This window comes from Paenibacillus sp. EKM10P (assembly GCF_011800655.1).
Classification (GTDB): Bacteria; Bacillota; Bacilli; order Paenibacillales; family Paenibacillaceae; genus Paenibacillus; species Paenibacillus polymyxa.
Window position 1 is genome coordinate 1 of the sequence record NZ_JAALET010000022.1, and the last position, 57,671, is coordinate 57,671.

The 57,671-nt window shown below is 46.6% G+C and carries 52 protein-coding genes, 1 tRNA gene, 1 other RNA gene and 1 riboswitch (1 of these 55 running past the window's edge); of the genes, 38 read left to right on the plus strand and 16 right to left on the minus strand.

Annotated elements, in window-relative coordinates:
• The first annotated feature begins 375 nt into the window (after positions 1-375).
• The 10 genes from guaB (at position 376) to HFE01_RS25470 (ending at position 8,836) form a co-directional block, all read left to right on the plus strand.
• Entirely contained in the window at positions 376-1,833 is a 1,458-nt protein-coding gene (gene guaB, locus HFE01_RS25425) for an IMP dehydrogenase (RefSeq protein WP_017427215.1), read from the plus strand.
• 331 nt (positions 1,834-2,164) lie between these two features.
• Positions 2,165-3,553, plus strand: a complete 1,389-nt coding sequence (locus HFE01_RS25430) for a D-alanyl-D-alanine carboxypeptidase family protein (RefSeq protein ID WP_025363665.1) — start codon at positions 2,165-2,167, stop codon at positions 3,551-3,553.
• A 132-nt stretch (positions 3,554-3,685) separates the two neighbouring features.
• Complete coding sequence (gene pdxS, locus HFE01_RS25435) at positions 3,686-4,567, plus strand: pyridoxal 5'-phosphate synthase lyase subunit PdxS (RefSeq protein ID WP_013368723.1); 882 nt, start codon at positions 3,686-3,688, stop codon at positions 4,565-4,567.
• A gap of 16 nt (positions 4,568-4,583) precedes the next feature.
• Complete coding sequence (gene pdxT, locus HFE01_RS25440; RefSeq protein ID WP_017427217.1) at positions 4,584-5,150, plus strand: pyridoxal 5'-phosphate synthase glutaminase subunit PdxT; 567 nt, start codon at positions 4,584-4,586, stop codon at positions 5,148-5,150.
• A gap of 36 nt (positions 5,151-5,186) precedes the next feature.
• On the plus strand, positions 5,187-6,470 hold the full coding sequence (serS, locus tag HFE01_RS25445) for a serine--tRNA ligase (protein WP_013368725.1): 1,284 nt from the start codon (positions 5,187-5,189) through the stop codon (positions 6,468-6,470).
• Positions 6,471-6,560: 90 nt separating this feature from the next.
• Positions 6,561-6,649: transfer RNA gene (locus HFE01_RS25450), tRNA-Ser, on the plus strand.
• A gap of 145 nt (positions 6,650-6,794) precedes the next feature.
• Positions 6,795-7,136 (plus strand): hypothetical protein, encoded by a 342-nt coding sequence (locus HFE01_RS25455; protein WP_017427219.1) that lies wholly within the window; start codon positions 6,795-6,797, stop codon positions 7,134-7,136.
• 27 nt (positions 7,137-7,163) lie between these two features.
• A complete protein-coding gene (locus HFE01_RS25460; protein ID WP_017427220.1) occupies positions 7,164-7,334 on the plus strand; it encodes a hypothetical protein in 171 nt (56 codons plus the stop codon).
• A gap of 72 nt (positions 7,335-7,406) precedes the next feature.
• Positions 7,407-7,562 carry a small acid-soluble spore protein P gene (locus tag HFE01_RS25465; RefSeq protein WP_014599349.1) on the plus strand — a complete coding sequence of 52 codons (156 nt, stop codon included), beginning with the start codon at positions 7,407-7,409 and terminating at the stop codon, positions 7,560-7,562.
• A gap of 197 nt (positions 7,563-7,759) precedes the next feature.
• The gene (locus tag HFE01_RS25470) at positions 7,760-8,836 is read left to right on the plus strand and encodes a hypothetical protein (RefSeq protein ID WP_031462570.1); all 1,077 of its coding nucleotides are present in this window, start codon (positions 7,760-7,762) and stop codon (positions 8,834-8,836) included.
• A gap of 123 nt (positions 8,837-8,959) precedes the next feature.
• Here HFE01_RS25470 and HFE01_RS25475 read toward each other — a convergent pair whose 3' ends face one another.
• Both HFE01_RS25475 and tadA read right to left on the minus strand, forming a co-directional pair.
• Positions 8,960-9,517 (minus strand): GNAT family N-acetyltransferase, encoded by a 558-nt coding sequence (locus tag HFE01_RS25475; RefSeq protein WP_107735252.1) that lies wholly within the window; start codon positions 9,515-9,517, stop codon positions 8,960-8,962.
• Positions 9,518-9,576: 59 nt separating this feature from the next.
• Positions 9,577-10,077, minus strand: coding sequence for a tRNA adenosine(34) deaminase TadA (tadA, locus tag HFE01_RS25480; RefSeq protein WP_107735251.1), 501 nt, complete (start codon positions 10,075-10,077; stop codon positions 9,577-9,579).
• Positions 10,078-10,405: 328 nt separating this feature from the next.
• Between tadA and HFE01_RS25485 the strand changes: the two genes are divergently transcribed.
• Positions 10,406-12,682: a PAS domain S-box protein gene (locus tag HFE01_RS25485; protein ID WP_019685757.1), complete on the plus strand. Its 2,277-nt coding sequence runs from the start codon at positions 10,406-10,408 to the stop codon at positions 12,680-12,682.
• A gap of 50 nt (positions 12,683-12,732) precedes the next feature.
• On the plus strand, positions 12,733-13,434 hold the full coding sequence (gene rluF, locus HFE01_RS25490; RefSeq protein ID WP_167438754.1) for a 23S rRNA pseudouridine(2604) synthase RluF: 702 nt from the start codon (positions 12,733-12,735) through the stop codon (positions 13,432-13,434).
• Between the two features lie 136 nt (positions 13,435-13,570).
• Here rluF and motB read toward each other — a convergent pair whose 3' ends face one another.
• A complete protein-coding gene (gene motB, locus HFE01_RS25495) occupies positions 13,571-14,398 on the minus strand; it encodes a flagellar motor protein MotB (RefSeq protein ID WP_016818543.1) in 828 nt (275 codons plus the stop codon).
• Positions 14,391-15,185, minus strand: a complete 795-nt coding sequence (gene motA, locus HFE01_RS25500) for a flagellar motor stator protein MotA (RefSeq protein WP_013368736.1) — start codon at positions 15,183-15,185, stop codon at positions 14,391-14,393. The genes motB and motA overlap by 8 nt, the downstream gene beginning before the upstream one ends.
• 187 nt (positions 15,186-15,372) lie before the next feature.
• On the opposite strand from motA, the gene HFE01_RS25505 reads away from it, so the two are divergent.
• On the plus strand, positions 15,373-15,666 hold the full coding sequence (locus HFE01_RS25505; protein WP_028542600.1) for a hypothetical protein: 294 nt from the start codon (positions 15,373-15,375) through the stop codon (positions 15,664-15,666).
• A gap of 117 nt (positions 15,667-15,783) precedes the next feature.
• Positions 15,784-16,083: a 4a-hydroxytetrahydrobiopterin dehydratase gene (locus HFE01_RS25510; RefSeq protein ID WP_007428083.1), complete on the plus strand. Its 300-nt coding sequence runs from the start codon at positions 15,784-15,786 to the stop codon at positions 16,081-16,083.
• 78 nt (positions 16,084-16,161) lie between these two features.
• Here HFE01_RS25510 and HFE01_RS25515 read toward each other — a convergent pair whose 3' ends face one another.
• From HFE01_RS25515 to HFE01_RS25530, 4 genes are all read right to left on the minus strand, one after another.
• Positions 16,162-16,668 carry a GNAT family N-acetyltransferase gene (locus HFE01_RS25515; RefSeq protein WP_016818545.1) on the minus strand — a complete coding sequence of 169 codons (507 nt, stop codon included), beginning with the start codon at positions 16,666-16,668 and terminating at the stop codon, positions 16,162-16,164.
• Between the two features lie 302 nt (positions 16,669-16,970).
• The gene (locus HFE01_RS25520; RefSeq protein ID WP_016818546.1) at positions 16,971-17,471 is read right to left on the minus strand and encodes a C40 family peptidase; all 501 of its coding nucleotides are present in this window, start codon (positions 17,469-17,471) and stop codon (positions 16,971-16,973) included.
• 5 nt (positions 17,472-17,476) lie between these two features.
• Positions 17,477-17,614, minus strand: a riboswitch (cyclic di-AMP (ydaO/yuaA leader).
• A 276-nt stretch (positions 17,615-17,890) separates the two neighbouring features.
• On the minus strand, positions 17,891-18,718 hold the full coding sequence (locus HFE01_RS25525; RefSeq protein WP_017427227.1) for a hypothetical protein: 828 nt from the start codon (positions 18,716-18,718) through the stop codon (positions 17,891-17,893).
• 11 nt (positions 18,719-18,729) lie between these two features.
• Positions 18,730-20,742 (minus strand): M1 family metallopeptidase, encoded by a 2,013-nt coding sequence (locus HFE01_RS25530; RefSeq protein ID WP_025363672.1) that lies wholly within the window; start codon positions 20,740-20,742, stop codon positions 18,730-18,732.
• A 124-nt stretch (positions 20,743-20,866) separates the two neighbouring features.
• Between HFE01_RS25530 and HFE01_RS25535 the strand changes: the two genes are divergently transcribed.
• The 3 genes from HFE01_RS25535 to HFE01_RS25545 all read left to right on the plus strand — a co-directional run bounded on the left by HFE01_RS25535 (position 20,867) and on the right by HFE01_RS25545 (position 22,744).
• The gene (locus HFE01_RS25535) at positions 20,867-21,373 is read left to right on the plus strand and encodes a YwhD family protein (protein WP_016818549.1); all 507 of its coding nucleotides are present in this window, start codon (positions 20,867-20,869) and stop codon (positions 21,371-21,373) included.
• A gap of 348 nt (positions 21,374-21,721) precedes the next feature.
• Positions 21,722-22,228 (plus strand): PTS sugar transporter subunit IIA, encoded by a 507-nt coding sequence (locus tag HFE01_RS25540; protein ID WP_016818550.1) that lies wholly within the window; start codon positions 21,722-21,724, stop codon positions 22,226-22,228.
• Between the two features lie 165 nt (positions 22,229-22,393).
• Entirely contained in the window at positions 22,394-22,744 is a 351-nt protein-coding gene (locus HFE01_RS25545) for a YunG family protein (RefSeq protein WP_016818551.1), read from the plus strand.
• A 350-nt stretch (positions 22,745-23,094) separates the two neighbouring features.
• Here the strand turns inward: HFE01_RS25545 and HFE01_RS25550 are convergent, their stop codons facing one another.
• Positions 23,095-23,907 (minus strand): pentapeptide repeat-containing protein, encoded by an 813-nt coding sequence (locus HFE01_RS25550; protein WP_016818552.1) that lies wholly within the window; start codon positions 23,905-23,907, stop codon positions 23,095-23,097.
• A gap of 89 nt (positions 23,908-23,996) precedes the next feature.
• Positions 23,997-24,389: a VOC family protein gene (locus HFE01_RS25555; RefSeq protein ID WP_016818553.1), complete on the minus strand. Its 393-nt coding sequence runs from the start codon at positions 24,387-24,389 to the stop codon at positions 23,997-23,999.
• 122 nt (positions 24,390-24,511) lie between these two features.
• Between HFE01_RS25555 and HFE01_RS25560 the strand changes: the two genes are divergently transcribed.
• Both HFE01_RS25560 and HFE01_RS25565 read left to right on the plus strand, forming a co-directional pair.
• Positions 24,512-25,561, plus strand: coding sequence for a hypothetical protein (locus HFE01_RS25560; RefSeq protein WP_167438753.1), 1,050 nt, complete (start codon positions 24,512-24,514; stop codon positions 25,559-25,561).
• A 135-nt stretch (positions 25,562-25,696) separates the two neighbouring features.
• Positions 25,697-26,161 carry a transporter gene (locus HFE01_RS25565; protein ID WP_164965646.1) on the plus strand — a complete coding sequence of 155 codons (465 nt, stop codon included), beginning with the start codon at positions 25,697-25,699 and terminating at the stop codon, positions 26,159-26,161.
• 148 nt (positions 26,162-26,309) lie between these two features.
• On the opposite strand, the gene HFE01_RS25570 is transcribed toward HFE01_RS25565, so the two are convergent.
• The gene (locus tag HFE01_RS25570) at positions 26,310-28,367 is read right to left on the minus strand and encodes a transglycosylase domain-containing protein (protein WP_167438752.1); all 2,058 of its coding nucleotides are present in this window, start codon (positions 28,365-28,367) and stop codon (positions 26,310-26,312) included.
• A gap of 283 nt (positions 28,368-28,650) precedes the next feature.
• On the opposite strand from HFE01_RS25570, the gene speE reads away from it, so the two are divergent.
• Together speE and HFE01_RS25580 are read left to right on the plus strand one after the other, a co-directional pair.
• The gene (gene speE, locus HFE01_RS25575) at positions 28,651-29,478 is read left to right on the plus strand and encodes a polyamine aminopropyltransferase (RefSeq protein ID WP_017427232.1); all 828 of its coding nucleotides are present in this window, start codon (positions 28,651-28,653) and stop codon (positions 29,476-29,478) included.
• Between the two features lie 264 nt (positions 29,479-29,742).
• On the plus strand, positions 29,743-31,035 hold the full coding sequence (locus HFE01_RS25580; RefSeq protein WP_016818558.1) for an MFS transporter: 1,293 nt from the start codon (positions 29,743-29,745) through the stop codon (positions 31,033-31,035).
• A 119-nt stretch (positions 31,036-31,154) separates the two neighbouring features.
• Here the strand turns inward: HFE01_RS25580 and HFE01_RS25585 are convergent, their stop codons facing one another.
• Together HFE01_RS25585 and HFE01_RS25590 are read right to left on the minus strand one after the other, a co-directional pair.
• Complete coding sequence (locus tag HFE01_RS25585) at positions 31,155-32,894, minus strand: ABC transporter ATP-binding protein (protein ID WP_107735244.1); 1,740 nt, start codon at positions 32,892-32,894, stop codon at positions 31,155-31,157.
• A complete protein-coding gene (locus tag HFE01_RS25590) occupies positions 32,891-34,642 on the minus strand; it encodes an ABC transporter ATP-binding protein (protein WP_107735243.1) in 1,752 nt (583 codons plus the stop codon). Before HFE01_RS25590 ends, HFE01_RS25585 begins: the two co-directional genes overlap by 4 nt.
• 150 nt (positions 34,643-34,792) lie before the next feature.
• Between HFE01_RS25590 and HFE01_RS25595 the strand changes: the two genes are divergently transcribed.
• From HFE01_RS25595 to argS, 3 genes are all read left to right on the plus strand, one after another.
• Positions 34,793-35,683, plus strand: coding sequence for a LysR family transcriptional regulator (locus HFE01_RS25595; protein WP_107735242.1), 891 nt, complete (start codon positions 34,793-34,795; stop codon positions 35,681-35,683).
• A gap of 94 nt (positions 35,684-35,777) precedes the next feature.
• A complete protein-coding gene (locus HFE01_RS25600) occupies positions 35,778-36,218 on the plus strand; it encodes a YwiB family protein (RefSeq protein WP_016818562.1) in 441 nt (146 codons plus the stop codon).
• Positions 36,215-37,894 carry an arginine--tRNA ligase gene (argS, locus tag HFE01_RS25605; RefSeq protein ID WP_016818563.1) on the plus strand — a complete coding sequence of 560 codons (1,680 nt, stop codon included), beginning with the start codon at positions 36,215-36,217 and terminating at the stop codon, positions 37,892-37,894. Before HFE01_RS25600 ends, argS begins: the two co-directional genes overlap by 4 nt.
• Before the next feature lie 126 nt (positions 37,895-38,020).
• Here the strand turns inward: argS and HFE01_RS25610 are convergent, their stop codons facing one another.
• Entirely contained in the window at positions 38,021-38,881 is an 861-nt protein-coding gene (locus HFE01_RS25610; RefSeq protein ID WP_167438751.1) for a hypothetical protein, read from the minus strand.
• A 141-nt stretch (positions 38,882-39,022) separates the two neighbouring features.
• Positions 39,023-39,901, minus strand: coding sequence for a LysR family transcriptional regulator (locus HFE01_RS25615; RefSeq protein WP_016818565.1), 879 nt, complete (start codon positions 39,899-39,901; stop codon positions 39,023-39,025).
• A 201-nt stretch (positions 39,902-40,102) separates the two neighbouring features.
• Between HFE01_RS25615 and HFE01_RS25620 the strand changes: the two genes are divergently transcribed.
• The 4 genes from HFE01_RS25620 to HFE01_RS25635 are packed head-to-tail and all read left to right on the plus strand — an operon-like array spanning position 40,103 to position 45,251.
• Complete coding sequence (locus HFE01_RS25620) at positions 40,103-41,101, plus strand: ABC transporter ATP-binding protein (protein WP_107735240.1); 999 nt, start codon at positions 40,103-40,105, stop codon at positions 41,099-41,101.
• A 19-nt stretch (positions 41,102-41,120) separates the two neighbouring features.
• Positions 41,121-42,194 carry an ABC transporter substrate-binding protein gene (locus HFE01_RS25625; RefSeq protein ID WP_107735239.1) on the plus strand — a complete coding sequence of 358 codons (1,074 nt, stop codon included), beginning with the start codon at positions 41,121-41,123 and terminating at the stop codon, positions 42,192-42,194.
• A 4-nt stretch (positions 42,195-42,198) separates the two neighbouring features.
• On the plus strand, positions 42,199-43,869 hold the full coding sequence (locus tag HFE01_RS25630; RefSeq protein ID WP_107735238.1) for an ABC transporter permease: 1,671 nt from the start codon (positions 42,199-42,201) through the stop codon (positions 43,867-43,869).
• Positions 43,866-45,251, plus strand: coding sequence for an MBL fold metallo-hydrolase (locus tag HFE01_RS25635; protein WP_107735237.1), 1,386 nt, complete (start codon positions 43,866-43,868; stop codon positions 45,249-45,251). Before HFE01_RS25630 ends, HFE01_RS25635 begins: the two co-directional genes overlap by 4 nt.
• A gap of 18 nt (positions 45,252-45,269) precedes the next feature.
• On the opposite strand, the gene HFE01_RS25640 is transcribed toward HFE01_RS25635, so the two are convergent.
• Positions 45,270-46,430, minus strand: coding sequence for a S8 family peptidase (locus HFE01_RS25640; protein WP_019685778.1), 1,161 nt, complete (start codon positions 46,428-46,430; stop codon positions 45,270-45,272).
• 405 nt (positions 46,431-46,835) lie between these two features.
• Between HFE01_RS25640 and rpoE the strand changes: the two genes are divergently transcribed.
• From rpoE to dnaX, 10 genes are all read left to right on the plus strand, one after another.
• Positions 46,836-47,387, plus strand: a complete 552-nt coding sequence (rpoE, locus tag HFE01_RS25645) for a DNA-directed RNA polymerase subunit delta (protein WP_013368770.1) — start codon at positions 46,836-46,838, stop codon at positions 47,385-47,387.
• 401 nt (positions 47,388-47,788) lie between these two features.
• On the plus strand, positions 47,789-49,390 hold the full coding sequence (locus HFE01_RS25650; protein ID WP_107735236.1) for a CTP synthase: 1,602 nt from the start codon (positions 47,789-47,791) through the stop codon (positions 49,388-49,390).
• A 213-nt stretch (positions 49,391-49,603) separates the two neighbouring features.
• The gene (locus HFE01_RS25655; RefSeq protein WP_014599366.1) at positions 49,604-49,972 is read left to right on the plus strand and encodes a response regulator; all 369 of its coding nucleotides are present in this window, start codon (positions 49,604-49,606) and stop codon (positions 49,970-49,972) included.
• Between the two features lie 248 nt (positions 49,973-50,220).
• Positions 50,221-51,075, plus strand: coding sequence for a class II fructose-1,6-bisphosphate aldolase (fba, locus tag HFE01_RS25660; RefSeq protein ID WP_025363685.1), 855 nt, complete (start codon positions 50,221-50,223; stop codon positions 51,073-51,075).
• 225 nt (positions 51,076-51,300) lie between these two features.
• Positions 51,301-52,554, plus strand: coding sequence for a UDP-N-acetylglucosamine 1-carboxyvinyltransferase (locus tag HFE01_RS25665; protein ID WP_107735235.1), 1,254 nt, complete (start codon positions 51,301-51,303; stop codon positions 52,552-52,554).
• 259 nt (positions 52,555-52,813) lie between these two features.
• Positions 52,814-54,151 (plus strand): transcription termination factor Rho, encoded by a 1,338-nt coding sequence (gene rho / locus HFE01_RS25670; protein ID WP_019685779.1) that lies wholly within the window; start codon positions 52,814-52,816, stop codon positions 54,149-54,151.
• A 93-nt stretch (positions 54,152-54,244) separates the two neighbouring features.
• Complete coding sequence (locus HFE01_RS25675) at positions 54,245-55,516, plus strand: radical SAM family protein (protein WP_107735234.1); 1,272 nt, start codon at positions 54,245-54,247, stop codon at positions 55,514-55,516.
• Positions 55,517-55,668: 152 nt separating this feature from the next.
• Positions 55,669-55,866 (plus strand): 50S ribosomal protein L31, encoded by a 198-nt coding sequence (rpmE, locus tag HFE01_RS25680; protein ID WP_016818578.1) that lies wholly within the window; start codon positions 55,669-55,671, stop codon positions 55,864-55,866.
• Between the two features lie 111 nt (positions 55,867-55,977).
• Positions 55,978-56,244, plus strand: an RNA gene (ffs, locus tag HFE01_RS25685) — signal recognition particle sRNA large type.
• 157 nt (positions 56,245-56,401) lie between these two features.
• Positions 56,402-57,671, plus strand: the 5' portion of a protein-coding gene (gene dnaX / locus HFE01_RS25690) for a DNA polymerase III subunit gamma/tau (protein WP_019685781.1). It continues 479 nt past the right edge of the window; the window shows 1,270 of its 1,749 coding nt (coding positions 1-1,270); it begins with the start codon at positions 56,402-56,404; its stop codon lies off the right edge, out of view.

The window sequence follows — 57,671 nt, forward strand, 5'->3', positions numbered from 1 at the left end:
CACGACCGTTAAGCCCTCCAGCGCCGATGGTACTTGGACCGCAGGGTCCTGGGAGAGTAGGACGTTGCCAAGCAAAAAGTAAAAAGGATCATGATCTTTTTGAGATCATGATCCTTTTTTGTATATAAGTGAATTTATTTATATTCTTACTCCTTTGGTACCTTTAAAGCCGTTTGTTTATATAGTTGTCCTTCGTAGGAGTACAGTTGTTTGTACAGGGAAATACTACGGGTTAGGGCTGTTGATGAAGGCTTGACACCCCTATACCGCTTTGCTAAGATTGCAATAATATATTTTCAGAGAGCCTTGATTTGTCCATGTCGGACAGACAACAAGACCAATACAGACTAAACATTTTGAAGGAGGATCATCTTGGTGTGGGAAGATAAATTCGGTAAGGAAGGCCTTACCTTTGACGATGTTTTGTTGGTACCTCGTAAGTCGGTGGTACTGCCCAAAGAAGTAAGCGTAGCAACTCGTTTGAGTGATAACGTGAAGCTGAACATTCCTTTAATGAGTGCTGGTATGGATACTGTTACTGAGGCAGTGCTAGCAATTGCGATGGCTCGTGAGGGCGGTATTGGTGTTATTCATAAAAATATGTCGATTGAGCAGCAAGCGGTAGAGGTAGATCGGGTTAAGCGCTCAGAGAGCGGTGTTATCACCAATCCATTCTCATTGACTCCAGATCATTTGGTGTCCGATGCTGAGGCAGTGATGGGTAAATATCGTATTTCCGGCGTGCCTGTTGTAAACGAAGAGAACAAACTGGTGGGTATTATTACTAACCGTGATCTTCGCTTTATTCACGACTTTGATCTTAAAATTAGTGAAGTCATGACGAAGGAAGAACTGGTAACTGCACCAGTAGGCACGACTTTACAGGAAGCGGAAGTCATTTTGCAAAAGCATAAAATTGAAAAGCTTCCACTGGTCGATGAAGGGAACTACCTCAAAGGTTTGATCACCATCAAAGATATTGAGAAAGCTATTCAATTTCCGAACGCAGCGAAGGATGCACAAGGGCGTCTTCTGGTCGGTGCGGCTGTCGGCATTTCCAAGGATACGTTTGAACGGACTGAAGCACTTGTAAAAGCTGGTGTGGATTTGATTGTTGTGGATTCCGCTCATGGCCATCATATTAACATTATTGAAGCAGTCCGCGAGTTGCGTAAAACATATCCTGATCTGACGATTGTAGCAGGTAATGTAGCTACAGGTGACGGAACGCGCGAATTGATTGAAGCAGGAGCATCGGTCGTTAAGGTCGGTATTGGTCCAGGCTCTATCTGTACAACACGCGTAATTGCAGGGATTGGTGTTCCACAAATAACAGCTATTTATGATTGTGCAACAGTAGCACGTGAATATAATATTCCGATTATTGCAGATGGCGGTATTAAGTACTCTGGTGAAATTACAAAGGCCATTGCGGCAGGGGCCTCTGCAGTAATGCTGGGAAGTCTTTTTGCAGGTACGGAAGAAAGCCCAGGCGAGTCGGAAATTTATCAAGGACGTCGCTTCAAAGTATATCGTGGTATGGGCTCTATGGCTGCGATGAAGCAAGGTAGTAAAGATCGTTATTTCCAAGATGACGACAAGAAATTGGTACCAGAAGGTATTGAAGGACGCGTTGCTTATAAAGGGCCACTTTCCGACACTGTTCACCAGCTGTTGGGCGGTCTTCGCTCCGGTATGGGATATTGTGGTACTGCTAATATTGAGGAGCTTCGAAACGATACAAGCTTTATCCGTATTACAGGTGCAGGTCTGCGCGAAAGCCATCCGCATGATGTGCAGATTACGAAAGAAGCACCAAACTACTCTCTATAAAGTTCGGCTGTAATAGACTTGACGACAGGCAGAGCGCATTTCGCTCTGCCTGTCTTTTTTTAGAGATACCCCTGTGATAGAATAGACAAGTGTCCGCCTTCTCATGAGGTTATTGATGAATTAGGACGCTTAGGTATTTTGGACGATTCCTACCAGTTAAGAAGATTCGGGCACAGAATGCTCATGACAAGCTATATCTTAGGAAACGAAATGACACTAAACTGTATAATACTAAAACATTAATTCTTTGGCCAAGTAAAGGCTGTAACCACCGTCTCGTTATACATAGCATAGCGGTTCGGGTTGAGGTACGAGAGGAGTTTGTATTCATTTGAAAGCGAACAATTTTAAGAAAAATAATAAACGCAGCATGATTAAAAAGAGTGTGACTGCAGTCATGGTGCTTAATATGATGTATATGTCGGCCTTACCTGTTGTAGGCAATTTCGATTCAAGCGTGGCTACTTTTGCTGCTGGAGCGGCAACAGAGGCAACGAATATCACGGGGACAGGTTCTATTAACCCCCCTAGTCTGGCACTTCGTTCCGCCATTTTGGTCGAGCCTTCCACAGGACAGGTCTTGCTTTCTATGAATCCAGATGAGCCGCTCCCGCCAGCCAGTATGACCAAAATGATGACAGAGTACCTCGTAGCGGAGCAGGTTAAGCAAGGAAAACTTAAGTGGACGGATAAGGTTACGGTTAACGAGAATGCTTCTAAGAGTATCGGATCACGTATTTTTTTGGCTCAAGGGGATCAACATACGGTAGAAGAGCTTTATATTGCCATGGCAGTAGGTTCTGCCAATGATGCAACAGTAGCTCTTGCTGAACGCGTATCTGGAACCGAGCAGGATTTTGTAAAACTAATGAATGAAACAGCTCAGAAAATGGGTATGAAAAATACGTATTTTATCAACTCGACTGGTTTGGACCGTAAGGATATGCCTACAGGGTTTCAGCCGGACACAGACCGGGAAACTGTAATGACAGCGAGAGACGCAGCTACTCTGGCCAGTTACATCATTAAGGATCATCCGGATTATACACGGTTTACAACAATTCAATCGTACAAATTCCGTCCAACCGACAAAGCACCGATTATTAACTATAACTGGATGCTAGAAGCGAACAAAAATATTACTAACTTTAGAAAATTTGCTTATCCTGGCTTGGACGGAATGAAAACGGGCCATACGAGCAATGCTGGAAACTGTTTTACAGGTACGGCTGAACGTAATGGAATGCGTCTCATCAGTGTAGTTATGGGAGCAGATTCAGAGCCTCACCGTTTTACAGAGACGGCTAAAGTGCTGAATTATGGCTTTGATAACTTTGAAGTGAAGCAGGTTGTGGCTCCAAAGACAGTGGTTAAGGGCGTTGAGAATGTGCCTGTGACCAAAGGTACAGAAACAGAAGTGCCGATCGTCACAAAAGATGCAGTAAGTTTTATCGTGCCTAAGGGTGCGAGCAATCCTAAGGTAACCTTTACAACGAATATAACACCAGCAAGCTCTCTCGTGGCACCTTTGAAGCAAGGGGCAAAAGTCGGAACGATTACGTACACATACAAAACGGATGGCGTGGATAAAGGCCAGACGAAAACTGTTGATTTGGTTACAACTACAGCAGTAGAAGAGGGCGGTTGGTTCCGAATGCTATTCCGGGCAATTGGTGATTTCTTCGGCGATTTGTTCCAGGGAATTAAAAATCTCTTCTAAAGATGAAACGCTAACCGGTCTAACCTGTTCTGCATTACTTATTTTGCAACTTGAAATGATTGTGTATTTGGCGTTCGTACGGTAAAATCTTAAGTTAGAAATCTAAACGTAACCCTTACAGGAGGCAACGACATGGAAACGGGAACTTCGCGTGTAAAAAGAGGTATGGCAGAGATGCAAAAAGGCGGCGTAATCATGGATGTCATGAACGCTGAACAGGCTAAAATTGCTGAGGCAGCAGGCGCTACAGCCGTAATGGCTCTTGAACGAGTGCCTTCGGATATCCGTGCAGCGGGTGGGGTTGCTCGCATGGCTGACCCTACGATTGTGGAAGAGGTAATGAAGGTTGTTTCTATTCCTGTTATGGCTAAGGCTCGTATTGGTCACTTTGTTGAGGCAAAGGTACTGGAATCTCTAGGTGTTGACTACCTCGATGAGAGCGAAGTATTGACACCTGCGGATGAGGTATTCCATATCGATAAGCGGGAGTTCACCGTTCCATTTGTTTGTGGAGCCAAGGATCTAGGGGAAGCATTGCGTCGTATCGGTGAAGGCGCATCTATGATCCGTACAAAGGGTGAACCGGGAACTGGGAATATTGTTGAGGCTGTTCGTCACATGCGTTTTATCAATGGTCAAATTCGCAAGGTGCAAAACCTGTCGAAGGACGAGCTGTATGCAGAAGCGAAAAACCTCGGAGTTGCTTATGAGCTGCTGTTGGAAGTGCATGAGCTTGGTAAGCTTCCAGTGGTTAACTTCGCAGCGGGCGGTGTAGCAACACCTGCAGATGCTGCGTTGATGATGCATTTAGGCGCTGATGGTGTATTTGTAGGTTCTGGTATCTTCAAGTCGGATAGTCCTGAGAAATTTGCGCGGGCCATTGTGGAAGCGACCACTCATTATACGGATTACAAGCTGATTGCAGAAGTGTCCAAGAATTTGGGGACTCCTATGAAAGGCATTGAAATTTCCAAACTGGCATCGCATGAGCGCATGCAAGATCGTGGTTGGTAAGAAAGAAGGGACCGGCATGAAAATAGGTGTATTGTCGCTGCAAGGCGCTGTAGCTGAGCATATACGAAGTGTTGAACGTGCGGGTGCTGAAGGTATAGCAGTGAAGAAGATCGAACAGCTCGATGAGCTGTCCGGTCTTATCATTCCTGGTGGTGAAAGCACCACTATCGGTAAGCTAATGCGCAAGTATGATTTTATAGAGGCTATACGCCAATTTTCCAATCAAGGGAAGCCTGTATTTGGCACTTGCGCGGGATTGATTGTACTGGCCAAAACGATTCAAGGACAGGAAGAAGCACATTTGGGACTCATGGATATTACAGTATCGCGTAATGCCTTTGGTCGCCAACGAGAAAGCTTTGAAACTGACTTGAACATTAAAGGGATTGAGGAGCCGGTTCGTGCGGTGTTTATACGCGCGCCTTTAATACAATCTGTCGGAATGGGAGTAGATGTGCTGTCTGAGTATAACGGCGAGATTGTAGCAGCCCGTCAGGGTCATCTGCTGGCTTCATCCTTCCATCCGGAATTAACAGACGATTACCGGTTACATCAGTATTTTGTGGATATGGTCCGCGGATAGCGGAAAGTCAGGTTTGTAGTGTAGGAGGGATCACCTGTGTTAGATATAAAGATTTTGCGTAATGAGCTTGGTCGGGTTGAGAAAGCTTTACAGAACAGAGGTAAATCTCTGGATCTGATTAATGGTTTTACGGATCTGGATGTAAGCCGTCGTGAGTTGCTTCAGGAAAGTGAAGGACTCAAAAATCGTCGGAATGTCGTATCTGGTGAAGTAGCCAAGTTGAAGAAGAATAAGGAAAATGCGGATGATCTTATTGCTGAAATGCGCCAGGTCTCCGATCGTATTAAAGAATTGGATGAGCAAGTGCGTGAACTGGAGGTTCAGATCGACGAATTGGTGATGTCGATTCCTAATATTCCTAATGAGACTGTGCCTGTAGGCGCTTCGGAAGAGGATAATGTGGAAATTCGCCGCTGGTCGGAGCCGCGCGAGTTTTCTTTTACACCCAAAGCGCATTGGGAGTTGGCTCAGGATCTAGATATTCTCGATTTTGAGGCTGCAGCTAAGGTGACGGGTTCTCGTTTTACGTTCTATAAGGGACTGGGAGCGCGATTGGAACGTGCGCTAATTAACTTTATGATGGATCTGCACAGCAGTGAGCATGGTTATGAAGAAATGCTACCTCCATACATTGTAAATCGGGACAGTCTGTACGGAACGGGTCAGCTTCCGAAGTTTGAAGAGGATCTGTTTAAACTGCGTGATACCGAGTATTATCTTATTCCTACGGCCGAAGTTCCGGTAACGAACTACCACCGTGAAGAGATTATGAATGCAGATCAGCTTCCTAAATATTATGTGGCATACAGCTCTTGCTTTCGCTCAGAGGCAGGATCAGCAGGGCGTGATACACGTGGCTTGATTCGTCAGCATCAATTCAATAAGGTGGAAATGCTCAAGCTGGTTCACCCAGATACCTCTTATGAAGAATTAGAGAAAATGACGAATAACGCTGAGCGTGTTTTGCAGCTGCTCGGACTTCCATATCGGGTGCTGGCACTTTGCACAGGAGATATGGGTTTTACGTCTGCCAAAACGTACGATCTGGAAGTATGGTTGCCGGAGAGCGGCATGTACCGTGAGATTTCTTCCTGTTCCAACACTGAAGACTTCCAAGCGCGTCGTGCAAACATCCGGTTTCGTCCAGATGCGAAGGCAAAGCCTGAATTTGTACATACACTGAACGGTTCAGGATTGGCTGTAGGACGGACTGTAGCTGCTATTTTGGAGAACTATCAGCAAGAGGACGGAAGCATTGTGATTCCCGAAGTGCTACGTTCATACATGCGAGGCATTGAGGTTATAACTCCTAAACAGTAAGCCTTGCATTCTTAAAAATTCTGTGGTAAAATAATTTTGTTGCGCCTGAGTTGTTTAATAGAGGGAAGCAGCTTTATCCATTTACCACCTGGAGAGGTACCGAAGCGGTCATAACGGGGCGGTCTTGAAAACCGTTAGAGTGCAAGCTCACATGGGTTCGAATCCCATCCTCTCCGCCATATTCTAAATAAAACCAAGCCATTCGAATCTGATAGCTGGTACATTAGGCTCTATATGCTAATGATCAGGAATCGTGAAGAATGGCTTTTTTGTTGTATAAAAAACCTGTTTTTTTCACACGTTATCAGATGTGGAGGTGCTGGCATGAATCGAGAAATGACAGTAGATCAGCAAAAGCTGGTAGAGGCCTGGCAGGAACAACTGCCGATTCTTTTGAATTCAGGGGATAAATCACAGGTACAGGCAGATGAAGCTGATAACCGGGCTATACGAATCCATATCGAGGTAGAAGGCCGACAAATGTACTCCTTTAACTTTGCATGTACGTATGTAGATTCTCGGGAGGTACAGGTTAGCTTAGTCGATGTAGAGCGTGACGGACGGTCTGTGGATGAACGAACAGATATCATTCAACAGCTGGTGTCCGATTATACGCGGCACATTCACCAATGCGCCCAAACATTACAGTCATTAACGCACTCGTAGTCATGAAGGAATGAGGAGGAAGGTTACATGACCAAGGCCAAAAACGGATTGGATAAAAACCTGTCCAACATTGTCGATGATTTGGAACAACGTCCAGTCAATAGTCATCAGGCACAGCAAGTGCAGCAGGATCGTAATGATCGTCGTCATCAGGATTCACTGAATCACGATAAAACGGAAGATCTGAACCATCTATAGTCCTATTTTAAATGGTAATAAACGGATTCGTTGATGTGCCAATAATTTAGACTGAGAATGGAGGATGCGTAAATGGGCAAACCTAGAGCTGTTCCTGTTCCCGAGGCTCAGGATTCTGGTGGAAGTAACGAAAAGCGTGAGCGTAGTCATCAACAAGAGCCGTTATCCGGTTCCAAGAAGGTGAAACAGCGCAATCACGTGGATCACCATAACAGACAAGGTTCATAAGCAGTCAGACTTTTCTCCTAAAAATATTAAGAAGTATAGTACACCCTGGTTAGAGAGCCAGGGTGTCTTTGTGCTTATTGCAAGAAAATTTTCCAATAAGTGTTTCGCCGTTTATGAATATGAGTTAAAATAGAGGGTGTGTATTTTTTTGTTAGCATAAAAAAAGGGGTTAATTATGAGAGGAGAGAATCTACACAATGAGTAAAAAATTATCCGTCTTGGTCCTCACTATGGTGTTGCTAATGACGGTAGCGCTGGTAGGTTGTAGCAAGAAGTTAGAACCGAAGGAAGCTGTTACGACTGGTACAGCAAATGCGATGAAGTTGAATTCCTATGAATCCAAAAGTCAATTTACCGTTAAGGAACTGACAATTACCTCCGCTTCTGTGCCAGCTGAGCAAAGTGCAATGGTAACTAGCATGCTGAAAAATGCTGATATTACACTGGATGGCGTATACCAAAAGGAGCCTTTCCAATCTGAAATGACGCTTGGCATTCATTTGAAGGGTGATCTTTCTACTAGCTTTACGATTCCAATGGTAATGACTAAAGATAAATTGTACGTTAAAATTCCTAATATTCCATTTTACCCGCTTCCACAGGATGTTGTAGGTAAATTCCTGCTCATTGATCCACAAGAACTGGCTAAACAAACGGGACAAGAATTTAACCCTGCAACCATGGATCAGGAAAAATCTCAGAAATTTGCGAACGAAGTGATTGCTGCGATCATGGGCGAGTATGATCAAGCTACGTATTTCTTTGATATTGATCCTAAAGATGCTAAATTGCCGCAAGGCGTTGAAGCTAAACAAGTGGTTCAGTTTAAAATCACGAACGATAACGTGAAGCAAGCGACCAATACATTTATCACTAAGGCGCTTCCTAAGGTCCTGGATATAATGTCTAAAGACGAATATGCTGGCATGCTTCAAGTGAAGAAGGAAGAACTGGCTGAAGCGAAAAAAGAACTGCAATCCAACACCAGCGAAGTTAGCAAAAAGCTGGATGAGTTGAAGAACTATTTGACAGTGAAACAGTTTGACATTAACACTGCTTTGAACAAGGATAACGTTCCTGTGTATCAAGATCTGAATGCGAACGTGGAAGTGAATGATCCTTCTACGAAAGATAATGTGAAGTTGTCTGTAACAGGCTACTCGCAATACAGCAAAATCAATGAAAAAGCATCATTTAAAGTGGGGATTCCAACAGCTGACCAAGTCCTCACTATCGAACAACTACAACAAAAAATGCAAACTGTATCTCCTTAAACAGAGGATGACAGGATTACAAACATCATTTCTTCGAATGTGATGTAAGAAAACCGCTCGGCATAGGCCGGGCGGTTTTTTTGTTCATGATTAAGTTGTCCTCCGTGCAGTTGTTCAGATTCGTCACACGTCATCTTCAGCTAGAATCCCGAACATCTGATGATCCTGCCATTCGCCCTGAATCTGTACCAGCTTGCGAGCAATACCTTCCGGTTGAAAGCCACACTTCTGTAATACACGTTGTGAGCGATCATTATGCAGAAGGGTACCTGCTTGGAGACGATGTAGAGATAAGGCACGGAAGGCATACTGTATGATCAACTTTAAAGCGGCCGTCATATGTCCCTTACCCTGCTCATGTTGATCCATCATATAGCCGACGTCGGCGAATTGTCCAACTCCACGCACCAGATTGGAAATGGAGATGTAACCTATCAGCCGTTCTTGTTTTAAGAGAAAGACACCAAACAAGTACCCTCGATCTTCTTCCGCTTGATGCAATCTCTCACGGATGTAATCCTGTTGTTTTTTTAAAGTGAAAAATGAATCCTCATACAGTGGCTCATAGGGCGCATGAGAGTCCCTATTTCGAAGTCTAAGGGCGAGAAGGGCTTCGCCATCCTCCAAGCTTAGGGGACGTAAAAAGATACCTTGAGGCGTATTATACAAGCTCATAGGCATAAGAGATCTCCTTTCACGCGGAATTAGCAGTGAGATGAAGAGCTTTGGACTTTTCCTCCTCAGGATGGAGATGAAGGAGGAGACAATTTGGCAGCCGCTCTTTTTTGCCGGAGCTGCCGAAAAAAGTTTGTTAGCATGGAGGCACATTCCTCCTGAAGTACACCGTGGGTTACTTCTGTACAATGATTGAACCGAGGCTCCTGCAATAAATTCATTAGCGTGCCTGCACAACCCGCCTTGGGATCTGTGGTGCCGTATATTAGATGGGGGACGCGTGATTGCACAATGGCTCCAGCGCACATCGGACACGGCTCCAAAGTGACATACAGCCTGCAATCCAGCAGGCGCCAAGCGCCCAAATGCTCACTGGCCTGCCGGATGGCAACCATCTCTGCATGTGCAGTTGGGTCGGTGTCGGTCTCGCGCAAATTGTAGCCGCGACCGATGAGTTCATTATCTTTTACAATGACAGCTCCGATGGGGACTTCACCCAACGCTTCTGCCTTGTACGCTTCCTGAATGGCTTCTCTCATCCAATAGGCGTGATCCATAATGGTCACTGGGAAAATGCTCCTTTCAAACGCGGAATTATCCAACGAACAAGTATTCCGTTGTTAACATGATGTGAATAAAATTGTGGATAACACCATACTTGTCCACAGATTTATCCACAGTTTATAATAACATCTGTGTATTTGTGGACTATATGTGGATGATTATCTTAATACATTGTAGGTAAATGCTCGCCTATTGACAACATTGTTCACAGGATGTGTATTTATGTATATCCGGTAAATGTAAATGCTGGTATCCCAGGCACTATTACGGTATCATTGAGTTAGCAATTGCCAGTAATCGCCAGCATACGGCAAGAGGTGAGAAATCAGTGTGTCGATAAAAATCAGAATAACGATCATTTTGTCGGGGTCGGTCCTGTTTATCCTATTGTTAAACATCGCACTCAATTACTACACGACCCACGAAAATCTAAGAAGTGACAGTGAAACCAAAATGGTTCTGACGGCTAAAATCATCGGAGGAGCTATCGAACAAACCCGACATAGCTGGGAGGCCGTTGACAAGCAGCTCGGATATAATCTGTGGCTTTCTGCTACGTTGGCTGCCAATCAGCTCGATCCCGATATTCGTAATATCCAGCAGGAACAGCTACAACAGATAGCTACACTCCACAGGGATATTAATATCTCGTTGATGATCCGAGATGGACAGGGATATAAGGTTGTCAAATCTTCGAATCCTAAAGAGCTAACGTCATCCGATCCATTAATGGGGTATTGGAAAAATGCAGTTGACCAATTATATAAACATGGACAGGTGGCCATGGCGCATGGTCAGAACCTAGATCATTTTTGGACCAGTTCTTTTGATTACACAGATTCAGGTTCCTCACATATTAATAAATGGGGATTTTATTATGACCAAAAACGTAACTACTTAATTCGAATATCCTTCCAGGATACTTCAGTCCAGGATTTTATACCTATCCTGAGCCCAGCTGAGATTGTGAAGCAGACTCAGCAAGTGGATTATCGCATTTTGGAGATAACAGGAATCAACCCTGCAACCTTTGGTGGCGCTACGATGGACAAGAACGGTAACGATCGAAAGCACTACTACATGTACAACGAACCGATCCAATTCGGCACGTATCAACTAACAAGAGTGCCTGAGGATCGTTTGGCCGTGTCCAGGGCGATCCTTTCGGGAGAGAGTATCGTACAAGATTGTTATATTAAAGGCGAACGGGTGCTTGTCAGCTACATACCTTTTTATCCGACAAACCGTGATTCCTATGTCATTCGTATTGTCATGAATTATGATACAATCGCTTCTGTTATATCCAAGCAATTAATCAGTTTAGTTGCTATTTCCATTGTTCTATTGGAGGTTGTGATCATTGGAAGCTATGTGCTCGCCAGCCTATTTGTCCGTCCGATTCAGTCGATATTGGGAAAAGTGAATGAGATGGCTGACGGCCATTTTGATACACGGCTAGAAATTAAGGGCGGCCATGAGCTTGCACAGCTGGGTGAGCGCATCAATGCGATGGCCTACAACCTGGGGATGTATACGAGAAGACTTGAACAAATGTATGAAGAAAACCGTTCTGTAAAGGAGCATCTAGAATCGGTTATTAATCAGACGGCAGATGCAATTCATGTAACCGATCAGGAGGATCGTGTTGTTCGGGTCAACCATGCCTTCGAAGCTTTGTACGGGTGGACCAAGAAAGAATTGGTTGGCCGTAAGCTGGAGTTTGTGCCTCCGCAGCAACAGGAGGAGTATGAATTTCAGAAGGAGAGCCTGCTTCAGGGAGAAAGCATCGTATCAAGCGAGACCCTACGAATGCGTAAGGATGGAAGTACAGTAGAGATTAGTATGAGTACTTCACCTATTCTGGATGAACAAGGCGAAATCTTAGGCTTTATCTGTGTCTCGCGTGATATCACAGGGCGTAACCGGATGGAGGAACTGCTACGTAGATCAGAGAAGCTGACAACCGTAGGACAACTGGCGGCAGGCGTAGCGCATGAGATTCGTAATCCATTAACCACGCTACGTGGCTTCCTACAACTACAGCAGCAAAATCAAGTGTTGAATATGAAACACAACGATATTATGATGTCTGAGCTGGATCGCATCAATTTGATCGTTAGCGAGTTTTTAATATTGGCAAAGCCACAGGCAGTACATTTTCAGAAAAAAGATGTTCGTTATATTGTGAGTGATGTTATTTCTTTGCTAGATAGCCAGGCGCATCTGTTGGGTATTGTATTCAACCTTCAGGTTACGGACGAGCCTGCCTTGGTATATGCTGAAGAAAATCAGTTAAAACAGGTATTCATTAATTTACTTAAAAATAGCATGGAGGCTATGAGTAAAGGCGGCATCATCACAATTCATTTGTTCTTAGAGGGAGAAAGCGTTAAAATCTTCATACGGGACCAGGGAACGGGTATTCCCGCAGAAATGCTATCCAAGCTGGGAGAACCTTTTTTCACAAATAAAGAAACAGGTACAGGACTAGGGCTTATGGTCAGCCAGCGTATTATACAGAGCCATAAAGGCACACTGGATATTGAAAGCATAGAGGGAGAGGGAACAACCGCCCTCGTGCAGCTTCCGATTGCCAAGCCCGAGTAACGGGCTGGGGGCAGGAGGAAGTGTGTTCGTAGAAATGGAGGGTATACAGGTTGCGCATTAACAAATTTATCAGCGAAACTGGCTTTTGCTCGCGCCGGGAGGCGGACAAGCTGGTAGAGAGCGGCCGCGTGACGATTAACGGCGAAGTGGCCGTGCTGGGCAGTCAAGCGGAAGAAGGCGATGATGTTCGTGTGAACGGCAAGCCACTGCGCGATAAGTCCGATCACGTCTATATTGCATTGAACAAGCCAGTCGGCATTACTAGCACGACAGAGAGTCACATTAGAGGCAATATTGTCGATTTTGTGGGGCACTCGCAACGGATATTTCCAATTGGACGCTTGGATAAGGATTCGGAAGGTCTCATTTTATTGACCAATGATGGGGACATTGTGAATAAGATTTTACGGGCAGAAGGCAAGCATGAGAAAGAATATATGGTAACAGTGGATCGTCCGGTCACACCATCCTTTTTGCAGGGGATGTCCAGCGGTGTGAAGATACTCGGTCATCGGACGCTGCCCTGTGAGATAACACGTGTATCTGAGTATGTATTCCGTATTATTCTGACAGAAGGGAAAAATCGTCAGATCCGACGTATGTGTGCTGCCTTCGGTTATGAAGTTAAAAAACTGCAGCGCCTGCGAATCATGAATATTCGATTGGGGTCCCTTCAGAAAGGCGCCTGGCGCGATTTAACAGAGGCTGAAAAGCTGGAACTGGGCCAGATGCTTGATTATACGCTTAGCTAAGGCCAGAGGCCTTCTTATAGCCTTCAGCGCTGGGTTCTCCTATATGGCAGGGCTAGACAACAGGAATCACTAAATCAAAAGGCACCAGCTGCATAAGAAATGCGGCGGTGCCTTTGTTCATATAACATATTCATGATCAACCTTCATTCGAGCTTGAGGTAGGACTAATAACTTGTGTACCGTTCTGATATTTGCGAAGAACGGAAATTTCGACACGACGGTTTTTGGCGCGTCCTTCTCCAGTCTGATTGCTTGCCAATGGTCGATACTCGCCATATCCGATGGATACAAACTTGGTAGGATCGAGCTGCGGATTGAGCAGCAAAATACGCAAGAAATTGAGCGAGCGCTTGGCACTCAAATCAAAGTTGGACGGGAACTGACTATTGGAAATAGGTACATTGTCGGTATGACCGGATACGATAACATCATAACCAGGAAACTGCTGGAGCATGCTGGAAATGGATTTGGCTAGCTTTCTCGCTTCCGGCTTTACTTCGGCCTGCCCGGATGAAAACAGGGCATTATCACTAATGGTGATCATCAGCTGAGATTGGTTCAGCTTGGTGTTCAGTAGAGTGGACAGGCCGTTATTTTGAATATACTGATCCATTTGTTTTTTAAGCTTCTTTAAATCTTCTTCTTCCCGCTGGGCGAGTTGCTTCTGCAGATCAGAGGTAGAAGTGGCTTTTGATTTTAAAGGTTGCGATACCTCTTCTTTATTTTTGCCCATATCCATGGATTGTGACGACGGATTCGCGGCCGAGTGATCCAGCACGCCAGTACCGCCACTAAAAGCTGAACTCAAGGATTGAGCCATAGTTTCAAATTTTTTGGCATCGAGCGAGCTCATACCGAATAAGACAATGAAAAGAGCCAACAGAAGGGTCATTAAGTCGGAATATGGCAACAGCCAGCTTTCGTCAGCATGCTCTTCATGCGGTTCATGTCTCTTTTTACTCACTGGAATCGCCATCCTTCTGGGTCATCGAAGCCCGTTCGGTTGGAGTTAGGAAGATTGCTAGCTTTTGGCTGATGGCAATCGTCGAGATACCGGATTGAATCGAAAGCAGACCTTCGACCATCATTAACTTAAGTTCCACTTCTTTTTTGGATAGCCGTTTCAGCTTGTTGGACATTGGATGCCATAGGACATAACCTGTAAAAATACCGAGCAACGTTGCAATAAAGGCGGCCGCAATGGCATGGGACAGTTTTTCCATGTCACTAAGGTCGGCTAGAGCGGCAATCAGACCTACAACCGCACCGAGTACCCCGAGTGTTGGAGCATACATACCGGCTTGGGAGAAAATTAGTGCGCCTGCGCGGTGTCTATCTTCGGTAGCGTTAATGTCTTCCATCAGAACATCGCGTACGAACTCCTGATCATTACCATCGATAATCATACGCATACCGCCGCGCATAAAGGGATCGTCGATCTCTTCGACCTTGGATTCCAGCGCGAGCAGACCTTCACGACGGGTAATGGATGCCCATTCAGTAAATGTACCGATAAGCTCCTTGCGATCCAGCAATTTCTGCTGGGTGAAAATAATTTTAAACAGCTTTGGCACCCGTTTCATGTCATCCATCGGAAACGCCATGAATATACTTGCTGCTGTTCCGACGAAAATAATCATGTAAGCAGCGGGATTATTGACCAGATTGACGACTGGCGCGCCCTTCAGGATCATCCCGACGACCAGTGACAAAAGCCCGAGCACAAGTCCAATAATGGTTGTAATTTGCATGATACACCTCATCCATGAGAATAGATTTTGAATCCTTTCATGCCGCATGGGTCGTCCTTGCCCCAAGCGCGTCATTATGAGACGGATTATAGTATTTATCGACAAAACTCTCTTTTTTGTTAAGGGCGAATTTCCGGTATAATAAAGTGATTATGTATTGAATCGCTGAACCACTGGAGGAAATAGCATGGGAGTAAAGCATGGGCGCGAGTATGAACAAATTTTGAACGATTTGACAGAGGCTGTGGGACGCATTCCAGATAGCTATGAATTTTTTGAAATGGAAGCAGAAGATTGGGACAGGCTGGACCCAGCGGGGCGCCAGGAAGTCAATGAGGCTTTGGCAGAAGACTTATTTTATGCACTGGGCACAGAACCTATAATCACTGTAGGCAGCGGTGTTGTGATTTATGAGCCGGAGCAGCACCGGATCTATGTACTCATCGGGGATGAGGAGCTGACGTCGGTCCCATTGATTTGATGGCCGTCTTATGGATTTATCAACGGGGCCGTGGTAATATGTACACCAATATATCGTAGTTTTGGCCGCATCTAAGCGGCTGAAAGGCTTCCGTATAAACGGGGAGGAGTTCGTAACATGCCTTTTACACAAGAAGAGATTGAAGCACATCTGGAGAAGCTGGAGGGCTGGGAACTGGAGGAAGGACGTTGGATCGTTCGGAAATATAATTTTTCCAGTTTTATGAAAGGAATTGCCTTCGTGGATGAAGTTGCCGCTATATCTGAGGCATTTAATCACCATCCATTTATTACGATTGATTACAAGACCGTGACTCTGCGTTTGACCTCCTGGGACGATGGCGGTATTATGGCCGTAGATATTAAGGAAGCCCAACAATATAATGAAGCTTTCGAAAAAATGCGCAGCAGTCATTGAGTTTGTAATGATCTGTCGTATATATGAAGAGCGCCTTCGCTATACAACATCGCGGTTGTATAGTGAAGGCGCTCTTATTTATAGAACCCGATTCTGTTGTTCAGGACGATATACCATACAATGGAACGGTTTTCTGCCATCTGGAGTCTGGCGTTCATAGGTATCCGTCAGCTCAAATCCAGCTGCCTTGTAGGCTCGGATAGCCCGCTGATTCCAAGTGAGAACCTCTAGGTCAATTTCATTCTGCGGATGCCGCCGTCTGGCTTCCTCGGCAATGGCCCGGACAAAATCGGAGCCTGTGCCATGTCCGCATCTTTCGGGATGCATTCCAAGACCCAGCCGGGTCACACCGACCATAGGGAAATATTGAGCAAATCCCGTCAGCTCATTCTCTTCGTCCAGGACCGCAACATATTGCTCTTGGCGAAGCGTGGGACTTCCAAATTCGACTTCAAGTGCCTTCATTTGTTCCCAGGGAAGCCAGCCGTATATGTTGTAGGGGGGATCATAGCGCCACTCACAGATTTCAGCCGCTTGATGCTCGTCCATCGGTACGATCCGGTAGTTGGATATTGAGGCCGGCACTTTTCCATTCCTCCTTATGCAGGTACTTCAATCATTAACCACAGATTGTAGACAAGTTGTAGGAGAATGGCAAGCGTGTTTATTTCGTACCTAAGTCGGGTATACATTCAATAAGAAGGATTTACTGCTCATATGCTCCCCCAGCGGTGACGGTAAAACCGACGATGTTCGCTAAAATTGAAACCTTTTGAGGTGTCAGTTCGTCAGTAATGATAATCATTGCGATGTAGTGGACATAAAAAACCGCAATTCGATTCCGGCCAGAATCAAATTGCGGCTAGGGTTAGCTTGCTGTGCGGTAGTTATTCTACGTTGTCGTCATCAGGAATATCTGAAGCTACAGAATGGTAAGCGTCTGTGCTCATAATTCTTTTTGCACCGACATAACGGTTAGCGTAATAATTTTCGTTCAGTGAGCTAACTACTACACCACGTGAAGTCGAGGAGTGGGCGAATTTCCCTTCACCTACGAAGATACCTACATGGGAAACGCCTCTTCCTGTGGTGTTGAAGAACACCAGGTCGCCTGGTCTCATTTCATCGCGGGATACAGAAGAACCCATTTTGAATTGTGATCCAGATTGATGCGGCAGTTTAATTCCCAGTTTGTTGAATACATACATTGTGAAGCCGGAGCAATCGAATCCCTCGAGTGTAGTGCCTCCGCTTCTGTAGTTCGTTCCTTTGGCATCTTGGATGACCTGGTCCATCTTAGAGTCTGCAAATGCACTGCTGCCACCGAATGTAAAAGATGTAAAGGCAATGGCGAGACCCATGGCTGCGATCGTTAGCTTCTTCTTCAAAAAAAATATACCCCTTCCAATGCCTGCGAGGTTAGCTTAAGGATTCGGTAGAAGGTTCCCCTATGACCACTCTGTTGCGAGATCAATTCACCCAAACTGGTTCCCCCGCTTCCTAGGTGCCAGGAATTAGGCTTAACTTAAGATGTGCACCTTGGAGAGCAGTATTCACGACAACGATGTTTTTAAGATAAAGGTTACAATAAAGATTACAAAGTTGTTACTATCAGTTCACTGCGATTATTGTAACAAAGACAGCAGGCTTTGGCAAATGTTTCATCGCAAAAAGTTACAAAAAAAATCTGTTCCTAACGCTCCAGGAACAGATTCTGTTAACAGTATTCAGTTATGTGCTGTTTGCACGGGAAAGAAAAAAGTTTTTTCGACAGCTGAAAATACAGGAGAGAGCATATTGTGAGAGGTTAGCCTCTGCTGGAGATATCGATGTGCCATAGCCGATACTGCGAACTGATATGCCACAGCCTGACCAGACTGGTAACAAAATGATACGATTGCTGGAGAATCAGTGCCAACATACCCGTCCAAATCATCGCCACGGTGCCAAATAGACCGAAAACTAGCAACACACAAGTACCGAGCAACAGGGATACACCAACAGCCGGAAGAAGCTGGCGAAAGAAGGCGAGCAGGGAGGATAGTATGGTGTGACCACTGACAGTGCCCAACTGCATATACAGGATGCACTGCCGAATGACCCAACCGTAAGCTATCCACCCCATGGCATAGGGCAACAAATGTAGCAGGTAAGAGGAAGATTGCAACGTTCCTACTACAATAGGATAGAGTCTCGGTACCACCCAAAAGGCGGGAAGCAGCAGCAAACCCAACTCGATGATGTAATACAATAGCGATGACATACCGTGGCGTTTCATCCCCTTGAAGAAGGACAGGCTTTGCGGTTCAGACGCATCGGTATGCAGGCTTTGATATATGCCAGCTCTAATGAAGGGAGTGATTAGTATGCGCAGTACGGTCGCCCCTAGTAATATCCACAAGTACACATGTACTTCCCGGCTGTCCATCAAGGCGATCTGGCCCTCCATCCAAAACAAGGTCTTTCCCAGTTCGTTTTGGCTCTGATCAGGATAACGTAGCAGCAGCGGGATAACGGCAGACTGTACCAGCCTATAGAGAAATACTCCCCACAGCAGACGATACAGAAATAAAATGATAACGATATAAAAGCGTATGCGTACCAGCGCCCAGCCTTCTTTTATAACAGTCCGCATCTATAGACACCTCACCATGACAGACTTCCAAGCAGTGTCTCCAACAGCTTGGTTACACTTACACTCCAACGGGTTTGTTGTTTTTCATCCAATTCAGCCTTCAGGCTATTATTAATATGCTTGTTCTCCAGTGCAATAGTGTATAGAGGATCTACAGTCACATAGGACACGGGGGAAGCGCTTTTGAGTCGGAAAGTTGTACTTTTGCCCGCACCATCCCATGCCTTGAATATCGTTGAGCCATCCTTGAAGGTAAATTGAACAGGTATTTTGGGATAATCTGCTCCTTTTTTGCTGAGCGTCACGACTGCTTCGTATCCATTCTCCAGCTTGTGGTTCATGATGCGATCGACTGAAAAGTCCGCCATCTGGCCGTCATATACATATTGTTCAAAATAGTGGCTCCATGATCGTCCGGTCACTCTCTCCACGACATGTTGAAAATCCTGTGAGGTCGGATGCTTGAATCGATAAGTCTGGACGTAGGTCCGCATAATCCGGTCCATTTTTTTCATACCCACCTGACGCTCAATACCTCGTAGTACTAATTTACCTCGTGAATAGGCATTTTGCGCATACTCAGCTGCCGATCCATACTTCCAGGACTCACGGTTTAGCGGCTGTGGGGAAGCTACCTGTCCCGATTGTAATGGCAAGTTGGGGGTAAGCCCATACTCTTGTTCCATGAGCCGTTCCTCTGCATAGGAGGTGAAGCCTTCATCCAGCCAAGGCTCCTCAAATTCATTGTTGGCTACCATTCCGTAGAAATATTGATGCCCAATTTCATGAACCAGCGTCCGTTCCAGATTATAGCCAGGATTCAGTTGGTCCGCAGCTGCGGCCGTGATGAGTGTCGGATATTCCATGCCGCCGGCTCCACTGCCTGTTTTGGGTGGAACGACGATGGATAGAGTGGAATATGGATAAGGCCCGTACCATTTGCTGTAGTACGAAAGGGCAGCCTTGGCTGCGCTCATGTAACGTCCTTTGAGTTCCTTATGGGACGGGTCCAGATAGAGCTTGATTTTGACACCAGGAACCTCAGTAGAAGAGAAGGGTTCTTCTACGGCTACAAAGTTGGGTGAAGCAGACCAGGCAAAATCGTGTACATCATCGGCATAAAATTGATATATTTTCTGGCCGTTCTGTCGTACTGCACCACGGGTGGGAAAACCGGTCGCTGCTACGATGTGTGTTTCAGGCACCCGAATCCGTATACTGTAAATTCCAAAGTCGGCATAGAACTCGGAGTTGCCATGGTACTGATGGAGGTTCCAGCCCTCTTCGGCGCGTCCACGTTGTCCTGCAGTCTCATAGACGCTGAGCTTTGGAAACCACTGTCCAGCCATTACAAAATCATCTGTCGCACCCATACGAGCAAAAATGCCAGGCAGTTTGACTTCAAACTTCATATATAGTGTGATTTCTTCGCCACCCCGTACCGGTTTGGGTAGACGCACCTTTATGAGCGAACGGTCGCTTGCGTTACCGTCATCTGGTTGTACATATTGAGTGCGGTGCATGAGAGATAAACCGTCTTCTGTTTTTAGTTCGGTCAGCGTCATGGAGCCAAAGCCGTCCTTAGGCATGGTGTCTCCGCGCAGCTTTCCGCCGGATTCCTTCATAAAGGTGGTTTCCATGGAAGAGAAGGCATTCGGGTATAGATGAAGATACAGATCATTCACAGTTTTCTTACCCGGATGCCTCCAGGTCAGTGTCTCAGTGCCTCGCAAAACCCGTCCTTTTTCCAGAGATACATCAATGTGATATTCCACCACCCGTTTGCTGAGAATTTCCGAAGCGGGCTGTGGAGGGTTCTTGGGCAGATCGGGCATGATGTTGGCCCCTAGAGGCTTGCCCATATTTGGCGCAAGCGCAGACTCAGACTCGGAGCCGTATAGTGGTTTGCCTGCGGACTGAGAGACGGATTGCGATTGGGGTTGCCAGGCAAACCATAACGTCCCTGCGAGGAGTCCGAGGGCTAGTGTGGACAATAAAACGATTTTGGTGCGTGCTGGGGTCATACAATGGATACCTCCCGTTGACAAGCATCTACAGCATGTATATGTTTGCTTTCGGGAGATTATTAGTTAAAATATTTATAGTGTAGAATGAGTGTGAAGACGGAAATTGGAGGTCTAGTGACGCATGAGTGAAAATCAACCGGACGGCAAAAAGCAGATTGCACTGAATATTGTCAGTGGCAAGAGTAAACATAAGGGCTTCGGCGCAGGCTCAATCGACCTGAACAGCATGTCCCCGGTCATCATTGACCGCGGAGAGGCGAAAATTGATGTCGGTGCCATGCATGCCAAAAGTAAAGTAGAACGTGGAATCAAGTTCTCTACGAATAAAGAGGACGTACCGAACGGACGCCAGGTATGGCTGGTATGGGTAGCTGTGGACCGTACGCCCGAAGGACGTATGTATGGTGGCGCGACGGCCTGCGAGATGCTGATTGACGACGAAGCCAAACGCGGCTGGAAAATTCTTGCCGATCATGTTAATCGTATGGATTATGCACTCAAGCGCCGTTTCATGCTGGATGATCTCGGCAGCGAAGATAAAGCAGCGCTCAGAAGCCTGCTGATTTCACATAATCAGGAATGGTGGGACGCTTCGCCTGAGGAATTGAAGCAGGCGCTGGAAGGGTAAGCCTAGCGTTAACGAAGTAACAGTATTGTAGAAAAGCAGCCACTGTAGGCTGCTTTTTCCTGTAAGAAGAACCGAATTGGAATCTCTATTTAAGCTCTATGATGCCTTCAATTGTTAGTTTTCTGACCTCATAAAATATGTACCGGACAATAAAATAGTAGTCTACTTCCTTTTCATGTAAGTTATGAACATCATCGCCTTGACATCATGGAAAGGCATTCACTATAATTCAAATAGAAATCGGTTTCAATCCGGTTTTTATTTAATTCGTGGAACCGGTTCCTAAAAAGATGAAGTTTTTTCCTATCGCTGTTTATGAATGTAATCTCTAAATAAGGTGGCATCGTTATGTTTAAATGGTTGAAAAAGAAGGCGGCTCCCCGTATTGAACAATTCGACATGGTAGCGCCGGTTAAAGGAAAAGTGGTTTCCCTGGAAGAGGTTCCAGATCCTGCATTCTCGACAAAAGCTATGGGGGATGGCATCGCTATTCATCCGTCTGAGGGTAGGGTCACCGCTCCTTTCGCGGGAAAAGTTGCTCATGTTATGGAGAAAAGCAAACACGCTCTCATTATTGAACATGAATCTGGCGTACAAGTTTTGATACATGTCGGCATTAATACCGTTTCCCTCAAAGGACAGGGATTTAATCCTAAAGTCCAAGTAGGAGATAGCATTAAAGCAGGGCAATTATTGATGGAATTTGATCTGGATGCAATTCAACAGGGTGGATTACCTGTAATTACTCCAGTAATCGTTCCAGACGGGCAAGATATGATCAGCCATGTCGAAATACTGGATAATCCATCTGCTTCTCCAGATGTCCCTGTATTAAGAGTTCACTTGAAAGCATAGTTAGCATTTTTGTTTTCTACTATCATGCTCATAGAAAAAATTCTTTGAATGTAAAGGTAAAATATGTAGAAGAAGACTAACCAGGAGATCTTGGTTGGTCTTTTCTTTTAATAAGTAAGTCCAGTTTAGGATAATGTAGAATGGTTGTGAAAGGGGAAATGTATATTGAATGCAAACCGTATTTTGAAATTAGAAAAGGCGTTGTTTCAGGCTTGGTCTTTGGAGTCTAGCTCTAAATGGACAGCCAAGAATCCTGCCGCCGGACAATGTGGTGTCACAGCGCTTGTCGTTCAGGACAGGCTTGGTGGTGATATTTTGAAGACATGGCTGGACAGCGGCTGGCATTATTACAACCGAATCGGTGAGGATATTATAGATTTTACGGAGTCACAATTTTCAAGCCTTCCACAGTATCAGCATGTACAATCCAACCGGGAAGAAGCATTTTCAGACACCAACGCAGAGCAGTATGCAGCTTTAAGCCGGAGACTAGGGGAATCGTATATGGGTACATAATTAAAGCAACAAATTCGACTGGGCAAAGCTGGATATTGACTGCATACGAGGGGTCGGGTGGTCCAGCTATAGGGGGAGATACTGAGAAAGACTCAGGATTTGCTGAATCTAATTGAGGCCACAAAGCCAGCGAATTTCGAAGATATGGGCTATTATGAGGATACTGGATCTACTATTCGTTATGGATGCAAGGATCAAGTCTGTTTTATCAGGAAAGCACCACAGAGCCATATGCACCGGACGAGTGAAGTTACGGGGTGAACATTAAAATATCAGAAGTAGATCGGTACCTTGTCGAGGGCGGTCTACTTCTTTTTCGTTTAGGTAAGTATTGTTGCTTACGAATAAAACTAATGCAGCCAATGGCTGGGAACGCTTAGAGACGAGGGCAGCCTGGTCTTACAATTGCCTTTAGCCGAATTTAATTGCGCTTGTGTAAGAAAGATACTTCCCTCCAGATTAGCCCCACTTAAATCAGCATCTCTAAAGTCTGCCCCGATGAGGTCAGTCATGCTCAAATCAGCTTCTCGCAGGTCAGCAGCAATCAGTAGAACGCCTCTCAGGTTGGCACCTCTCAGATTAGCGCCTCTTAAATTGGCCCCGATCAGGTCTCTACTTTTGATTTTTTTACTCAGTTTATGGTTCTCCATGTTTTTCTTACATTTTTCTCGCACTAACTCACTTGTTTGTACAAGTAAATCATTGACTAGCGCCCTATGGGTGGGTACATGAAGATCTATGAGGGATTTTGGATCTTGATCCGTAAGCTGCTCGGTTTTCGCCATTGCTTCTTGTAACTCGGTATAGATGGAGTGAGTTTCTTGTAAGCTGAGGGCTTCATTTAGGTAATAGAGCATTTCATAAAGCTGCTGCATGATGGGAAATAGATTGAACATTTCATCAGCTATTGCCGGGTCGTCTCGCCAGCTTTTTCCGTTGTATGTAACTTGGGAAATTCTTTGACCTGCCCCAAAGCAATCATATACTGTACAGCCTCGCAAGCCTTTATTCCTCAGGTTCTTATGAATGTCACAGCGATAATCCGCATTTAGATGTTGACAGGGAGTTCCTCCATCCTTGTTAAAGGCAAAATCAGCAGATTTGGCATAAGGCAAGGCGACACAGCATAAACCAAAACATTTTTCACAATCGGCAGTATACAATAAATACACATCCTTTTATTAGCACCTACTACATGTAATAATACCAAAAAAAGATGCAGGATGGTGTATTGCTAAGTAAAATAGGTCGATTACCCTTTTGCCAAATTCAATTGCCATGAAACACCGTATTTATCTTCGACCCAGCCAAACTGTTGGCTTACGGGCGAGGCTTCAAGGGGCATCAAAACTCGGCCTTCCTGAGATAGCTGACCAAACACACGATGAATTTCTTCTTCCGAATCACAAGTGACGAATAGCGATAGAGCTGGAGTAAAAGAGTGTTTGTCCTGATGGTTATAGTCTATGGCCATAAAGGTTTGCCCTTTGAGGTTGAATACGGCATGTAACACGGTCCCATCTTCCTGATGAAAAATGCTCATGATACCAGACGGCTTAAATACAGAGGTATAATATTGCATGGCTTCCTCTGCTTGACCGGGGAACATGAAAAACGTTGTGATTTTTGGACTAGAATCCTGCATCAGATCAGCTCCCTTGAGTGGATTATAGATGATAACATTTTTTCTCTTTAGTAATAGAAATATTCATGATTAGAGAAGTACTTCATAAAGAAAGATAGGCATAACTGGGAAGGGGAAACCAGATGATAGATGCGACAGCAAAGCTTATTGAGATGGTGGGTTCAGGCAGGAAACTGGACGCCGGCATTATTTCGGCCTATACGGATGTAGTTGCCCAATACGGAACCGCGGAGGATGCTTGGGAGTTATATTGGCTTTTTGTAGAAGATCCTGATCACTATGTTAGGGGTTTGTTACTTGGGCCGATCATGAGATGCGGAGATGTTGCTCTGGCGCAGGATATGTACGGGCGTTACGTTCGAAATCAGACATCCCAGGAACATATACCTGATGGTGTGCTGCATGTGTTAGGTTATTTGGGTTATGTGGAAGCTGCGGCTGATCTCGTCGCATGGTTGAACGGGCCCTATGGGGCAGCATCCGTGGATGCTTGTCTGGGGCTCGTACATCTTCCATGCGAATCGTTTCGTGAACGATTGGCGACTGAATTGGAAAAAGCAGTGAATCAAAATCTGTTTAATGAATTCTTACCTCTACTGAGCTTTAAATGTACTACAGAGGATATGGTTCCGCGATTGGTGCATTGGGGAGAGCGGCATGCCTCCGTAGACTGTAATGCGGGAATTATTGCTGGAATTGCATTGTTTGGAAAAAAGCAGAAGGATACGATCCGATCTATTTTGTGGAATCCGCTTTGGGAGGCTCATGGAACGGCTACGGGAAGTTGTGTGTGGTCTTATATTGCTATGCAGCATGTAGGGTTGACCTTTAGAGAGCTTATTCAGGATATAAAAAGCTACGATGTATTCAAAGCAGGTGTACAGGCATTGGAGTACCGCTTGGATGTGTTATATGAAATGTTGGAACTAAAGCTCAGCTATAGAGCTCGGCCAATCCGGTTCGCTCGCTGTAACGAGGAATCATTTGCTCAAATCTATAGCGATTTGTTTAGCTGGTCGACGGAGCATAAGGATGACTCTATGATAGGTTGGATGAACGAACATTTGGGGTATGAGCACCGGCTTCTGGAACAGTATGATGAGATTAGGAAACGAATCGAGATCAAAATGGTGCATGAAATTGAGCTGGAGCATGTCCAGACGGGGAGTTAACCGGGTTGAGATATAAGAAATTTTGGTATAAAAGGACGAAATGACGGAGTTTGGCGGCGATATAGGGATTCGCCCAGTCCACGGGCTGATGTCCCGCATAGGATACATCAGCCTAGAACACAAGGAGTGAAACACATGTCTTTACTGCCACAAGTTCCTTTCGGAACGCAACCGGGTATTCCGGGTCCATTCACACCGTCAGGTCCTTCGATTCCACAATTTCCTGATATACAGGATTCGTTTCCGTCTCCGGTAGGTCCGCCACCAGGGCCAGGCCCCTTTTCGCCACAGCCTTTCTCACCGCCGCCGCAAGGGCCGTTCGGTCCGCAAGGTGGGCAACAAGCTCAAGCACCAACTTCCCCACCACCACCATTTACGCCACCAAAGCCGCTAGTTTCAACATTTGCGGTTGACCCTGGAGCCATTTTCGGTTGTTTGTTCCGCAATACGTTTGTATGGCTGACGAACGGAGAGCGTTTCTGGATGTACCCTGTCTTTGTAGGCAGAACATCGGTAGCGGGTTTTCGGTGGAGTGGACGTTTTTGGTTTTACTATGGTGTAGACACCAACCGTATTGAGTCGTTTAGTTGTTTTTGGTAATAGCGCAGCTTTAGGGAAGAACGGGGCTTAACTGGGGAATGGCTGATGGCACTGGCAAGAGAGCTATAATGGGCGAATGAAATAAGTGAAGTAAAGATAAAAAAGACTGGGAGAGCGCATCATGGCGTTTCCCAGTCTTTTTTTGCTATTACTCCATCCACCATCGCTTAAAATTGCCCCACCAGGATTTTTTTTCGGCCTGCCGTTCCGCTTGGTCAGTAGGTGCCGATGCCTGTGGGTTATTCTGCCCCGATAGGGTCTCTTTCGGCTCGGTACCGCTAACGAATACCTCCAGCCGCTTGTCGGGACTGTCCGGCGCAGCCAGCTTGCCGCTGGCCGGATCAATATAGGCGCTGACTACGCCGTCAGGGATCGGGAAGATTTTGGGCGGCACATTCTCCAGCGCTTTTTCTGTATATTGTGCGAAAATCGGTGCCGCCCGCCGGGCATCCTGCGTGCTGATGGCCTTGCCTTTGTCATATCCAACCCAAACAGCGGTGGATAGCTCGGGGGTGAAGCCGACCATCCATGCGTCCGTGTTGGTCGTGCCGCTCTTGCCGGCAACCGGGCGTTTGATCAGCTTCGCGACCCGGTTACCGGTGCCGCCTTCTTCAAACACGCCTTCCATGAGGCGTGTGAGGACATAGGCGGAGGCGGGCTTCACGACCTGCACAGGTGCGGCCTGCGGTGCTTCGTACAGCGATCGTCCGGCCGCATCGGTGATGCACAGCACCGCTACCGGAGCCACCTTTTGCCCGCCGCTGCTGATGACCGAGAAGGCCGAGGCCATCTCGAACGGGCTGACGGGCGACACGCCCAGCGCCAGCGAAGGCACGGGCTTGAGCTCGCTCGTAATGCCCATTTTGCTGGCGAGGTCCATGACCTTATCCGCTCCCACCTGCAAAATGGTGCTGACGGCATAAATATTATCAGACGCCGCAATGGCGCGCCGCAGATCTATTTCGCCCCAATATTTGTCTCCAAAATTTTTGGGCTTATAAGTTTTACGGTTGTTGTCGTAGTGGAACAACGTTGGTCGGCTTTCGAACTTAGACGTACTTGTCAATTCACCGGAATCGAGCGCGCTGAGATACATGATCGGCTTGAAAGAGGAGCCTGGCTGCCGGGTTGTGGCTAGCGCATGGTTATATTGATTCCCTACATAGTTCGTTCCGCCGACCATAGCCTTGACATGTCCGTTACGCGGGTCCATAGAGATTAATGCAGTTTCCAGTCCGTTGCTGTTCTTCATGCCCTCATTGACAGCCGCCTCGGCTGCCTGTTGCATGTGCATGTCCAGCGTCGTATAAATGCTTAGCCCGCCATGCTCAAGCACCGCTTCGCTAATCCCAAGTTGATGAGTCGCTAGTTGGCGAACGTAATCGCGAAACCAGGGAGCTGCTTCCACTGTCCGACGCTGGCTCTCGGGCCGCAAGGGCAGTATTTCCTCATAGGCCTTGCTGGCTTCAGCTGGTGTAATTTTACCGATGAGTGCCATAGAGTCCAGTACAATTTTCTGCCGATCCTTTGCGTTTTTCATATGATTATAGGGTGAATAGTAGGTCGGTCCTTTCGGAATACCTGCCAATAGGGCGCTTTCGGCCAAATCCAGATCCTTTGCGGATTTACCGAAATACATTTGCGAGGCCGCCTCAATGCCATAGGCCCCATGGCCATAGTAAATTTCATTCAAATACATTTGCAGCAGCTCATCCTTGGAATACTTCATTTCAAGCTGTGCAGTATAGATGGCCTCTTTGGCCTTGCGCGTCCAGGTTTTCTCGTGAGATAAGTACAGATTGCGCGCAAGCTGCTGAGTCAGCGTGCTGGCCCCCTGTGACATATCCCAGCGGGTCAAATTAACGATTACTGCCCGGCCCAGGCCTTTGAAATCAAAGCCAAAATGATCGTAAAACTTCCGGTCTTCCACAGCCAGTGTAGCTGCTATTAAATCGGGCGAAATATGATCAAGCTGGACAGGAATAGATTCCTTGCCTCCGGCAGAGAAGGTAGCAATGACTTGCCCCTGACTATCGAGCAGACGTGAATTCCGATCTGTATCGGCGAGTGGAAGACTGGTTGTGTACAAATAAGCGAGCAGAATGCAGGCGGCGATGACCGTCAGAATCGTGAGAGACATCAGCCCTTGAAAGCATCGAAGCCAAAGCGGTTTACGCTTGGAGGACCGCCCGGTAGTATCGGTCATCATGCCACCTCCTTCCATAGTTGATGTTCTCAGTATAGTCAATCCGAAAGCGTCTATTCATCAGATGCGCATACGTATCTATTTTAAACAAGATTAAGCCCTAAAAATGCTTTTGCAGTCCATTCAGGTATCGCTTATAATGCAAAAAGTGTGAAATTCAAGTGTATTTGGTACAATAAATATAGCAAACTCGGCGTTTGCGTGTTGCAGTTATAAGGGAAAGTCCATGTTTATGCTACCGGATTGCCGGACACATACTTTGATCAGAAAGAAGGTTGGAATGATGGACTTGTGGTTTACGGAGAAGCAGACTCCCTCTTTCGGCATTACAGCAAAAATCAAACAAACCTACGTCTCTGAGAAAACAGATTTTCAGGATCTGGCAATGATCGAGACGGAGGAATTCGGCAATATGCTTGTTCTGGACGGCATGGTGATGACAACGGTTAAGGATGAGTTTGTATATCACGAAATGGTAGCGCATCCGGCCTTAAATACACATCCGAATCCGAAAAAGGTTTTGGTTGTGGGTGGCGGCGATGGCGGCGTTATCCGTGAGGTCATCAAGCATCCTGAAGTGGAAAAGGCTGTATTGGTTGAGATCGACGGTAAAGTCATTGAATATTCTAAAAAATATTTACCTGAAATTGCCGGGAAGTTGGACGAGCCTAATGTGGAAGTGCTGGTCAATGATGGTTACATGCATATTATCGAACACAAAAATGAATACGATGTGATTATGGTCGATTCGACGGAGCCAGTGGGTCCGGCAGCGCCGCTGTTCGAACGTGGGTTTTACCAAGGTATTTTTGAGGCGCTGAAGGAAGACGGCATTTTCGTGGCGCAGACGGATAATCCTTGGTTCAAGGCTGACCTGATTCAGAAGGTCAACAAAGATGTAAAAGAGATTTTCCCGATTGTGCGTGTGTATGGTGCAAACATTCCAACCTATCCAAGCGGTCTATGGACATTTACATTGGGCAGCAAGAAATATGATCCGCTCGAAGTGGACGAGAACCAAATTCCAGAGATGGACACTCGATATTACAGTCCGCGTCTGCACAAAGCAGCGTTTGTACTGCCTAAATTTGTGGAAGATTTAACAAAGTAAACATTTTAAGAAGCGTCGTAGTGATCTTTATCGCCAGTATAGAGCGAAAAGAGCGCTATAGACGCTTTTTTTGTGTTAAATCAGAACGTAGTAGGGATGAGAATATAGTGGACACTGAATTTCCTTTTAAGATAAAAGAAGGAAATTTAAGGGTGCGTGTAGAACATACAAAAAACCAGACATTTAACAGATTTGTAATCGACAGGGGAGGTTTGGTTATGGAAATACATAAATTGGCGATGTACCAAAGAGGGGGAAACTTTTTTGATCAGACGCTCTTTTTATTACCTGTTGGGGTCTCAGACGATCTCCAACGCAGCAGATATCATCTATATGTTGAGTGTGGTGGTGTTGGTGTTCAGTTCAAGTAATTCCTTAATGACGACTATTTTAATCCCGTTGTTCCGGTTGTCAGCTCAAGTGCTTAGTGGGCTTGTTGCACCGATCGTGCTCGGTCGATTTCGGCTGACGCAGGTTCTTCTATTTTCCCAGTTTGGGCAGTTCGTCATTTTTACGTTGCTGCTGCTTTATTTGTGGATCGTACCTGAGCAGAGGTCGTTTCTGTTTATTTTTGTAATGGTGTTCGGTATGTCTTTCCTAGATGGCTGGACCAATCCTGCGCGTAATGCGCTTGTACCCCGTTTGGCTACGGGTGAAGGACTGATGCGTGCCAACGGCATGGTAGCGGTCAGTGATCAGGTGGTAAGGTGTGCAGGCTGGGCATTAAGCGGAATTATTGTGGCTTGGCTGGGTTCCCTGAATACGCTTGCAATTGCCTCCTGTTGTTATCTCGTGGCTGTAACTGTCACGTCCTTCATTCGTGATCCGCTGGATCAGAAGCACCTAGGTCTTGAAGCTTCGAATTCCCCAACAAATGCGGAAGAACCCGCAAAGGAAAAGGAAAGAGGCTCCCATTGGAAAGAGCTTGGGGAAGGCTGGAAAATCATTTGGCACAACCGCCGTATTCGTTCTCTGATGATCGTCGATAGCGTGGACAGTATTGGGGGAGTCTCCTGGCTCGGTGTATTTATTTTGGCGTACGTCAGCCAAGTGTTGCATCGTGATGAGAGCTGGTGGGGCTTTATGAATGCGTCCTTTTTCTCCGGCACGATTTTGGGTGGGTTAATTGTTGTTGGCTTGGTTAAGCGATTGCAAAAGAACAGCTTTTTGTACATGCTCGGAGCTTTGCTGGTGTATGTACTGATTACCATTGTATTTGCGCTAAATACCATTCCCGTGGCTGCGCTTGTTCTTTTTGCTGTATCAGGCTTACCTGTTCAAATGGCGGGCATTATTCGCCGCACCTTGCTACAAAGCAGTGCACCGGCAGCCCAACTACCCAAAGTGATGGCAGGGATTGATGTGATTACCAATCTCGCTTTTGGCCTGGCTTTATTATTCATGGGCTGGTATGCTGACCGATTCGGCATGGTGCAGGTGTATTTGCTGGCTGCGGCTATGACTACCATTGCTGTTCTGATCGGCTGGTGGTATCGGCGTGATTTTCAGGAAGACGAACCGATTGATCATCCGACCGCTACGGGAGCAGGGATATGAATTACATAAGCAATAGCTCCTTTCTGTGCCACAACAAAAAAGTCGGTTGCATAAGAGCAACCGACTTTTAAGGAGAACGTTTTTTACGAACGTAACGTCCTGTTACCATAACTGCGATGTTAGGCCGTAGTGAACTGGCTGTTATAAAGCGAGGCGTAATGGCCGCCGCTTGCTAGTAGTCCTTCATGGGTACCGCTTTCGACGACATCGCCGTTTTTCATATATAAGATCAGATCCGCTTCGCGGATGGTCGATAGCCTGTGGGCGATGACGAAGCTGGTGCGTCCATCGATCATTTTCATAAAAGCCTTTTGGATACGGGCTTCTGTAAGGGTGTCTATGCTGCTGGTTGCTTCATCCAGAATGAGCATAGGTGGATCGACGAGAATCACCCTCGCGATGGTGAGCAGCTGCTTTTGCCCTTGCGATAGGCTGTCGCCTGACCCGCTGATGACCGTATCGTAACCATGAGGCAGGCGCTTGATAAAGCTATGCGCATTGGCAGCTGTCGCAGCCGCGATAACTTCTTCGTCTGTGGCCTCTGGCTTCCCGTAAGCGATATTGTCCCGAATCGTTCCGCTGAACAGCCATGTATCCTGAAGCACCATACCAAAGTTAGTCCGCAGGCTGTCCCGGCTCATATCGTTGATATTCACCCCATCGATGGAGATCGAACCGCTGTCCACATCGTAAAAGCGCATGAGCAGGTTAACGAGTGTGGTTTTGCCTGCTCCAGTCTGCCCGACAATAGCTACGCGGGTGCCTGGCTTGACCTCCAAACTAAAGTTCGTGATGAGCGTCCGTTCCGGATTATAGGAAAATTTCACATGATCAAACAGAATCGTGCCTTTGCTACGCTCCAGCTGTACGGCGTTCGATTTTTCCGGTTGCTCCGGCGGCGAATCCAAAATAGCAAATATGCGCTGAGCAGAAGCCGTAGCAGCCTGAAACTGGGTCAGCACTCCTGTAATTTCATTAAAGGGCTTGGCGAACAAATTGGTGTAAATGAGAAAGCTCGACAAACCGCCTACCGATATCCCACCCAAAATGATCGAAATACAACCAATCATAGCGGTGACTGAAAAAGTCATGTTGTTGACCAATCGGGTGGAAGGGTTGGACAAAGATCCGTAAAACTGTGATTTAACTCCCGCTTGATACAACTGCTCGTTTCGGGCGGAAAATTCCTCAAGCGAGCGATTTTCATAATGAAAGGCAGTAACTACCCGCTGTCCGCCAATCATTTCTTCCACATAACCGTTCAGACTTCCTAAAATTTTGGCCTGTTCGCGGAACATACGTTGCGATCTTGTAGTAATGAACCGTGCAACGCCATATGTGATGGGGGCAGACACTAATACCACCAGCGTCATCACTGGACTGATATACAGCATGAGTACAATCGAACCAACAATAGTAATCAATCCGGTGATCAAGGTGGAAAAGCCCTGTAATAAGCCATCCGAGACGGCATCCATATCGTTCACAAAACGGCTAATGCTATCTCCTTGCGGATGATTGTCATGAAAGCTTAACGGAAGGATATTAAAATGATCGAATAACTCCCGTCGCATATCATTTACAGTCTGAAAAGCAATGCGGTTCGTCAAATATGTGAGCAGCCAACTAAATAGACTGCCTACAACATATACAACGCCTAGTCCAGCTAAAATCTGTGCAATAGCTCTAAAGTCTACCGTTCCCTTATTCACCATATGGTCGATAGCCCGACCAATCATATAGGGTCCGACCAGACTGGCGAGCACGCTGAGAATCGCACTGACGATGACCCAAAACGTTGTTGATTTATATTGTCCCACATAGGTTAACAATCTTCTCCAGGTTTCCTTGCCACTCATTGGTCTACCTCCTGCGTTGAGAGCTGGGAGCGATTAATTTCCTGATATACCTCCGAGCTGCTCATCAACTGATCATGTGTGCCGATCCCGACAATCCGGCCTTCATCAAATACAATGATTTTATCGGCATGCTGTACACTGCTTACTCGTTGTGAGACCAGCAGGACAGTCATGCGGGTGCTATTTTCCCGAAGCGATTTCCGAAGGGCGGCATCAGTTGCAAAATCAAGTGCGCTTGAGGAATCATCCAAAATCAGTATTTCCGGATTGCCTACAATAGCTCTGGCAATGGTAAGTCGCTGCTTTTGGCCGCCTGACAGATTAAGTCCACCTCGCGTGATCGGGGCGTCGAATTTTTCCGGTAAGTTAGAAATAAATTCATCCGCTTGCGCGATAGCGACGGCCCGGGCGACTTCCTCATCGGTGGCATGTTCATGTCCCCAACGGATATTATCCGCTATAGACCCTGTGAACAGCAGTGCCTTTTGTGGAACAATCCCGATTTTCTGCCGCAATTGCTCCAGCTTGTAATGCCGTACGTCGATGCCATCGACACGTACACAACCTTCTACTGCATCATAGAAGCGGGGAATCAGATTCACGAAGGTGGATTTTCCCGAGCCTGTTCCTCCTATGATTCCAACCGTTTCACCGGGATAGATGTCTACGACTACATCGCTAAGTGCCAGTTGTCCTGTCTTATTGTAGCCAAAGGAGACATGATCAAAAGAGATGGCTGGTACTGGGCTGATTTTACCCGTTCTTCCCTGATCGAATGATGCAGAATTGGCAGTATCGGAAATCGAAGCTTCCGTATCTAGAACCTCCTGAATTCTCGCGGCTGAAGTGGCCGCCTTGGTGAACAGAATAATGAGATTCGTCACCACAATCAGGGCCAGTAAAATCTGCGTAATGTAATTAATAAACGCAATAATCTCTCCTTGTGTAAGAGATCCATATTGGATATGGATACCGCCGATCCACAGAATGGCAATAATAGCTCCGTTGACCACCAGTAAGGTGGCTGGGCTAAGTAGAGCAGAAATACGGCCGACACGAATAGCGGTCTGGGTCAGGTCATCTGAGGCGGTATTGAACTTTACTCGTTCAGCTCCTCTTTTGGCAAATGCACGGATAACCCTTACACCTGTGAGATTTTCGCTTAGCACCAGAGCGATTTTATCGAGCTTTTTCTGGTATAGCTGGTACAGCGGAGAAGCCTTCGTAATGACTACATACAGAATCAAAGCCAGAACGGGTGTAGCCGCCAACAGCACCAAAGCAAGGCGGAAGTCCAGTATCATGGACATGATGATCGCCCCGATACAAATAAAAGGAGCACGAATAACCAGACGAATCAACATCGCTACAGCTGTTTGCAGCTGATTCACATCATTCGTAATTCGGTTGATGAGAGAGGGCGTACCGAATTTATCGAGATCTGCATAAGAAAACGATGAAATATGCTTAAACATCGTATTGCGCAGTGTGGTTCCGAATCCTTGGGAAGCACGGGCTGCGTAAAACTGGCACACTAGAGAACTGCCAAAGCCCAGTATAGTCATGAGCAACATTAAAAGACCCATTTGCCAAACATAATGGGTGTCTCCCTTACCAACGCCATGATTAATCATTAAAGCCACCATAGTAGGCAGCAACAATTCCAGAATAGCCTCAATTAGTTTAAACAGAGGCCCAAGAATCGTTTCCTTTTTATAGGGTTTCAAAAAAACAGCAAATTTCAACAAATCAACCATCACCTAACCTGAATATTGTATAAAGTTTTCTATTGTAATTGCATATCTGAATATGATTATGGCATATCCCCAACCATATGAATAATATTTAATATATATTAGAGATATAGGTTTTACATATATCAGGACCGGAGGTTCATGATGGAATTGAGACATCTCAAATATTTTTTAGCGATTGCAGACGCTGGACAGATTACAGCGGCAGCCAAAAAACTGCAAATCGCACAGCCTCCCTTAAGTCAGCAGCTTATGCAGCTGGAGGAAGAGCTGGGTGTAAAGCTTGTGCATCGAGGCTCACGAAGCATTCAATTGACAGAGGCCGGAATCATTTTACGGAACAGGGCCAAGCAGATTTTGGAGCTGACGGATGCTACGACAAGGGAAATAAACGATTTCGCCATGGGGATGAAGGGGACGCTCACCATTGGAACGGTTTCTTCCTCTGGGGCAACCCTGATGAAAGACAGGCTTTCCGAATTTCATAAAACCTATGCGGGTGTAAAATTTGAAATACATGAGGGAAATACCTTCCGGATTCTCGATCTTTTGAACAAAGGAATTGTAGAAGTCGGTATCGTCAGAACCCCTTTTAATACCACTGATTTAGGGTGTAGATATGCGTCCACTGAGCCGATGGTAGCAGTGATGACGGAAGAACATGATTGGAGTCCCGAACAGAAGAGCATATCATTGGCTGAGCTGAAGAACAGACCACTCATCGTATATCGCCGTTTTGAGCAATTGATCCATGATACCTGTATGAAGTATGGCTTTGAGCCAAACTACTTTTGCAAAAATGACGATGCCCGCACCACGCTTCTTTGGGCCAACGAAGGGCTGGGTATTGGCATGATTTCGCGCTCCGCATTGTCTTTGGGCAGCAATAATCATTTAATCGTTAAAGAAATTATGTGTGAAGATTTGCACACTCGTGTGGCGGCTGTCTGGTTGAAGGATAAATACATGTCTTCTTTAGCTTCCCGGTTCATTGAAAGTTTTAGCCAGGCATCCAGTGCAGCTGACCTACAGTAGTTGAATTTTTTAAGGGCGAAAGCATCTTTTTGTAAAAACTCATTTGAATTGCAATCGGGAACTGGATATAGTAGTACAGTAGGATAGCGATAGAATGGAGTTTGAACACATGCCACACAATGCAAAGGTTCGAATCCGTCTTCATAGTCATCATGACGGAGAAGATGTGGTACAGGAGCTTCCTGGAGAAGCAATCGTTCGCGGGAAGCATCTATATATAAGGTACGAGGAGCCGCAAGAGAGTCCTGAGGGCGGTACGACACGGAACACAGTCAAGATCGGACCGGATGAGCTAAAGCTGATTCGTCACGGTGAGGTACAATCAGAGCAGTCGTTCGCGCTGGGACGCAGGTTGCCTGGATTTTACCGCTCGCCTTATTTAAACCTGAACATGTCTGCGCATACGCAGAAGCTCGATATTCGGATGGATGGATTCACCGGACAAGTGAGCTGGACTTATGATCTATACGTATTTGAGGATTTCTCGGGGCATTTTGCCATCAGTTTGCATATACAGGAGGAGCAACAATCATGACAAGCAATCCACTGGAACTTATTAATCAAAAGGTGACCTCAGCAATCGAGGCAGCGGTGCTGGCTGCTGGAATCGTGGGTCGCGAAGAGCTGCCGACCATTACGCTGGAGGTACCTAAGGACAAGTCACACGGTGACTTAGCTACCAACGTAGCCATGCAGCTCACTCGCATTGCGAAGAAGAATCCGCGTCAAATCGCTGAAGATCTGATTGCGAATATGGACTTAGCTTCCGCTTCTATTGAAAGTGCTGAAATTGCGGGACCAGGCTTTATTAACTTTCGTTTGAACAAGAGCTACCTCTATGCAGTGATCGGACAAGTACAGGAGCAAGGAGCAGATTACGGTCGTGTACAGGTAGGTGAGGGCAAAAAGGTACAGATCGAATTTGTCAGCGCCAATCCGACTGGGAGTCTTCACTTGGGCCATGCACGTGGTGCAGCCGTAGGGGATGCGCTCTGTAATGTGCTTGATTTTGCCGGATATCAAGTCACTCGTGAATATTACATTAATGATGCGGGGAACCAGATTTACAATATGAGCCGTTCCATCGAAGCGCGTTATTTGCAGGAGCTAGGACAGCCTGCGGAGATGCCGGAGGACGGATACCATGGTGAGGATATCATCGGGTTTGCGAAGGAACTGGTGGCTGAGAAGGGCGATTCTCTGTTGTCTATGGAACCGGGAGATCGTGCCGCTTATTTCCGTGAATACGGTCTGGAAAAGGAACTGAATAAGATCAAGCGTGATCTGGAGCGGTTCCGTGTACCTTTTGATTCCTGGTTTAGTGAAACATCACTGTATGATAACGGTGAAGTGCTTAAAGCACTGAATGAGCTGCGTGACCGTGAGGAAATTTATGATAAGGACGGAGCTACTTGGCTGAACACGACTAAGTATGGTGACGATAAAGACCGCGTATTGATCAAAAATGACGGTACTTATACGTATCTGACTCCGGATATCGCCTATCACCGTGACAAATATGCTCGTGGGTATGACACGATCATCAACATCTGGGGAGCGGATCACCACGGCTATATTCCACGGATGAAGGCCGCAATGGAAGCACTGGGCAATGACCCGGATAAGCTTAAAGTGCTGATTGCCCAAATGGTCAGCTTGTTCCAAAACGGGGAAAAAGTAAAAATGTCCAAGCGTACTGGCAAGGCCGTAACGATGGAGGATCTGATGGAAGAAGTGGGCGTAGACGCGATTCGTTACTTCTTCACCATGCGTAGTATGGACTCGCATCTGGATTTTGATATGGATTTGGCGATTTCTACCTCCAATGAGAATCCGGTATTCTACGTGCAATATGCACATGCACGTGCATGCAGCGTATATCGTCAAGCCGAAGAGCAGGGTATTGCTGTACTGCCATTGGCAGAAGTTGACTTGTCGAAGCTGACGGCTGAGCATGAATACGATTTGTTACGCAAAATTGGCGAGTTGCCAGAGGAAGTATCGGTGGCAGCTGCAAACTTTGCGCCGCATCGTATGATTCGCTATGTCTACGAGCTGGCATCCATGTTCCACAGCTACTATAAAGCAGAGCGTGTCATCACGGAGGATGCAGCTCAAACGCAAGCTCGCTTGGCGTTGTTTGGCGCGGTCCGTACGACCATTGCCAACGTACTGAAGCTGGTGGGCGTGTCTGCACCGGAACGTATGTAAGTAAACAACTGCAACATAATGATTTTGTAGTCATATGTATAATGGTTAAAGGAACCGTTCGTGCTGCCCTCTAGGGAGGCTCGTTCGGTTCCTTTTTTTGGTTTGAATACAATAAGTTTGAGTGGTTTAATAGCGTTCCAGTACCAGATTCGTTTTTAAGGAATCGGCAGGAATCAGCCATCCTTTGGATTGTAGCAGATTCATCAGCTTGGTGCGGTTGCTTGCGGCAGTATTGTAATCCGAAGTTTTGAAGGAGATTTCGATGATATTGTCGGTACCCGATCCGTTGGAGCTGCGAATAGGCCATACTTCAACGTCAGTATCCAAGCCCTGAAAGCTGCCCTTATATTTGCTGACCTGTACAGGACCGCGTACTCTGGAGTTTGCCAAGGTATGTTTGTCCCAGTTGCTGCTTTTCCAGTTTTGCAGCTTGCCCGGAAGATTGTCCTGCAATTGTTTTAATGCCTGATCCGGGGAAGGCAGAGCTAATCCTTTGGAGGCGTTCGTTTTCTTGTCATTGGAAAAGCTTAATGTCTGCTTGCTGTATCCCCAATCCACCTCAGCCTCATAATTATCATCAGAGGCACTGAAACCTTCTTTATTCGCTTGGGTAAGTGCTGCGTCGATATTCCCGTTTGTGATCGTATATCGCTTTTTGTAGGTTAACTCATAATTTTTTTTGTCGTCTTTTTTGCGAAATCTAACGTTCCAGCCCTCGTCATTCAATTGCAAGGAGTCTGTATCAAAAAACTCGACGCTTAATCGTTGCGCATCTTCACTGACTCCGAACTCATTTACGATGCCGCTTTTTAAAGAGCCATCCGCATTGAGGACCTGAGCTGTATCCAGCAGCAGCTTTACCTCATAGCTTGGTGTGGCATTGGCAGCGGCTTGTACGGGCTCTGCACCTTTCCATCCTGTTGCGAGCAGCACTGCACTCAGAGTTACTACTGACATGAATTTAGTGATACGCAGGCTTGTTTTCATTTCATCCTCTCCTGTTCGTCCGAATAGGTTACACGCTTCACTTTACGGGTGATTTGTCAGTCGTATGTCAAGCTAAGATGGTATTCTGGTTAAAAAATACCATAATTTTTATATGACAGCTAAGATTTAATCTTGGTTCCATCATAAATATTTAGTGAATCTGTGAATCAGCGCGGAGCGATGACGATCTTTGTTGCTGACCATATAAATATGCCGCTCAACAGGCTGTCCCGGAATAGGTCTTATGATCAGTAAACCCCGCTCAACCTCTGATTGAACAGCAAGGCGAGAGACAAAGGAGATGTGTTCTCCCAGCATAACCGCCTGTTTGATAGCTTCCAGTGAATCCAATTCCAGATAGGATGGAAGTCGGCGCCTCCCGCGCTCCAGCCATTTGTCAGTCACGTGGCGTGTGCTGGAATCCTTCCCATGCAACACAAAAGAGGAAGAAGCGATGCGCTCGGGTGTTACATCGGTTTCGCTAGCGAGCGGATGAGTGGGTGAGCAGATGAGCACCAGTTCATCTTCTCCCAAGGATTCTGAGAGCAGCGTTGGGGATTGAAACGGCTCTGCCGAAATAATGCCGAGGTCAATTTCGTGGCGAGCGAGCATGTCCTTAATCACGGGCGCTGTTTTCACGGACAAGGCAATGTGAATGCCCGGATGCTCGCGGGCAAACCGATGCAGCACGGCAGGAAGCAGATAGGTGGCAGGTACATAGCTTGCGCCAATCCGTATACTCCCTCGTTGGAGCGTATCGAACTCACGGACAACTCGCTCAGCCTCAGCCGCAAGTGCATTAATCTTGGTGGCATAGTGCAGCAGCGCATCTCCGGCATCCGTCAGGATGATTTTGCCCATACGTGTATCAAACAGCTTTACTCCAAATTCACGCTCCAGATTTTTCATATGAAAAGTAACAGTGGGTTGCTTTAGGCCGAGAACCTCGGCTACGGTGGTAATTTTATGGTGCTTGTTCAGCAGCTCTACAATATGTAACTTTAGAAGACTTAAGTTCACTTAGAATGCCTCGCTTTCAGTTAAGTCAAACAATCATGCTTATTCTCTAGGCAACAGCATCAACCGCCTCTATATAGATTAAATCTATGAGTGTTAACACAATTCATTGAAATAATTAATTTTGTTTTAACTTCCCAATAACACAGGTTGCGAATTCAAGTTTTACACTGGGGTCAGTCACAAGAACAGGCAGGTAATGCGATGAATCAGGATCTATATATTCGCGGATTAAGTAAAACCTTCGGCCATACCACCGTGTTGCATGAGACGAATCTGGTCGTACGACAGGGCAAGTTCACCACACTGCTCGGACCGTCCGGTTGTGGGAAGACGACGCTCTTGCGCTTGATTGCTGGTCTGGAGACACCAGATACCGGCACAATCACGATGGGAGAGGAAATTCTCTTTTCAGCTGAACGCAAAAAGGATGTTCCCGCACATCTCCGCCACTTTGGTATGGTCTTTCAGGATTTTGCGTTGTGGCCGCATATGACGGTGTTTGAAAATGTGGCCTTCGGCTTGCGAGCGAGCAAGCGGGGAAAAGGGGCTGTTAGCGCTCAAGGCAAGGAACTGCGGGCAGTGGTGCTAGAGGCGCTCGATAAGGTGAGGTTGTTAGGGATGGAGGATCGCTATCCCCATCAGCTGTCCGGTGGTCAGCAGCAGCGGGTTGCTTTTGCAAGAGCAGTTGCTATCCGGCCTCGACTGGTTTTGTTCGACGAGCCGCTCAGTGCACTGGATGCCGTGCTACGGGAGGAGATGCGCATTGAGATGATATCGCTTGTGCGCGATCTGGGGCTGACCGCCTTATATGTCACTCATGATCAGATCGAGGCCATGTCCATGTCTGATGAAGTAGTGGTTATGAAAAGTGGACATATTTTGCAGACCGGAACACCAGAGGTGATCTATGGTTGTCCGTCTCATCCAGAGGTGGCAAGCTTTATCGGCAAATCCAACTGGATCGAGTTGGAACGGACACTATTTCGACCTGAACATGTCCGTTGGGAACAGGAACAAGCGGATCAGCACACTTTTACAGTAGAGATCCTGCATGTCAGCTATGTTGGCGATCGCTATGAAATCCGTCTAGTAGCCGAAAACGGCGAGCAATGGACTGCGTATCACTCCACCCGCTTGCCCATAGGCGAACAAATGCATATTTGGGTATCACCGCAATACATCCACCAACTTGAAACATAGGGAAAAGGGGTTATATAAGATGATGAATAGGCGTGTTTTTCGTACAGGATGGAAAAAAGGGGCTATGCTTGCTTTAACATTGACTTTTGGACTGGCTGTGGCAGGCTGCGGAACGGCTACGACATCGAAGGATGGGGCACAAGCCGATGGATCAGCAAAACCAGCGGGCGCAGCGGCGTCCACCGATCAGAAGCTGGTTGTTTACAGCGCAGGCCCGGATGGACTGGCGAAAAAGCTGGTAGCGGGGTATGAGGCGCAGAGTGGAGTTAAGGTAGAGTTATTCCAGGGAACGACAGGTAAGATTTTAGCCCGCATGGAAGCGGAGAAAACGAATCCGGTAGCAGACGTGGTTGTGCTGGCATCGCTTCCGTCTGTACAAGGCTTGAAAAAGGAAGGACTCACACTCCCCTATCCGGACGCTAAAAATGCGGACAAGCTAAACCCCGACTGGTCTGATAAGGAGGGTCACTATTTCAGCACAAGTGCTTCTGCTTTGGGTATTGCATATAACACGAAGTTAGTGAAAACGCCACCTACTTCATGGGCCGATTTGGCGAAGCCTGAGTACAAGGATCAGGTTAACATTCCCGATCCATCGCTGTCTGGCTCAGCGTTGGATTTTATGACAGGCTATCTGAGCGCCAAGGGCGATGGAGGCTGGACGTTGTTTGAGCGGTACAAGGCTAACGGTGTGGCCATGGCCGGTGCGAATCAGGAAGCGTTAGATCCAGTGATTACGGGGGCTAAAGGTGTAGTCGTCGCTGCGGTTGATTACATGACCTACAAGGCTAAAGCCAAAGGCGAGCCGATTGACATCGTCTATCCGACAGAGGGAACGGTCATTAGCCCGCGTCCTGCCGCAATCCTCAAGTCCACACAGCATGAGCAAAATGCCAAAGCGTTCATTGACTATCTGTTGTCAGACGAAGCACAGAAACTAGTAGCAGATGCTTCCCTACTCCCTGGACGCACGGATATCAAAGCTGACAAGCGTGCAAACCTCGACGAAATCCCATTGCTGAAAACCAACTGGGAATGGATGGGTGAACACGGATCAGACGTGACGGAAAAGTTCACGCAAATGTTCAAATAAGCCGATGGGAGGTTTGTCTGTTAAACACATCAGAGGATGGTCCCTGACACTTGCTCTGATCGCGCTTTTTATCCTAATTGTACTGCCGTTGCTGCAAATCTTCATCCAAAGTGTGTATGTTGATGGGACATTTCAATGGGCTGCGCCTTTTCGAACGTTAGCTGCTTCTCAATTTGCAGGAGTGCTATTCAACTCGATCTGGCTAGGCATCTGTGTGATCGCAGGAACGACCGTCCTTGCACTTCCGCTAGCCTGGATCATGTCCAACACCCGACTCGCACACTGGCGCTGGTTGGATGTCGTGCTGCTGATTCCGTTTATGACTCCGCCCTATATTGGTTCCATGGGATGGATCCTGTTTATGCAAAAAAACGGGTATATGGAGCAGTTGCTCCCGGATCTGCATTTCTTAACGGCTTCCTTCTTCAGCCTTGGCGGCATGGTGATGATCATGAGCCTGCATCTGTTTCCATTCCTGTACCTGCTGTTACGCGGGGCGCTGGTGAGGATTGGCGGCAGTCTGGAAGAGGCGGGTGCTGTCATGGGCGGAGGCTTTCTGTACAGGTTCCGTCGAATCATTTTACCGCTGCTACTATCGGCATACGGAATGGGTGCGCTGCTCATTTTCGTTAAAACGATTGCCGAGTTTGGCACACCCGCTACCTTTGGGCGACGTATCGGGTATGAGGTTATGACTTCTGAAATTCACAAATATATTTCCAGTTGGCCCATCGATTTTGGCAAAGCGACGTCCATGGCCTCGGTGCTGTTAACGGCCTGCCTGCTTATGTGGTATGTACAATCGGTGATCAACCGAAAGTTCACATACAGACTGGTAGGGGGTAAAGGTTCCCGTCCTTCCCGTCTTCGTGTATCCAGCTGGACTACAGCACTGAGTGTCATGTTCATCCTATTGCTGCTCATCGCAGCTATTGGCATCCCTTACTTTTCAATTATTGCGGCCTCCTCCATGAAGCTGCGGGGAATCGGATTGGCATGGAACAACCTTACACTCGACTATTACAAGGAACTGCTGTCGTGGGGTTCTGAAAGCATGGAAGTGCTACTGAACAGTGTATTTCTCTCTTTGGGTGCATCGACGCTTGCTGTGGTGCTGGGCACCTGGTTTGCGCTTGTTATCGGTGGATCACGCACGAAAATCCAACGGACAGTTGATGCATTCAGTTTACTTCCGAATACAGTGCCGGGAATTGTTATGGTGGTGGGTCTGATTTTGTGGTGGAATTCGCCGTGGATGCCCATTCCGTTGTATAACACATATGGCATGGTCATTCTGACGTATGTTATTTTGTTTGTTCCTTATACGGTGCAGTATGTCAAAAGCGCCTTTACACAGGTGGACACTGGTCTTTTTCAGGCGGGACAGGTATTCGGCGGGCGTCCGTCTTACATATTCCGCCGGATTGTACTGCCGCTGATTGGACCGGGGATGCTCGCTGGTTGGATGATGACCTTTACCATTGCTTCACGGGAGCTGGTAGGATCGTTGCTGATTTTACCGCCATCCGTCCAGACGTCTGCAACCTATATATTTGCCCAGTTTGAGCAGGGACAGGTGTCGCTTGGCATGGCGATGGCTGTTATATCGGTTGGTTTGACCACACTGCTACTGATCTTAATGGAAAGCTTAAACTCGGGGAGAAAGTGGAAATGATGATGACCAAGCTTAGGATTTGGGGTGGAGCGGGCGAACATGGCCGCTCCTGTTATGTTTTTGAAGGAAAGCAGCATCGTATCATGCTGGATTGTGGCGTAAAAAAGGAAGGAACCGGGCAATATCCGGTTTTTCCGCCACAGAAGGTGAAGGAGCTAACTACTGTTTTGCTGTCTCATGCACATGAGGATCATTCCATGGCGCTCCCCTTACTGTACAAGTACGGATATCGGGGAGAGGTCTGGACGACCAAGGCTACCGCTGAGCAGCTGGGATCCTATTTTCGCTCCTGGCAAACTTTTGTTGAATCGAGAGGCGGCGAATTGCCCTACAGTGAACAAGATATCCAATCTATTACCTATCGCTATCTAGAAGACGAGGGGCCTTCAGGAGTATGGCGTGAAGCTTGTCCGGGTGTGAAAATGATGTGGGGACGCAGTGGGCATTTGGCTGGTGCAGTGTGGTATATCGTAGAATTGGAAGGGAAGCGGCTGTTCTTTTCCGGAGACTATAGCCGTGAATCTGAGCTTCTTGCTGCCGATGCACCGGACTTGTGTATGGGAGAGGGGGGAGATGACCTTCCTGGATGCAAGCCAAAGTCCAATCTAGTGGACATATCTATCATGGACAATGCTTATGGTATGGATATAGACCCGCAGCCTGTTAAGCTGGAGCGGCTGAGGGTCGAGATGGAGCAGGTATTATTGTCTGGCGGCCATGTGTTGTTGCCAGTGCCTGCCTTTGGCAGAGGACAGGAATTGATCGTATGGGCCAGCGAGCAATTTCCTGAACAAGCAATAATTATAGAGCCTGACCTGTGGCACGGATTGAAACAGTTAAATCGATGGAAAGAGTGGCTACGTCCGGGAGCTTCCACGCGAATAAAACATGTGTTGAACAGTGACAGGGTGTTTGTGCCTCGTGATACTGCGGAACGGATAAGTCTGCTGGAACGGAACACGGCCACTATTATCGTAACAAGAGACGGCATGATGGATTCCCCGCAGGCGCGTTGGTATTATCAATATCTGTCGGATCACCGCAGTATGCTGATCGATGTGGATAGCGGGGAGGATATTAGGAACAGTGTGATATTGACCGGGCATGCTTCCAATGGTTCTTTTGGTAAACATCTGTTGGAACGTGCAGACGCCAATGACATCTGTATAGCTCGGCATTTGATTTACAAGGTGCACCAGGGATTATCGGATGTACGGCAAATGCTGAAGGAGATGCCTAGCAAACAGGTTGTACTCGTTCATGCACCCAAATTGCAGACCGACCTTGTACGAGATGAGTTAATAAGAGAAGGAAATAATGAACATGGAGGTCCTGCCAGAGAAGTTCACTCTTTGGAGCCAGGTGCAACGATAGAGGTTTAGTATTCATCAGATCGTGGTTCACTTTGTGCCCTCTTGCATCAATCGGAAGGCATCCACTTCTCCAAGCTTGGTGGAGATGGAAGTGCGTCCAGCACTTTTACGAAGGCGTAGCGGTGTGGCAGTGCGCTTAAGCAGCGCTTTAATTTCTCCGGGCTCCAGTTCCGGTCTCAGTGAAAGGAGAAGTGCGATGCTCCCGGTCACATGGGAAGTAGCCATAGAAGTGCCGCTCATTTCATGATGCTTTCCATGAATCCAGGAGGATCTGATCTTCTCACCGGGTGCATACACGTCTACGAATTGCCCCCGATTGCTAAAAGGAGCGATACGTCTGTATTTGTCGGTAGCTCCGACTGAAATCGTCTGGGAATAGCGGGCTGGGTAGTCAATACTTCGACGCTTACCCTCATTTCCCGAGGAAGCTACGATTACAATGCCGTTATGATATGCTTTATTCACCATATCAAGCAGTGCCTTGCTACGCGACTTCATCCCAAAGCTCATATTAATAATATCGACACGATTTAATACACACCAATCGATACCAAGAATGATGTCAGAGACATAGGCGGCTCCATTATGATCGAATGCTTTTACAGGATGAATTAAAGCCCGTGGTGCTACGCCAACCATACCTTCGTCATAGTTGGATGCCGCGATGGTTCCTGCAATATGAGTGCCATGGCCGTTGTCGTCATAGGGTAGCATGGTCCGGTTCAACAAATTGATACCTCTGGCAAGGGAATGGCGAAGATCAGGATGATGAAAATCCGCTCCTGTGTCGATCACACCGATTCTGACCCGATTCCCTGTCGAGGAAGGCCAAGCCTTGTATGCACGTACCTGTTTGACTCCCCATGGCATAGAAATGCTTTTCTCTGCTTTCGGTATATAAGCCGTTTCTGCGTGAACCTTTATGCGGGTATCTTCTTCAACGGTAACACCGTGGTGATATTTGCCCAGCCTGTCTCCCCCTGAAAGCGGAGCGATGAGAGCACGGATTAGCCTAGCCGGTTGTACTTGCCGTAATCCCGCAAGCTCAGGTTTCAGCTTCCTGAGATAGGACAGGCATTCCCGGTATTGGTGAGGCTTATCGAACGTGATAATCTGTTTGTTCCGTCCACTGCCGGACGGCTCCGAAATACCCTCATGCAAACGCTGCAAAAAATCCGGATAGTCCATTTGAGACGGTCCCCCTCCGATGAGCCATGCTGAGGTATTGTATGAGCAAGCGTCAGCTACGGCATGGGAAACTTGCCCCTTTTTTATGGAAATAGGCCTGCTTGTCGTGTCAAAGTAGCTATGGACACATACGATACATGGAGGGCATAAGCTCTTGTGCAACAACTTTGGGAGGCCTCTCCCGGAGCGGGTACAGTCGGAGGCGGGGGGAACCCCGTCTTTTTACGTGTGCCGTCTTGTGCAGAGGGATATTCTTGGAAATTATGACGATACCCATGTTTAACTTGCAATTTGCTTCCAAATAGGTTTTACTTAGTTTTGATAATGGATATGTTAGTATTGCATGTATCGTGTATGCTCTGAAACATGTTCTTGTGAATTACGTGTGAGAGGAAGTGTCCCTAGGTGAGTACACCACTCAACTTGAAGATTGACCCGGAGAAAGTCCACGAGACTCCAATGGTGGATTTGGCATTTATGGTATTGAAAGCAGCCAATACTCCATATTATTACCGTGACCTGATGAATGAAGTCGCCAAATTGCGCGGCTTGTCCGACGAAGAAATTAATGACGTTATTGCTCAGCTATATACTGAAATCAACATTGACGGGCGTTTTGCCTGTGTCGGTACGAATCTGTGGGGCTTGAAACGTTGGTATCCGGTAGATAAATCCGAAGATGCCCTGACAGGCGCCAAGCGTCCTCGTATCATTAACGATGAAGACGATGACGACGAAGATGACTATCATGAGGAAGAAGAAACATACAACTCCGATGACGACTTCGATGCAGATAGCGAAGACGAGGATGGCGAAGACGAGCTGTTCGACGGAGAAGATGACGATGATAGTGACGATGACGTAGTTATTGACGATGAAGACCTCAGTGATGAGGAAGATACAGATGATGAAAATGACGATGAGTCGATCGAAGACGACGACGATTCACTTCGTTAGGAACAGGTTGCAAGGGGAGATACGCTCTCCCCTTTTTCATGACCGTTTTCTTGAAACCCCTGCTGATTTATAGCTTTCAGATAGATTTATTCCAATCAGGTTCAAAGGACAAATTAACACAGATAACTTCCTTGACAGCGGATTGGACACGGGGTAAACTATTGCTTGGGCTTATGATTGATTCACTTATATGTTTGCTTTTTGTATAAAAGTGCCCCGTACTACGGGAGTGCTTTTTTGTTTTTTATAGGGGTGTTTTCACTCATGAAAGAGGGCTAAGGGCGGCGGATTGGAAAATATAACCGCTGCCTTCTTCATGGATGATAATCCGTGCAAACGGGTTACGATAACATCATAATGTCGCCTGAATTTTTGCATCTTATCTAGGAGGGTTTTGAACAGTGACGAAGTATATTTTTGTGACAGGCGGGGTTGTGTCTTCCTTGGGCAAAGGGATTACGGCAGCTTCACTGGGGAGGCTTTTGAAGAACAGGGGACTGAAGGTAACGATTCAAAAATTTGATCCTTACCTGAATGTCGATCCAGGTACCATGAGCCCTTACCAGCACGGTGAAGTGTTTGTAACGGATGATGGTGCGGAAACGGATCTCGACTTGGGACACTATGAGCGCTTTATTGATATTAATCTGTCCAAGAACAGCAATGTCACAACAGGCAAGGTATATTCCAGCGTGATCAGCAAAGAGCGTCGCGGAGAATATTTGGGCGGTACCGTACAGGTTATCCCTCATATTACGAACGAAATCAAGGAGCGCGTGTACCGTGCAGGCCGTGAAGCGGGTTCGGATGTCATTATTACGGAAATCGGCGGTACTGTAGGCGATATTGAAAGCTTGCCATTTTTGGAAGCCATTCGTCAGCTTAAAAGTGAAGTTGGGCGCGAAAATGTGATGTACATTCACGTAACGCTCATTCCTTATATTAAAGCTGCTGGTGAGGTTAAAACCAAACCAACTCAGCACAGTGTGAAAGAACTGCGCAGCATCGGCATTCAACCGAATGTCATTGTTTGCCGTACAGAGCATGAATTGTCCTCCGATATGAAGGCTAAAATTGCATTGTTCTGCGATATTGATGCGAATGCAGTGGTAGAATGCCGCGATGCTTCGACTCTCTACGAGGTTCCGTTGAACCTACGTGAAGAAGGTTTGGACGAAATCGTAGTTAACCACCTGAAGTTGACAACACCTGCATCGGATATGACCGAATGGGAAGGGTTAGTTGATCGAATCAGCAAGTTGGACAAAACGGTTGAAATTGCTATTGTTGGTAAATATGTTGCGCTACATGATGCATACTTAAGTGTTGTCGAGTCGCTTTCCCACGCTGGATTTGATGCAAATGCAGACGTAAAAATCCGCTGGGTGAACGCCGAAGAAGTAACGGACGAGAACGTAGCTGACATGCTGGGCGGCATTGGCGGTATTCTCGTACCAGGTGGCTTCGGCGATCGCGGAATTGAAGGCAAAATCAGCACCATTCGTTATGCACGGGAGCAAAAAATTCCGTTCTTCGGTATTTGCCTGGGTATGCAGGTGTCTGTTATTGAGGTTGCTCGTTCCCTGGCTGGTCTCGAAGGTGCCAACAGCTCGGAAATTAACCCGGCTACCGATTATCCTGTCATTGACTTGCTTCCTGACCAAAAAGACATCGAAGATTTGGGCGGTACCATGCGTCTTGGCCTGTATCCATGTAAACTGGTGGAAGGTTCCCTGGCAGAGGCTTGCTACAACGACGAGCTGGTGTACGAAAGACATCGTCATCGGTACGAATTCAATAACGAATATCGTGAAGTTATTGAAAAAGCAGGTCTTCGTATTTCTGGTACTTCACCGGATGGACGTTTGGTGGAAATTGTCGAGCTTCCTGAGCATCCATGGTTCCTGGCGGTACAATTCCATCCAGAATTTACTTCCCGTCCGAATCGTCCACAGCCTTTGTTCCGTGAATTTGTAAAAGCGGCATTGCAGCTTCAAGGTTAATGCTACAGCTTGAAAGACCTCCTTTGGGAGGTCTTTTTTTATCCCATGCTTCCTGATTATGAAAGAATATTCCACAATTATGTATAAGAGCAGGATTTTCTTTTTGCAGGAGCGAATATAGTTTTAGGTATGGGACGGATATTGTACGTCATCGGACGCTGTTATGGCAATAGCTGCATGATCCTCGTTTTAAGATCTTAGGAGGTTAAAACATTGGAAAAGAAAAAAGTATTAATCGTCGATGACCAGAATGGAATACGGATTTTACTGATGGAAGTGTTCGGAAGTGAGGGTTATGAGACCTTTCAGGCAGCGAACGGGAAAATTGCTCTTGAGATTGTTGAGAAGGAACCACCTGATCTGGTTCTGCTCGATATGAAAATTCCAGGTATGGACGGACTTGAAATTCTGAAGCACCTAAAAAGCATGAATCCCGACATCAAGGTTATTATGATGACAGCGTATGGAGAACTGGACATGATTAAAGAGGCGACGGAGCTAGGTGCACTTATGCATTTTACCAAGCCCTTTGATATTGATGAAATGCGGATCGCCGTGAACAAACAACTCAGAGGTGACTAGGGAAGTCATTTTGGTTGAGAACTCTGTTAACAAAACAGGGTTTTTTGTTTGTGATTATGGGAAATACTGAAAGTAAACCCTCTCCTTATACAATTCTATGGAAAAACGGCGTCCTGAGCGTGATTTTTGTATGTGTTGATATGCAAAAGCTTGTTTAGTATTTAACATGGGTTGTGGTATAATAAGCCCGTATGTGATGTCGGCTAAAAATATAGACAAACCCAAACACCTTTAGGAGGACTGTAACCATGCCATTGGTATCTATGAAAGACATGTTGAACAAAGCACTCGAAGGAAAATATGCAGTAGGTCAATTCAATATTAATAACCTGGAGTGGACTCAAGCTATCTTGGGCGCTGCTGAAGAAGAAAAATCCCCAGTAATCTTGGGTGTTTCTGAAGGCGCAGCACGTCACATGGGCGGATTCTACACTGTTGTTAAAATGGTAGAAGGTCTTATTCATGACATGAAAATTACGGTTCCAGTTGCAATTCACTTGGACCACGGTTCTAGCTTTGACAAATGTAAAGAAGCAATCGACGCTGGTTTCACATCTGTTATGATTGACGATTCCCACAGCCCAATCGAGAAAAATATCGAAACAACGAAGAAAGTTGTTGAATATGCACATTCCAAAGGCGTTTCCGTTGAAGCTGAAGTTGGAATGGTTGGCGGTCAAGAAGATGATGTTGTAGGTGACGTAATGTACGCTAAGCTGGACGATTGTGTACGTATCGTTAAAGAAACAGGCATCGATACACTGGCTCCTGCATTGGGTTCTGTTCATGGACCATACAAAGGTGAACCAAACCTGGGCTTTAAAGAAATGGAAGAAATTCGCAATGCTGTGAAAATGCCACTCGTTCTTCATGGCGGAACAGGTATCCCTACACATGACATCCAAAAATCCATTTCCCTGGGTACTTCCAAAATCAACGTAAACACTGAAAACCAAATCGCATTTGCGAAAGTGGTTCGTGAAGTGCTTGCTGCAAAACCAGATGCTTACGATCCACGTACATTCATCCAACCAGGTCGTGAAGCAATCAAACAAACAGTTATCGGTAAAATCCGTGAGTTCGGTTCCAACAACAAAGCGTAATAAGTTCCAACTAGTCATGCCTCTGCATAGACTGGATGCATTTCTTCGTTGTAGCTGTAATTATGCTGCACAAAATATTTAAATCTGTACAGTTGAATAGTGTGGTATGGAAAGCACACCGCTTAGCCGGTGTCTTTCCATTTTAACCACTTAAAAAGTTGAAAGTTTATGGTTTCAGTTCATTGTTTGACCGACTGCAAAACACGTAGGGGGACCCTCAAGCTTATGGAAAAATTGATGATCACCGGTGGACGGCCGCTTCAGGGTACAGTTTCCATCAGCGGTGCCAAAAACAGTGCCATCGCCTTGATTCCCGCAGCCATTCTGGCAGAGTCGGAAGTCATTTTGGATAATTTGCCGCTGCTCAGTGATGTGGCGGTGTATTCCGAAATATTGGAGGAGCTTGGCGCAAAGGTTACCTGGGAAGGTAGCCAGATGAAGATAGACCCTTCCTCCATTAAATCCATTCCCATGCCGAATGGACCTGTTAAGAAATTACGAGCCTCTTATTATATGATGGGGGCCATGCTGGGCAGATTCAAGGAAGCGATCATCGGTTTGCCAGGAGGATGTAATTTTGAACCCCGGCCCATTGATCAGCATATCAAAGGTTTTGAAGCGCTGGGTGCCACGGTTACGAACGAGCACGGCGCTATTCATTTGCACGCCAAAGAACTGCGCGGCACCAAGATTTATTTGGATGTCAGCAGCGTAGGAGCAACCATTAATATTATGCTGGCGGCCGCACGTGCCAAAGGCGCCACAACTATCGAAAATGCGGCTAAAGAGCCTGAGATTATAGATGTAGCAACTCTGTTAAACTCCATGGGGGCGATTATTAAAGGCGCTGGTACGGAGACAATTCGTATTGAAGGTGTGTCGGAGCTGCATGGTTGCCGTCATTCCATCATACCTGACCGTATACAAGCAGGCACTTATATGATTGCTGCTGCGGCAACCCGTGGAAATGTATTGATTGACAATGTAATCCCCAAACATATGGAGGCTCTCACTGCCAAAATGCAGGAAATGGGCGTCGGCATCGAGGAATATGATGAAAGTATTCGCGTACTGGGTGCACCTTCCTATGGGCATGTCGACGTTAAAGCCTTGGTATACCCCGGCTTCCCCACAGATTTACAATCTCCCATGACCAGCTTGCTAACCCAAGCTCAGGGTGTCAGTGTGTTGAGCGATTTTGTGTACAGCAATCGTTTTAAGCACGTCCCTGAACTGGTGCGAATGGGGGCTAAAATTCGCGTAGAGGGTCGGTCTGCCATTATTGAAGGTGGTCAACTGAATGCGGCTAAAGTGAAGGCTGCAGATCTGCGCGCCGGAGCGGCCCTTGTCATTGCTGGACTTACAGTAAGCGAAGGGGTAACCGAGGTAGCAGGTGTCGAGTATATTGACCGTGGTTATGATCATCTCGTTTCGAACCTGCGTCTTTTAGGCGCAGATGTGTGGCGGCAGACTGAGTAATTAAACCATGTACTTTGTTTGAATTTACTGTAACCAAAGCGGAATAACGGGTAACACCTATGCAGCCGCTGCTTGGTATAAGATTTGGTCCATACCTAACAATCTTTTATCAAAAAACCGGAATAATTCGGTATAATCCAGGCAGCTGGCTGCATAACTTTATTTGTTTTGGTTAAAATTATGTTGATGGTGTTTATGATATCATTGTCTATCATTTAATTGTATGAATGGACTTAATAATTGAATAGGTGGTTATTATATGGATCTGCAAATTTCCGATCTGGAAGAAATGAAGCTGACCGACCTGTACAAGCTGGCCAAGCAATACCAGATCCCGTACTACGGAACGCTCAAGAAGAAAGAATTAATTTTCGCCATCCTGCGCGCACAAGCTGAGAAGAGTGGATTAATGTTTATGCAGGGTGTTCTGGAAATACTTCCTGAAGGTTACGGCTTTCTGAGGCCGATCAACTATCTCCCGAGTACCGAAGATATTTACATCTCTGCTTCACAAATCCGCAAGTTTGACCTGAGAACGGGCGATCTCGTTTCCGGTAAATGCCGAACGCCGAAAGAAAATGAACGGTATTTTGGATTGCTTCAAGTTAACGCCGTCAATGGAAGAAGTCCTGAGCAAGCTGCTGAGCGGCTACATTTTCCTGCACTGACTCCACTGTATCCGCAAACCAAATTAGTCCTTGAAACTTCCCCCAACCATTTGTCTACGAGAATTATGGATGTACTGGCCCCTGTCGGACTCGGACAGCGCGGACTTATTGTGGCACCTCCCAAAGCTGGGAAGACGCTTCTCCTCAAAGAAATTGCCAATAGCATTTCTACCAACAATCCCGAGATTGAGCTATTTGTCTTGTTGATTGATGAACGCCCTGAAGAAGTGACTGACATGCAGCGTTCTGTCAAAGGTGAAGTTGTGGCCTCTACATTTGATGAACTTCCTGAAAATCACATCAAAGTGGCAGAACTGGTGTTGGAGCGTGCACTGCGTCTCGTAGAACATAAAAAGGATGTTGTCATCCTGTTGGATAGCATTACACGGTTGGCTCGTGCGTACAATCTCGTCATCCCTCCTTCTGGTCGTACTTTGAGTGGGGGTATTGATCCGGCAGCATTTCACCGTCCAAAACGCTTTTTTGGCGCAGCTCGGAATGTGGAGGAAGGCGGTAGCTTGACGATTCTTGCCACAGCGCTGATTGATACAGGATCTCGTATGGACGATATTATTTACGAAGAGTTCAAAGGCACAGGCAACATGGAGCTGCATTTGGACCGCAAACTGGCAGAACGTCGTATCTTTCCTGCGATTGATATTCGTCGTTCCGGTACACGTCGTGAGGAAGTGCTGTTGAACAAGGAAGAATTAGATACGATCTGGGCTATTCGTAAAAATATGACGGAAAGCCATGACTTTGTGGAAGGCTTCCTCAAAAAACTGCGTAACAGCAAAACTAACGCTGAGTTTTTAGCCTCGTTTGATTTGACAGCACCTTCTTCCAGCGGCTCGCAAGGTAGCTCTGGTGGCCAACAACGAAGAACTACGCGTTCTACCACAGCGTCGGTTCCCGCCACAACCAATTAAACCCAAACCATGTATTTTATCTGTTCCGTAAGTAGACAGCCATTACTATTCATTTGTTAATGGCGCGTTTAATGGAACGAAAGGAGCTCCATAATGTATTTGGTGTATGCCGACGAAAAAGGCAATGTATATGATCATGCTTCTTTGTATGGGCTTGCCCGTAGTGCAGACATGATTGTTGAAATCATGGAGGATGAGCTTATTCCGTTGCCGGAAGGAGCCACACTGGTAAGCCTGCCCAGCACCCGCCCGGTCGGTATGAACCCTGAAACAGGGGAAATGGTCTCTCTTCCGGGAAATATGAAGGCAGTAGGGGCTTTGTTACCGCAAGGCTTTACACGCCTGTGTCTGCCGGGATATGTGAAGACGGATAAGGAGTATAAACTCCCCTTGTTCGGTTATTCAGCCGTTGTCTGGAAAGATGGGGCGTTTTATGTAACAGCAGAGCAGAGTGACAGTCCTTCCAAATGGAATCCCGAAAACTGTGACCGCAATCAAGTTAAATTGGGAGTTCAGCGGATGACAGAGCAGTATCCCGAAAATAGGCTGTACCAGCATTTGTCTAACTGTGCGCTGGGGTACGAATGCCTTACTTCCTCGAATACGTTCCTGAATCGCTGGGAGGGGGGAGTTCCGGTATCTTATTCTTGTAATGCGGGCTGCTTTGGTTGTATATCTGAACAGCCGGATGACAGTGGTTTTGTATCTCCTCAGACAAGAATGAACTTCCGTCCCCGCGTGGAAGAGATTGTAGAAGTTATGTTGGAACATTTGAAGACACCTGAGTCTATCATCAGTTTTGGGCAAGGTTGTGAAGGTGAGCCCTCCACTCAAGCCAAACTGATTATTGATGCGATCAAAGAAGTACGTTCCGTTACAGATATGGGATATATTAATATCAACACCAATGCGGGATTGAATGATCATATCCGGGGAATTGTGGATGCGGGTCTTGATCTCATGCGAGTAAGCACAATTAGTGCATTGGACGACCATTACAATGCGTATTACAAGCCGCGCGGATACACGCTGGCTAATGTGGAAAAGTCACTCCGTTATGCGTCCGATCAGGGAGTGTATACGTCCATCAACTATTTGATTTTCCCGGGTGTAACAGACCGGGAGGAAGAAATTGAGGCAATGATTGAATTTGCCAAACGCACTAAGCTCAAGCTGATTCAAATGCGTAATCTGAATATTGATCCTGAAAGCTATCTGGAGTTGATTCCACCGGCTCAAGGGGAGATACTTGGTATGAAGCAAATGCTTGAGATTTATCGTGAGGAACTGCCGGATGTGGTTATCGGTTCTTACACTCATGTGCCGCCGCAAGGGCTGGCACGTCCCAAATTTGCCAGAACCTAAACGGTCGGGAGTTATTTGAAACACACCGATCTTACACTGTTTTGTGTGCTAAAAAGATGTTGAAACACTTATATTCAAGTGCTATAATTTGAACATGTGTTCATACAACTCTGGGCTGATAGGACGTTCAGGGCGGAAAGAGGTGAAAGTTAATGCAACAGGCTATTCAACCGAAGTATAACGTAACTAATGTTACTTGCGCTTGCGGGAATACGTTTGAAACTGGTTCTGTAAAAGAATCTCTGCGTGTGGAGATTTGCTCCGCTTGCCATCCGTTCTTCACAGGTAAGCAGAAGTTTATTGATGCTGGTGGACGTGTGGATCGTTTCAAAAAGAAATACGGTATGTAATAAGTTGCCGCAAGAGATAAAGTTATTAGAGCCTTCTGCAATTGCAGGAGGCTCTTTTTGTCGTTATTTGCTATTTGCATTTTGTGCAACCATGAGATATACTTATTTTCACCGTGCTAGATGGGGAGGTAGCGGTGCCCTGTAACTCGCAATCCGCTATAGCGAGGTTGAATTCCTGTTAGAGGTGTTGTTGATGTGAGGCTGGTCCCTGCGCACAATGTTGACGGTTGGGTCCTCCGCAATGAGTACTTGTGAACCTGGTCAGGTCCGGAAGGAAGCAGCCATAAGCAAGCCCACTCTTGTGCCGGAGGGTTGCCTAGCCCGAGTTGTTGCTCAGGGTTGCCGCTCGGATCACAACGATCAATAACAGGTGCACGGTATATACTTAGGGATTGAAACATCTTGGCGATTATGCGAAGGTGTTTTTTTTGTGCTTATAATTTGAAATGTGTCTGGTTTAGATTCGGACGGGAGTATAGTATAATGAAGTGACCATAAATGGTCATGAAAGTGAATGGGAAAGAGGGAACGCGCATTGGAACATATAGCGTTGTACCGTGCTTGGCGGCCGCAGGCTTTCAAGGACATGGTAGGACAACAGCATATTATCCAGACATTGCAGAATGCCATCCGCGAAAATCGCACGTCCCATGCCTACCTGTTCAGTGGTCCGCGAGGAACGGGTAAGACCAGTGCGGCCAAAATTTTGGCCAAGGCAATCAACTGTGAGCATGGACCTGCGCCGGAACCTTGCAACGAATGCGAAGCCTGTAAACGGATCACGGCCGGAGCGGTCATGGATGTACAGGAGATTGACGCAGCCTCTAACCGGGGTGTTGAAGAGATTCGTGATTTGCGCGATAAAGTCAAATATGCGCCCACAGAAGTGCGGCACAAGGTTTATATCATTGATGAAGTGCACATGCTGACGACGGAAGCGTTCAATGCGCTGCTCAAGACGCTGGAAGAGCCGCCGCCACACGTAATGTTTATATTGGCTACGACAGAGCCGCATCGGATTCCCGCGACAATTATTTCACGTTGCCAGCGTTTTGACTTTCGGCGAGTATCGCTTGAGGAGCAGACAGAGCGGCTTGACCTGATATGTCAACAGGAGAACATCCAGGCTGATTTGGATGCACTGCAATATATTGCACGTCTTTCAGATGGTGGGATGCGAGATGCGGTTAGCGTTTTGGATCAGATATCCTCGTTTACTGATGGCCGGGTTACGTATCAGCAGGTGCTGGATATGACGGGCGGGATCGCATCCGAGCAATTCGGTAAATTGGCCTTGGCATTACTGAAAGAAGATGTGGGCACAGTGCTCCAATTGATCGAGAACTTTATGCAGGAAGGTAAAAGTGCGGATAAGTGTATGGAGAATCTTCTGTACTATTTCCGAGATCTGCTAATGATCAAGATGGTGCCGCAGGCGACCAAAATGACAGAGCGAGTGCTGAATCCGGAGCAGTTTAAGGAAGTGGCAGATGCTTTTACCAAGGAGCAGCTCTTTGCAATGATCGACACCCTTAATCGTTATCAAGGTGAGATGAAATATGCCGTTCAGCCCCAAACTTTATTTGAGGTAGCTCTATTGAAGTTATGCAGCATTCCGGGGGAAGCGGGAACTGCGGCTCAGCCGACTGTACAGCGCTCTGGTGCTGCTGGTCAGGAAGAAGTGGCCATGTTAAAGCGCCAGCTTGCTGAGCTGGAAAAGAAGCTGGAACGTGCAATGCAAGGTGGCTTGGCCGCTGGAGCGGGTCAGGAGGCATCTTCAGGCGGTCGTCAGGCTTCTGGTGGTC

What these genes read in the sequence shown, in the direction of transcription:
- pdxS (WP_013368723.1), top strand. Translation starts at nt 3,686, where the DNA reads ATGGAAACGGGAACTTCGCGTGTAAAAAGAGGTATGGCAGAGATGCAA.
- pdxT (WP_017427217.1), top strand. Translation starts at nt 4,584, where the DNA reads ATGAAAATAGGTGTATTGTCGCTGCAAGGCGCTGTAGCTGAGCATATA.
- HFE01_RS25455 (WP_017427219.1), top strand. Translation starts at nt 6,795, where the DNA reads ATGAATCGAGAAATGACAGTAGATCAGCAAAAGCTGGTAGAGGCCTGG.
- HFE01_RS25460 (WP_017427220.1), top strand. Translation starts at nt 7,164, where the DNA reads ATGACCAAGGCCAAAAACGGATTGGATAAAAACCTGTCCAACATTGTC.
- HFE01_RS25465 (WP_014599349.1), top strand. Translation starts at nt 7,407, where the DNA reads ATGGGCAAACCTAGAGCTGTTCCTGTTCCCGAGGCTCAGGATTCTGGT.
- HFE01_RS25470 (WP_031462570.1), top strand. Translation starts at nt 7,760, where the DNA reads ATGAGTAAAAAATTATCCGTCTTGGTCCTCACTATGGTGTTGCTAATG.
- HFE01_RS25475 (WP_107735252.1), bottom strand. Translation starts at nt 9,517, where the DNA reads ATGCCTATGAGCTTGTATAATACGCCTCAAGGTATCTTTTTACGTCCC.
- motA (WP_013368736.1), bottom strand. Translation starts at nt 15,185, where the DNA reads ATGCAAATTACAACCATTATTGGACTTGTGCTCGGGCTTTTGTCACTG.
- HFE01_RS25505 (WP_028542600.1), top strand. Translation starts at nt 15,373, where the DNA reads ATGGGAGTAAAGCATGGGCGCGAGTATGAACAAATTTTGAACGATTTG.
- HFE01_RS25510 (WP_007428083.1), top strand. Translation starts at nt 15,784, where the DNA reads ATGCCTTTTACACAAGAAGAGATTGAAGCACATCTGGAGAAGCTGGAG.
- HFE01_RS25525 (WP_017427227.1), bottom strand. Translation starts at nt 18,718, where the DNA reads ATGCGGACTGTTATAAAAGAAGGCTGGGCGCTGGTACGCATACGCTTT.
- HFE01_RS25530 (WP_025363672.1), bottom strand. Translation starts at nt 20,742, where the DNA reads ATGACCCCAGCACGCACCAAAATCGTTTTATTGTCCACACTAGCCCTC.
- HFE01_RS25535 (WP_016818549.1), top strand. Translation starts at nt 20,867, where the DNA reads ATGAGTGAAAATCAACCGGACGGCAAAAAGCAGATTGCACTGAATATT.
- HFE01_RS25540 (WP_016818550.1), top strand. Translation starts at nt 21,722, where the DNA reads ATGTTTAAATGGTTGAAAAAGAAGGCGGCTCCCCGTATTGAACAATTC.
- HFE01_RS25555 (WP_016818553.1), bottom strand. Translation starts at nt 24,389, where the DNA reads ATGCAGGATTCTAGTCCAAAAATCACAACGTTTTTCATGTTCCCCGGT.
- HFE01_RS25560 (WP_167438753.1), top strand. Translation starts at nt 24,512, where the DNA reads ATGATAGATGCGACAGCAAAGCTTATTGAGATGGTGGGTTCAGGCAGG.
- HFE01_RS25565 (WP_164965646.1), top strand. Translation starts at nt 25,697, where the DNA reads ATGTCTTTACTGCCACAAGTTCCTTTCGGAACGCAACCGGGTATTCCG.
- HFE01_RS25570 (WP_167438752.1), bottom strand. Translation starts at nt 28,367, where the DNA reads ATGACCGATACTACCGGGCGGTCCTCCAAGCGTAAACCGCTTTGGCTT.
- speE (WP_017427232.1), top strand. Translation starts at nt 28,651, where the DNA reads ATGGACTTGTGGTTTACGGAGAAGCAGACTCCCTCTTTCGGCATTACA.
- HFE01_RS25585 (WP_107735244.1), bottom strand. Translation starts at nt 32,894, where the DNA reads ATGAGTGGCAAGGAAACCTGGAGAAGATTGTTAACCTATGTGGGACAA.
- HFE01_RS25595 (WP_107735242.1), top strand. Translation starts at nt 34,793, where the DNA reads ATGGAATTGAGACATCTCAAATATTTTTTAGCGATTGCAGACGCTGGA.
- HFE01_RS25600 (WP_016818562.1), top strand. Translation starts at nt 35,778, where the DNA reads ATGGAGTTTGAACACATGCCACACAATGCAAAGGTTCGAATCCGTCTT.
- argS (WP_016818563.1), top strand. Translation starts at nt 36,215, where the DNA reads ATGACAAGCAATCCACTGGAACTTATTAATCAAAAGGTGACCTCAGCA.
- HFE01_RS25610 (WP_167438751.1), bottom strand. Translation starts at nt 38,881, where the DNA reads ATGAAAACAAGCCTGCGTATCACTAAATTCATGTCAGTAGTAACTCTG.
- HFE01_RS25620 (WP_107735240.1), top strand. Translation starts at nt 40,103, where the DNA reads ATGAATCAGGATCTATATATTCGCGGATTAAGTAAAACCTTCGGCCAT.
- HFE01_RS25625 (WP_107735239.1), top strand. Translation starts at nt 41,121, where the DNA reads ATGATGAATAGGCGTGTTTTTCGTACAGGATGGAAAAAAGGGGCTATG.
- HFE01_RS25630 (WP_107735238.1), top strand. Translation starts at nt 42,199, where the DNA reads ATGGGAGGTTTGTCTGTTAAACACATCAGAGGATGGTCCCTGACACTT.
- HFE01_RS25635 (WP_107735237.1), top strand. Translation starts at nt 43,866, where the DNA reads ATGATGATGACCAAGCTTAGGATTTGGGGTGGAGCGGGCGAACATGGC.
- HFE01_RS25640 (WP_019685778.1), bottom strand. Translation starts at nt 46,430, where the DNA reads ATGGACTATCCGGATTTTTTGCAGCGTTTGCATGAGGGTATTTCGGAG.
- fba (WP_025363685.1), top strand. Translation starts at nt 50,221, where the DNA reads ATGCCATTGGTATCTATGAAAGACATGTTGAACAAAGCACTCGAAGGA.
- HFE01_RS25665 (WP_107735235.1), top strand. Translation starts at nt 51,301, where the DNA reads ATGGAAAAATTGATGATCACCGGTGGACGGCCGCTTCAGGGTACAGTT.
- rho (WP_019685779.1), top strand. Translation starts at nt 52,814, where the DNA reads ATGGATCTGCAAATTTCCGATCTGGAAGAAATGAAGCTGACCGACCTG.
- HFE01_RS25675 (WP_107735234.1), top strand. Translation starts at nt 54,245, where the DNA reads ATGTATTTGGTGTATGCCGACGAAAAAGGCAATGTATATGATCATGCT.
- rpmE (WP_016818578.1), top strand. Translation starts at nt 55,669, where the DNA reads ATGCAACAGGCTATTCAACCGAAGTATAACGTAACTAATGTTACTTGC.